This window comes from Pseudomonas fluorescens, from assembly GCF_902497995.1.
Lineage (GTDB): Bacteria > Pseudomonadota > Gammaproteobacteria > Pseudomonadales > Pseudomonadaceae > Aquipseudomonas > Aquipseudomonas fluorescens_BK.
Genome location: NZ_CABVII010000023.1, coordinates 56,615 through 114,285 on the forward strand (window position 1 = coordinate 56,615; position 57,671 = coordinate 114,285).

Consider the following 57,671-nt stretch of genomic DNA (forward strand, 5'->3'; position numbering starts at 1 on the left):
GACCGGCTTGCGCTTGCCCAAGACGTAGATGACCGACGTACTGCTGCTTGAGCCGAGCGGCGTGCCGGGCAGCACTGCCAGTAACCTCCAACCGTCGGCCAGCTTTTCGTTGACATTCGTGTCACCGACAACTTGAACCACTTTCGCCGCTTCGTGCATCTGCATGTTCTGTGCTCCGTAGATTTGAGCTATCAGGCTAGCAGGGGCTCGGGCAGCGCGGCTGCGGATTCCGTCGGGGCCATGATTTGTGGACTATCCTCAGCTGACGCACAACGCGACATCATTTTGCCACCAAACCCATCGATAAAAGGATGTACCCATGGCGCAGCAGTACCTCACTCCGGCCCTGATCGGGTTATTCAGCTTGCTGTTTCTCGGTATCGGCTTCTGGATCAATAGCCGTATCGCAGCCAGTAAGCTGGCCCAACAATCCTCCGAGCTGCAAGCCAGTCATCAGACTGAACACCAGCAATTGCTGAACGATGTCGCGCTTGCGCGGCAACGCGAGCAGCAAATGCTCCATGAGCAATCGGAACATCAACATCAGCTGAAATTGGCCAGTGAGGCATTGGCGCACCAAAGAGAGGTCGAAAAACAACTCAGCATTCAGCTCGGCGAGTTCAAGACTTCGCTGGAAGCCGCAAAAAACATCCCCAGGAGCCTTCCTGTTATTTCAGCGATTTACCGAAAAAAAACGAAGACGATCTACTCGTAGCCACAGTTGACGTTGACGACGCCTCGACGCACGAAGCCGTTGCAAAAACATCTCTAGTTCTCTCAGGCCCACCGCTCTTAGATCAGCCTCCCGCTCGAAATCCAACACATCGTCCAACCCCAGATCGCTGTATTCCTCCGCAGGCAGATCCCGAGGGTTACCAAAACTGAAAGGCATATCAGCGGGCAGACATCCATACAGGTTGGACATCCGATACCAAAGAAACCGGTTGAATGAACGAAATGCCCGGCGCAAATGGAAGCTTTCGTACCAGCACTCGAACTGTGTATCGACGAATCGCTCAAGCTCCTCCAGCTGAGGCAATGACTCGAAGGCACGTACGACCAGCATCGCCAAAGGCCATGAGAGGTTGTACTGCGACAAATTGCTGCTGCCGCTTTTATTGAAGGCAATCCAGAAGTGATCGTTTTCAGCCCAGAGCACCTTGATATGCGCTGCCAGGATCAACTCATCAGGCGTCATTCCTTTGTGGATTTCCCGCTCCAACGCCAGCCTAGCTGCACCCCAGCCATTCGTTATAAAAATTTGATGCACCAAGGCATGCGCCGATAGCGGCCATCCGCTGTTATAGATCAGATCTGTGGCCTTCTGAAACGCTCGATCTTCCCGGCTTATTTTTTCATTTGGTCTGAGTAAAACTTCGTCATCTTCTCGAGGTTCATAGAACAATTCAGGATCGAGAGCGTAGGCTACATATTCATCATCAACGCCCCCGCTATCGACCCCGCCCTCACTGTCGACCTCCTCTTCATCAAACCAATCGAGACTCTCCAGAGGGTAAACATCTTCAACCTCCACAGCGCCGTCAAAAAAATCGTCAGATACGTCTTCATGAAGCAACATTTGCTGCTGCGAAGTAAGGGATGAGTGCTCGATCGAATCGGTAGCGTCTTCTTCAATGCACTCATCACGCAAGGCGATACAAGCAGTGCTAGGTTCGGAATGAAAATAGGCCTCAGCCGGAATCGGCTGGCCTTGGTCGGTCAAATCTTTGTTGACTGTGATCTTGAGCGAGACCGAATGCCGCACCGTGATTTTTATCGTTTCGCTCTCGGCCTTTTTGGCGTATGCATCGCGAGGTTTGGAGAGAGAAAGCGTTCGCCGTGCTGGTAGGTCGGATGTAATCGCCGGTGCCGGTGGCACGTGGGCTGCTGGCCCTTCAAATCGTAATTCGTCGTATATATAAAGGTTCTCGATATCCAGCCCCCTCAGCTCTTCGCAATCGGCCGCCAGGTGACGAAGCTCCCCCTCGCTGTAAACGTCGACGCAAGCATCAGTCTCATCGGTTGAGGAGTGCGTTGTTGTGTGAGCCATTTAATCCCCCATCGGTCGATTTCCACCGGATTCGTTGCTTGATGCCTCGAACCAGAAGGCACCGCACAGGCACTCCAAGCTGCGGAATAAAAACACAATGTTTATCGTTTTTTATTCCAATCATGGGGTAAACCGCGATCATACTGTTGTTTTTTAGCATAGAAGCATTTCTACAAATTGCAGAAAGAATATAAATTCAAGCCATGCAAAGTATGAAGGTAACGTTTTTTTGACGCCTGAAATTAATTATTGGCCATTGATTTTTTACCAGCTACGATAAGGGAGCGAATGACATTGATACAGGGAAAAACATGCAAAGCACCTAAACACGGTTAACAATGGACTTATGGCAAACTTCGCGAATTGCACTGCCCTGACTGTAGCGATAGTGAACCTGGCATTCCAATGAACTAGTCAGTAGTACTACCTTATCATTTTTAATAAGTAGCACTCTTGGGGCTTTGGACAAAAGTTAAACAAACAACTTCATCTTTTAATGTCGAATGGGGGAATGGAGGAATGTTTATTTTCATGAACCCATTTGAAGTCCGTTGCCAAGCGGTTTGTTATTGCCCTGGTAGGCCGTGATCCGCGCCGCCGGAAACGAGTGATTGCCAATCAGCATTTTGATTCCGGCCGCCAAGGCGCGTCGGCGCACCATCGCATACGCATTGGCTTGCGGCAGGTTGGCAGAGCTCAGCTGACCGCTACCGCACCAAAGCGTTCGAAAAACAAGGGCCCTTCGGATCAGCCTCAATCCCGGTCTGCACTTCGGCCCACGTAACGAAGCGGCCCGGTTTTGGGGCACCACCTGCCCGGCCACCAGTTGGATCGAGTACGGTCGAAATAGATTGGTCGGCTGTCAGGCCGCCATCGCCGGCAAGCCAGCTCCTACAGTTGGATTGCGTGCGGTCCAGCGAGCCAGGCCGGCCGGTTAGGCCGCCTCGCTTTGCTTTAGCTAAACCGCATCCAGTCGAGCCGGCGCCTCGAACGCGAGGCACAGCGCAACGTTGAACTGATGTGGCTCACCGGTCGCTTGATGCCGGACTTCAAGACCATCGCCAACTTCCGCAAAGACAACAGCAAAGCCATTCAAGGTGTCTGCCGCCAGTTTTTTGTGCTGTGTCAACCGTTGGGGCTTTTGCAGAAAATCTGGTTGCCATCGACGGCAGTAAATTCAAGGCCGTGAACCATCGCGATCGCAATTTCACCAGCGCCAAACTGAAGCGGCGGATGGACGAAATCGAATCGAGCATTGCCCGTTGTCTAAAGGCGCTGGATACGGCTGATCGGGAAGAGCCCATGCCCTCGGGGCCTAAAGGCGGCGGGCTGGAGGAGAAAATCGCCAAGCTGAAAGCGCAAATGAAGGAGCTTCAGGCGATTGAAAAACAGCTTGAAGCATCGCCGGACAAACAGATCTCGCTGACCGATCCGGACGCGCGCTCCATGATCACGAGCGGTAATGGAATCGTGGGTTACAACGTGCAGACGGCTGTCGATACCAAGCACCATTTGATCGTCGCGCACGAAGTGACCAATGTGGGTCAGGACCGTGATCAGCTCAGCTCAATAGTGCTGCACGCTCAAACAATGGATGGGTGCGACACACTTTTTGACCCGACGACTTGCCAGGGTGAGCACCGAAATGAGCTTGAATGTGCTCACTTACAACTTGAAGCGAGTGATGAAAATCCTCGGCACGCAGAATCTGATGAAAGCGCTGGCGGCCTGAAAAGCCTCCTGTTTGCCCGATGGACGAGCTGAGAAGCGTTACTAGCGGCATTAAAAGCGGGCTGGAGTTACGAAGAACGCTTTAGGTGTAATTAGCCAGCCAAACATCGTCGGCGCTACGCGTCGACGATGTTTGAACTAGTTTTTACACACTCTGGACCATGGATGGTCCGATGGCGGCGAGCCCACGGAGCAGGACCGAAGCGAGGCACCGAACGAAACGGGCAAGAACGCTTTGGTTACTTTCGCGCTTTTCGAAAATGACCCGCCGGAAGGGCGGAACCGTCAGCAGCCGTTTCCGCATGAATGTATATGTACACAATCAAGAAAACCGCCAGCTGGCACATCCCGTGAAGCGACCATCACTCAACGTCTTTCAGAATCTCGAACGTCACTTGATCGGGATAAAACGCCACGTAGTTTTTAATCTGCTCGACAGACACTTTCGGATCTTCATAGCTCCATACCGCATTGGCGCCTTCATGCCCCGGTATCTGCAGACTGAAATAGCTGGCGTCGCCCTTGTAGGGGCAATAGCTGGTGTGATCGGTGCGAGCGAAAAACTCTTCGGCGATGTCCTCCCGGGGCACGTAGTACACCGGAGGATAATTGGCCTCCAACAGCACCAGCGCCCGCGTGGAGGCGGCCACCTGAATACCGTGAAACTTCACCAGGAGACAGCCTGGCTGTTCTGCAATGGTGATGACAGGATTGGGACCGGAGCTTTTCATCACTATCTCCTGGATCATGGAAAGATGTAACAGGTATACCTCATGTTTCGCCAAGGCGGCTGCTTCGCAGCCGAACGGAACGGTGCGGCGTTCCGACAAGCTCCCACACCTTTTGCTGTACATCCATACAGATAAAGATTGCCCCGGCGCTCATCACCCGCCATTCTGTACACCTCTCGAACGCTGATCGACGACGGTGGCCATGCAGCTGTACCTCTGTGAAAAACCTTCCCAGGCCAAAGACATCGCAGCCGTGCTCGGTGCCAGGCGCCGCGGCGACGGCTGCTGGGTGGGATCGGACGTCACCGTGACATGGTGCATCGGCCACTTGCTGGAAACCGCGCCGCCGGACGCCTATGACGCGCGCTACAAGCGTTGGGTGCTGGCAGACCTGCCGATCATTCCAGAGAAGTGGAAGATGACCGTCAAGCCACGTACCGCCAGCCAGTACAAGGCGGTCAAGCGGCTACTTGGCGAAACTACCGAACTGGTGATCGCGACCGACGCCGACCGTGAGGGCGAGATGATCGCCCGGGAACTGGTGGAGCATTGTCGTTATCGCGGGCCGATCCGGCGGCTATGGCTGTCGGCGCTGGACGATGCGTCGATCCGCAAGGCGCTGGCGACGCTCAAGCCGGGGGCCGAGACCTTCAGTCTTTATCATTCGGCACTGGGACGCTCGCGAGCCGACTGGCTGATCGGGATGAACATGAGCCGGCTGTTCACGCTGTTGGGCCGTCAATCCGGTTACCAGGGGGTATTGCCGGTCGGCCGGGTGCAGACGCCGACCCTGCGCCTGGTGGTGGATCGCGACCGCAGCATTGCCGATTTCGTCCCGGTGGCTTATTGGGCCATCGACGTACAACTGCTGCACGACGGCACCGCGTTCACCGCGCAATGGCGGGCGGCCTCCGACGCTTGCGACGATCAGGACCGCTGCCTGGATCAGGCGCTGGCACAGCAAGCGGCGGCGGCGATTGGCAGCGCGGCGAGTGCCCGGGTGATCAAGCTGCGCACCGAGCGGATGCGCGAAGTGGCGCCGCTGCCGTTCGACCTGGGCACCTTGCAGGAGGTCTGCTCGAAGAAGCTGGGCCTCGGCGCCCAGGAAACCCTCGATATCGCCCAGGCACTCTACGAAACCCACAAGGTCATCACCTACCCGCGCAGCGACTGCGGCTACCTGCCGCTGAGCCAGCACAGCGAAGCGCCAGGCATCCTGGCGGCGCTGAGGCAGGCCGACCCGACGCTGAACGCCTTGAACGATCACTTGCAGCCTCAGCGGCGCTCACGGGCCTGGAACGATGCCAAAGTCAGCGCGCACCACGGCATCATTCCCACTGCGGCGGCAAAAAACCTCGAGCGACTGGTGGGCAAGCAGCGGGCGGTCTACACCCTGATTCGCGCGCGGTATCTGGCGCAGTTTCTGCCCAACCACGAATACGACCGCACCCAGGCCGACTTCGACTGTGCCGGTGAAGCCTTGCGCGCCGTGGGCAAGCAAATCGTCGAGCCCGGCTGGAAGCGCGCCCTGCCCGAGGCCCTTGCCCCGGCCAAGGGTCGCGAAGCCCCGGCGCCGCAAACCCTGCCGGCATTGGCGCAAGGGCGCGATTGCGCGGTGGCCGACGTGAAGCTCAAGGACCTCTGGACGCAACCGCCCAAGCCGTTTACCGAAGGCGACCTGATCAAGGCGATGAAAAACGTCGCCAAACTGGTGGAAGATCCGCTGCTTAAGCAAAAGCTCAAGGACACCACCGGCATCGGCACCGAAGCGACCCGGGCCTCGATCATCCAGGGGCTGCTCGACCGTGGTTATCTGATCAAGAATGGCAAGGCCCTGGCCGCGACCCCGGCCGCCTTCAGCCTGATCGATGCGGTGCCGCGCGCCATTGCCGATCCCGGGACCACGGCGATCTGGGAGCAGGCGCTGGACATGGTGCAAAGCGGTGAAATGAGCCTGGAAGAATTCGTCACCAAGCAGGCCGCGTGGATGAGCAAGCAAGTCGCCCGTTGCGCCGGCCTGAACCTGACCATCAGCGGCCCGGCAAGCCCGGCCGGTCGTGGCGCCACGCCGTGGAAGAACAAACGCAAGCCTGCCAAGCGCAAAACCTCGACGAGCACCAGACGCACGGCGAAACCGGCGAGCAAGGCTTGAAAACCGTTCGGGCTGAAGGTAATGGTCTAGTGTTCCCATAACTCCGCATCAGGAACCTGCCCTCATGCCGTCGATAGAACTGCACACCGCCCAGCGCGACGACTTGGAGACCATTGAAAACCTGATGCAGTTCTACCTGTATGACTTCAGCGAGTGGCTGCCGCTGAAGCTCGGTGGGCATGGCATCTTCAATTTCCAGCCCCTGCTGGATTACTGGCGCAATCCCGCGACCCGCCCATTCCTGATCAAGGTCGACGACGAACTGGCCGGTTTCGTGACCGTGGATGACGTCGTCCATCTAGCGGGCGCCCACTTCAACATCGGCTACCTTTTCGTCAGTCGACGTTTTCGTGGCCAGGGCGTCGCGAAGTTTGTCGTTTCCACCCTCTTGAGCCAATTCCCCGGTCAATGGCACATTTTCCATATCGATGCGAACCAGCCGGCGCGGTTGTTCTGGGCGAGGGTGATGCCCCAATTCACCGGTGGCAAGTTCACGCTGCATCAACGGCCGGTGGACGGTTACCCCTGTACCTTTTACCGCTTCCAGCGCTCGTAGCCGTCGCCCTGAATGGCGCTTTTCCTGCCGCCTATCTAATTCCAAACAGCTTTGTCCGACAATATGTAGTGAACAAAAATAATCACTACAAAACCGTTGACGCCTCCGCTTTGCCCTTGCATGATGCAGATGTCTCCCCGATCGGGAGTACAGGCAACACGTTTGAGCAAGCTCGTCTGACCGCCGAGCTGTTTTTCCCGGATACACGCTGCCCACAAGGCAGATTGAAGAAGCTGACCTGGCCTGAACGTCCAGTACAAGGGCGAGAAGCGCTGGCGATCAATCCTCATGAAGCTTGTGGCCGACCCTGAAAACGTCGGCAGTGGTATGAAGGTTTTCGCCGCTTCTCTTCGTTGTGACGCTATTGCGTAGCAGTTATTCAGCACGACTACATGCAACAGACGCGGACCCCGTCATTTTTGTCGGTCGACCGCTGACGTCCTGGTTTCGGTGCCAGGGATCAACTAACCGATGGGCTACCTGTATTAGCGAATCAACTTTGAAAGATCACCAAATGGTCAAGGGGCTTTATTATGAATCTGAACAATCAACCCACTATCGATGAACTGGCTCGTCTGTTCGCGGCGCAAAAAGACAGCCACGACAGCCATATCCTGTGGATCAGCAAGTCGGGCCAGGTCCATATCGACTGCCTGTCGCCGCATGCCCATGAAGCCGAGTTCGACCAGAACAACCAGAATCTGGCCGCCCGCCTGAAGATGTACCGTCGCGGCCAGGGTTATGTCGGCAAGAAAGCCGCGGCCGACAACGACTTCATCGGTAATGTCCTGCAAACCCTGAAACAGGCGTGGGCCTCGATGCAGAACCAGAACGAAGTTCGGGTGATCGACCGGTTCTACTGATTGCCTTCCACGGGCCACAGCCCCTCCATGAAAAAGGCCCCGTTCGACGCTCGAGCGGGGCCTTTTTGTTTGTCTCGTGCACAGCAAAACAAAGCTATCGTTAACCCTATGCGCTGTTGGTCCCTGGAGACTTGCGATGAAAAGTGCCCTGACATTCCTGGTGTTGCTGGTAATGACCCATGCTGCCCAGGCCAACAGCATCCCTGGCATTCCCTCATTCGATGTGGACTGCCCAGGTAAAATTACCGTCCGCGCCGATCAGGACGGCCCGGTACTGATCAATAACAAGGAAGCCACCACCAAAGCCATCGACGATCGCCGCTTCGAAGCCAAGGGTTCGGGCGTCATGATTTCGATCATCCTCGCCGATGACGACTCGGTGACCGTGTCCTCCACCGGCAAGGCGCCCAACGGCGTGTGCCAGTCAGTGGATGATTGACCCGCAGCCAACACCCACTTCATAAAGGCCACCGAGCCTGCACTGCAGCGCCCCGGCTCAGGGAGCGCTGCATTCAGGCGATCGCGCTGATCATTTGTCGTCCATCTTCCTTGACGAGGGTGGCCGATACTCACTGCTCTCTTCAGCGTCGGGCGCACCTGGAACACTTCCCGGTGTGAACACGTGCGTCTGCAAGCCACTGGCATCGATGTCGACGACACCATTGACCGAACGGGCCAGAGCAACAGCCTGCTCACACTCTCGATGGGTGTCGACGCGGCCGCTCAACAGCACCGTGCCAGCCAGGGTCTTGACATGGATATGCAGGCCCAGGCCTGGCTTGGCCATTGCCAATGCCGATTTCACCCGAGTGGTAATCCACGCGTCGTGCGCGACCATTTCCAGGTTATGAGAGTAATGCTCAAAGGAATGACGTTTCATGGTGCAACCCTCCGCCAGACAAACATACCTTCATTATAGTGCGGCCGTTGCCGACTCAGCGTTTGACCGACAAATCGGTCTGCGTCATGCGACTGCGAATGGTGAATACCCCATCACCGGAGAGAATGGCGCTGCGAGCGAACAGACGACCGCTCTCCCAGTTCGAAAGACCCAGTTCCGGCTTGTTCAGCGCGTACTGCCCGTCGACCCAGCGGGTAATGCCGTTGCCGACAAAAGGCGCGTTGACCGCGTTGTAGAAGCGCTCCTGAGCCTGGGCATCGTCACTGATCAACGACACGGTGAACTGCGGGCTGTAGCGGTTGAACAGGGCGATGGACTGGTCCAGATCGTCGACGATCTTCAGGCTGACTTCCGGGGTTTCTTCCCATTCCCACTCGCGGCCCAACTGATCTTCGGGCAGCGGTTCGGCCAAGGGTTCGGATCGATAACCTTCGGCGCGGTACACCTCGACACTCGCCGTCAGCCAATCGCTCGGCAAGTACGCCTCGCTACCCTCGACGATGTGCAGCTTGCAGCCCTGGCCCCGGGCTACGCCCGCCTGTTGCAGCGCCTCGAGAAACAGCGGCACCAGCTCGGCGGCGCGGTCGCGGTGGATCAGGCAAACGTTCAGGGTGTTGCAGACTTTGCGGTCCAGGGAATTGCGCACCACGGCGGCGAAGCGTCCGGCATCGGCATCCTGGTTCGCGATCAGCCAGGCGCCGCCGGTGCCGTGGAGGCTGACGGCCGTGCCGGCCTGTTGCGCGATGCTGCCCAACTGGCTGACAGCCCGGCCCGAACCACGGGCCACGGCCAGCGACAGGCGTCGATCGGCGAACATCGCCCAACCGGCGGCATGATTGACGCTTTCCACCAGCGACACGGCGCCGGTCGGCAACCCGGCGTCGGCCAGTGCCGGATTCAGCGCGTGGGTGACGATCGCCTGCGCGGTGCCCAACGCATCGCTGCCAATGCGCAGTACCGCGGTGTTTCCCGTGCGCAGCACGCCCGCCGCGTCGGCGAAGACGTTTGGACGGCCCTCGAAGACAAAGGCGACGACGCCCAGGGGCGACACCACTTGCTCGACTTTCCAGCCGTCATGCTCGATGCAACTGATCACTTTGCCCCGGGTGGCCGGCGCATCGCGCCAGGCCCTGAGGCCGGTGATCATGTCGCGGCGCATGCGCTCATCGGCCAGCAGGCGCGTGGTGGAACGTCCGCGCGCCTTGGCCCGTTCGATGTCCGCCAGGTTGGCGGCTTCGATCAAGGCCCAGCAATCCTGGGCTTCCAGGCGTTGGGCGAACAGATCGAAGAACCCGCTGATCGCTTGATCCGATAACGCGGACATTGCCTTGAAGGCCGCTTGCGCGCGCTCGATCGCGACAGTCGCCGCTTGCTGGTCCGCCACCGGAATCAGCAACAATTCACCGCTGAGCTGCTCCACCAGCAAGTGGTCACCGGGCTGGAAGCGCGCTGCCAGTTCGGGGCTGACCACCGTGACACGGTTACCGGCGAAAGGGATCGGAGTGCCAGCAACCAGACGTTCGAGCGCAAGAGACATGAATCGGTTACACCATGTAATGGGCGGTTGGAAAATGTATAGCAAAATCCGTGGAGCGTCATTATCGATGCCTTAAACCCTGCCCCCACATTTTGTGATGGGTGTTGCCTGTGTATCAGTGTGTGTATAGCCCCCCTCCCGACACACCACATCCCTATAACCCGCCAGCAAAGACACACCGCAGATACACCTGCCTGATGAAATGCGCCTGTCGATCGGCCAAGCCGGTCAAGTCGCTCAACTCACGCAATGCGGGGCATGCCGTTGCCCACATCCCTGACTGAACGGAGATCACGTCCATGAACACCTCACTCTCTTCGGCCGTCAAAGGCCTGCACCTGAACCTCGACCGTGCCGGTAGCTGGATCGCGCCGATGACCCTGCGGGTGTTCCTCGCCTGGGAATTCTTCGAGTCCGGCCTGGAAAAACTCAATGGCCAGAACTGGTTCGCCGATATCCAGGACCGCTTCCCGTTTCCGTTCAACCACGTGTCGGCCACGTTGAACTGGGAACTGTCGATGTGGGCTGAATTGATTGGCGCACTCGCCCTGTTGATCGGCCTGGGGACGCGGGTTTCGGCCTTCATTCTGATCGTGGTGACCCTCGTCGCGACCGCTGCCGTTCACTGGCCGGCCGATTGGTCTACATTGAGTGAGCTTGCCCAGGGTTACGCCATCAGCAACAAGGGCCATGGCAACTTCAAGCTGCCGCTGATCTACCTGGTGGCGTTTATGCCGCTGTTGCTCAGTGGCGCCGGCAAGCTCAGCGTCGATGCGCTGCTGGCTCGACTCTTCTGGCGTCGCAACCCTGGTTGAAATGTTACCGTGACAAGCTTCACTTTCCCTTCACTTATGTAGACAGGAGCCATCATGAGCGTGACCACCCAATGGATCGAGATCGACAGCGCCGACGGTAAATTCGGCGCCTACCTGGCCATTCCGCATACCCGCAAAGGCCCCGGGATTGTGCTGATCCAGGAGATCTTCGGCGTGAATGAACACATTCGCTCGGTCGCCGAGCAATACGCTGCCGACGGCTACCTGGTCATCGCACCGGACCTGTTCTGGCGCAGTGGCCAGCGCATCGAACTGACCTACGACGAAGCCGGCTGGAAACGCGCCGTCGAGTTGATGAACGCCACCGACGTCGGCAAGGCCCAGAAAGACATCGCACTGGCCATTGACGCGTTGAAAGCCCAGCCGGGGCTGGACGGCGGGATCGCCTCCATCGGCTACTGCTTTGGCGGCCTGCTGTCCTACCACACCGCCGCCAATGGGCTGGTGGACGTGGCCGTGGCCTATTATGGCGGCGGGATCCAGAACCAATTGGAGCGCGCCGATGACATCGAAGTGCCGCTGCTGATGCATTTCGGTGAAGAGGACAGTCACATTCCGCTGGACGCCGTGGAGAAAATCGCCGAGCGTTTCGAGAACAACGATAACGTGGAAATCGTCGTGTATCCGGAGGCCGAACATGGCTTCAACTGCTCGCATCGTGACAGCTACAACCAGCGCGCGGCGGCTGAGGCCCATGGCAATACGTTGATCTTTTTGGGTCAGGAACTGTAAGGCCGGCAGGCGGATTCCCTGTGGGAGCGAGACCGGCTTGCCGGCGAAGGCGTACTGACATTCGGCATCGATGTCGGCTGACATGGCCTCTTCGCTGGCAAGCCAGCTCCTACAAGGGTCCGCGTACATCGGTAGATCGATGCAAAATTTGAGGGCCTCTTCGCTGGCAAGCCAGCTCCTACAGGGGGATCGAGCCTTCACTTCCTGAGCCGCGACCAGCTTTACGGCCACCAGCTTCTCACTGTATGCCCTAAACGGGTCTATACATAACTGTAATCAATTGGCCGAAAACAAGAGGCACAGGCCATGGACAACAAGGATTCCGGCGTCAATCTGGCCTTCTGGCTGCCAGGCAGTGCGGTCATCCTCAGTGTGGTGGTGTCGATGTTCGCCCTCAACCGCGAACCCTTCCTTGAGCCGCGCCCCATCGGCGCCCAGTTCCAGGCACAACTTCCCATCGAAGCGCGGCTATGGCAAGACCCGTTCGACGCGGTCGAGCGCTATCGCAAGAAGCTCACGGACAGCAAGAACCCGGATGCGGAGAACGTCTGCAGCCCCGGCCTATCACCGTTGGTCGGAGCAAAACCGGCCGCCGACATCATGGTGGCGCTGGTCGAAGGCGGCCCTTACGCCGACGAAGTCGAACGGCGGCGACGCATGCGTTACGCCCTGCTGGCGGGGTTCAAGAACGCTCACCGGGTGCCGGATCAGGAACAGTACATCCATTGCTTGCGACTCGCCGCCAACCTGTCGCCTGAGACCCCGCCAAAATCCGGTTTCGTCGACGTGCCCTATGAAATATTCGTCTCCAATCCATTCGATCCGCCAACGGCACTCGAAGGCGCGCCACCGCCTCCTGACCGAACGATCGTGTTCTGGTTGAAACAGGACGCGCTCGGTTCAACGCCGTTGCAGCAACTGGAGCAACTGCGCCAGACCCTGACTAGCAGAATCAATAAAGTCTGCATGCCTGATCGATGTTCCGAACCACCCGCCAACGCCGTCCTGAAGGTCATCGGCCCTTCTACCTCGACCGTCCTGCGCGACATGTACCAGGACCAGGACATCGGCAACGCCACGCCCACCGTGGAAATCTACTCACCGCTGGCCACGGCCGATTACGATACCCTGGAGCGCGGTTACCGGAAACTGTCGCCAGCGCTGAAAAACCGGGTCCCCATGAAGTTGCTGCGCACCGTCAGCGACGACGGCACCATGACGCGGCTGATGCTCGAGGAACTGAAGTTGCGCCGTGTCGATCCGGCCACCGGTTTGCGTTGTAGCCAAGGCACGCTGCAGCCCTGTCCCCTCGACCTTCGCCGCAGCGGCAATCGCATTGCCTTGATTGCCGAATGGGACAGTTTCTACAGCCGCGCCCTGATCGAAAGCTTCAAGACGCAGGTCGCCAGTGATGCGCGCCTGGGCAGTGACGAAAACAACCACAGGGACGTGGTCGATCAGTGGATTCTGCGCTTCAGCTATTTGCGTGGGCTGGACGGACGCCTGCCGGAGGAGTCCGCGAGCAACGATAAAAGCGCCGGTGCCGATCCTGGTAAAAATAAAGAGATCACGCAAATCGATCTCAGCCCCCTGGAAAAATCCGACGGCAACTCCCAGCTCGATTACTTGCGGCGCCTCGCCGACCACATTGCCCGCGAGGACGAAGCCTACCGACGCAACGGCGAAAGCGGCATCGGCGCCATCGGTGTGCTGGGCGTCGACGCCTACGACAAGCTGTTGGTGCTGCAGGCGCTCAAGAGCCGGATGCCGTACAAACTGTTCTTTTCCACCGACCTCGATGCCCGCATGCTGCAGCGGGGCCAGGCGCAAACCACGCGTAACCTGATACTCGCCGCCCCCTATGGCCTGACGCTGACCCGCGCCTTGCAACAGGACGTGCCGCCGTTTCGCGACAGCCTGCAAAGTGCAGTGTTCATCTCGGTGCTGGCCGCACTGTCACCGCAACCCTTCGATGCCAAACGCGCGAAGTTCGACTATTCGAAATCGGAGCTGCTGTCGCCGGGCATTTACGAAGTGGGCATCAGTGGCTTCATTCCCCTGGCCAGCCAGCTCACCGCTTCGCGCCCGGCAACCTGTGAAGCGCCGGCACAATCGCAGTCCGATCGAGGGGTCCGGCCCCACGACCTGATGGCCCTGCGGTGCCTGCAGGACCGATCGCCACCGCCCTACCCCGAGCCCGGCCAATCGATTCGCGATCGATTCAAGCAGTCCCAGTCATTCTTCTGGGCCGGGCCGCTGACGCTCACCCTGCTGTTACTCGGCGGGTTTATCGTCTGGTGGCGGATCGAGGGCCCGCACGATAATCACGATGCGCGGCTGGCCTGGGTCCGCGGTGTGCCGATCACGCTGTTCATGGTGGCAGCGATCTGCGCCTTTATCGCCACACGGTTCTGGCACGCGGAGTTCCTCTGGTTCACCTTCGTCCTGATCCTGCTGGGTATCGTTTCGTCAAACCTGACCCGGCGCTCGGCCAGGCCACTGGCGTTGGCCCACGCATCGACGACTACCGCAGACACTGGCTTATACAACGCCCGGGCCTGGTACATCGTGGTCCCCCTGGTCATGTTCATCCTGGCCCTGATGCTGGCGTACCAGATGCGCAGCACCTTGACCGACAACGGGCTCGGCGAGCCGATGTTCCTGTTTGAAGGCATCAGTGCCTGGCCCACCGTGGCCCTGCGGCTGCTCGCGGTGCTGATTTCCCTCTCGGCGCTGGCATGGGGCTGGCGCAACCTGCGCGTCAACCGGGCCGAGATCGAAGCCGCGTACCATTTGCGCCTGCACATGCGCCAATACGAGATGACCTTGTGGGGCCAGGTTCGAGGCTTGATTCGCCGAGGCAAAGACTGGAAATGTCGGCGCTGGAGCAACGAGCTGGGGCATTTCTTCATGCTGATTTTCTTCCCGCTGCTGAGCGCGAACGAGCAATGGTCAAAGTCCTGCGCACCTGCACAGGCCGCGTGCACCGACGGACGCAAGATGATCGTCATTGCCCGCTTCTGGGGGGAGCACTGCGTCTGCGGGTCCTTCGGCGCCCGAATGCTGCGCGCCATGCTCGCGACTTGGATTTATGTGGTGGTCACCAGCGTGCTGTTTGTCGTCTGGCCCATGCAGGGCATGCCCATACGGGGTGACTTGATGGCGTGGATGATGACCTGGCTGATCCCCACCCTGGTGTTCCAGCTCCTGGTGTTCTGGGTGGTGGACGCCAATCTGCTGCTGACGCGATTCATCCGCCATCTCAGCGAGCATCATGCGATCTGGCCCGGCTCCCTGCAGCTGCAACACAAGAAAACCTTCGGCCTGCTCAAGCATCCGTGCATCGACGAGTGGGTGGATTTGCAACTGATCGCCAAGCGCACCTCAGCCGTCAGCCGCCTCATCTATGCGCCGACGGTGGTCCTGTTGATCCTGTTGGCCTCGCGCAGCAGCCTGTTCGATAACTGGCCGACACCGCCAAGCCTGATCATTTCCTACCTGCTGACGGCGCTGATTCTGCTGGTTTCCGCGCTGTCGCTGCGCCGTGCAGCGGAAAAATCCCGTACGCAGGCCTTGCAAAGGCTCGACACCTACCTGCTGGAAACACCCGAAACGACGCCTGGCTACGCCAAGTTCAAGATGATCCGCGAGCGGGTGGCGACGCTCGCTACCGGCTCGTTCTCACGCTACGCCGAAGATCCGCTGATCAGGGCGCTGCTGCTGTCGCTGACCGGTATCGGTGGCTCGGCCATCGTCGATGCCTTGAACTACGCGAAGTTCTAGCCCTGTGGCGAGGGGGCATCCACCAGGCTCAAGATCCACGTTAACTGGCAAGCATCAGCCTATGGGTAGCTATGCTTGATGTGAGGTCAGGCCCTGGCAGCAACACGGTGAAAGGAGGCGTTCGACATGCAACTCATCACAGTGAAAATCGACAAGCCCGAAGCGACCAACTTCATTTTTGGTCAGACGCATTTCATCAAGTCCGTCGAAGACATCCACGAAGCCCTGGTCAATGCCGTGCCCGGCATCCAGTTTGGCGTGGCCTTTTGCGAAGCCTCCGGCAAATGCCTGGTGCGCTGGTCCGGCACCGATCAGGGCATGATCGAACTGGCCCGCAAGAATGCGCTAGCCATCGCCGCGGGCCACAGTTTCATCATTTTCCTCGGTGACGGCTTCTATCCACTGAACGTATTGAACACCATCAAAATGGTGCCAGAGGTGTGCCGGATTTTTTGTGCAACGGCCAATCCGACTGAAGTGATTCTCGCCGAGACGGCCCAGGGGCGCGCGATTCTGGGCGTGGCGGACGGTTTCTGTGCCCAGGGCATTGAAAGCGAGGACGACATCCTGTGGCGCAAGAACCTGTTGCGCCAGATCGGCTACAAACTGTGAGCCAGGCGCTGAACCCCACAAGGTTCAGCGCCTCAGCCTTTACGCCCGGGAGACTTCTTGCAGGCCAGGCAGTACCGAACCTGCGCTCGACGCACAATGAGCAGGGTTACCCTCGGCCTGAACCGTCACGGCTTTCTCTTCCTCGACCTCGCCATTCAACGCCTTGTGCATTTTCACGCTGTCCAGCGCCCCGACCCACTTGGCAATCGCCATGGTGCCGACGCCATTGCCGATGGTGTTGGTGATCGCCCGGGCTTCCGACATGAAGCGGTCGACGCCCAACAGCAGCACCATGCCCGCCACCGGAATGGTGCCCAGGGACGATAAGGTCGCCGCCAGAATGATGAACCCGGAACCGGTGACACCCGCAGAGCCTTTGGACGTAAACATCAGCACCGCCAGCACGATCAACTGATCCGTCAGGGTCAGCGGCGTATTGGTGGCCTGGGCGATGAAGATGGCGGCGATGGTGTAGTAGATCGCCTGCCCGTCAGGGTTGAAGGTCAGCCCCGAGGGAATGATCATCCCGGCGACAGGTTTGGACACCCCGGCCTTTTCCATCTTGGAAATCATCTGCGGCAATACCGATTCCGACGAGCTGGTGCCCAGCACAGTGAACAGTTCTTCCTTGATGAACTTGAGGAACTTCCACAGGCTGAAACCGCTGTAGCGGCAGATCGGCCCCAGCACGAAGATCACGAACACCGCGCACGTCAGGTACACGCAAGCCATCAACTTGCCCAGGGAGAACAGCGAGCCGAAACCGTACTTGCCGATGGTGAACGCGATGGCGCCGAACGCGCCGATGGGGGCCAGGCGCATGACCATGTTGACGATGCGGAACATGCCCTGCATCAGGCTGTCCAGGGTGTCGACGAACACCTTGCCACGGGGCCCGACATGGGCCAGGGCAATGCCCAGCAGTATGGAAAACAACAGGATTTGCAAGACGTTGCCCTTGGCGAACGCGTCGACGATGGTGTCGGGAATGATGTTCATGACGAAGTCCATGAACGAGGCGTGTTTCACCGCCGAGGTGTAGGTCGCCAGGCTGGACGTATCCAGGGTGGCCACGTCAATGTTCATGCCCGCACCGGGCTTGAATACATCGACCACCACCAGGCCGACCACCAGTGCCAGGGTCGACACCACTTCGAAATAGATCAGCGCACGAAAGCCGACTCGCCCCAACTCCTTCATGTTCTCCATGCGTGCGATGCCCGTGACCACGGTCAGGAAGATCACCGGCGCCAGGAGCATCTTGATCAGCTTGATGAATGCATCGCCCAGGGGTTTGAGCGCGGTGCCGGTTTCGGGAACGAATACCCCGACGATGGCGCCGAGGATGACGGCGATCAGCACTTGTACGTAGAGTTTGCCTAATATTCTTTTCATGACAGGGCCCTGATTTTTTATTGTTGTCAGGAAATGCCAAGGGGTCGGATGGATGATCCGCCCCTTGGCGTCGTGCCGCAGCACGACTTTGAATCAGCGATTGATCAATGCGATGACCGCATCGGTGATCTGGCGGGTGGTGGCCGTGCCGCCCAGATCGGGGGTATGCAGACCGCTTTCGGTCACGGCTTCGATGGCTGACATCAACTGCTTCGCCGCGGCTGGCTCGCCCAGGTGCTCCAGCATCATCGCCGCCGTCCAGAAGGTCGCGATCGGGTTGGCCACGCCTTTGCCAGTGATGTCGAAGGCCGAGCCGTGGATGGGTTCGAACATCGAAGGGAATCGGCGCGACGGGTTCAGGTTGGCGGTCGGGGCAATGCCCAGGCTGCCGGACAAGGCGGCGGCCAGGTCGGACAGGATATCGGCGTGCAGGTTGGTGGCGACAATCACATCCAGGGTCGAGGGTTTGAGCACCATGCGCGTGGTCACGGCGTCCACCAGTTCCTTGTCGATCTTCACATCCGGGAAGTCCTTGGCGACTTCGTAGAAGATCTCGTCCCACAGCACCATGCCATGGCGCTGGGCGTTGGACTTGGTGACCATGGTCAGGTGCTTGCGTGGCCGGCTTTGCGCCAGTTCGAAAGCGAAGCGGTGAATGCGCTCGACGCCGACCCGGGTGAACACCGACACTTCGGTGGCGACTTCTTCCGGCAGGCCCCGGTGCACTCGACCACCGTTGCCGGAGTACTCGCCTTCGGAGTTTTCCCGCACCACCACCCAGTCGATCTGGTCACCATTGAGCAGCGGGCTTTTCACCCCTGGCAGCACCCGGGCCGGACGCACGTTGGCGTATTGGTCGAAGCCCTGGCAGATCGGCAGGCGCAGGCCCCACAGGGAAATGTGATCCGGGACGTTGAGCGCACCGACGGCACCAAAGAAAATGGCGTCGAAGGTTTTCAGTTCGTCCAGCCCGCCTTCCGGGATGTAGTAGCCGTTTTTCAGGTAGTTATCCGAGTTCCAGTCGAAGTGTTTGAAATCCAGCTCGAAGCCGGATTTTTTCGACAGGGCTTGCAGCACCTCGACGCCGGCAGCGATCACTTCCACACCAATGCCATCACCGGGTACCGCAGCAATTTTGTATGCGCTCATGTCAACTCCACTCTCGTTGGGTTCTTGTTGTGCCTGTCGAACGGGGGTGTTCAATCAGGGTGTGAGCGGAGTATATGTAGTGAGCAAATGCGCGTGAGTTACCCAAAATAACTACATAGATGAATTTGAGTTACTAATGAGCCAGACCCTGGATTTGTCTTTTTTCTACCTGCTGGCCAATAAAGGCAGCCTGGCGGCAACAGCTCGGGAACTGGGCGTGACACCGCCGGCCGTGAGCAAGCGCCTGAGCGCACTGGAAGCACGGCTCGGCATCCGCCTGGTGAACCGCACCACGCGCTCGATGAGCCTGACCTCCGAAGGTGAACTGTATTTCTCCCACGCCGCCCGGATCCTGACGCAGATCGATGAGGTCGAGCAGCTGATCAGCAGCAGTCGGGTAACCCCCAAAGGCCTGATTCGCGTCAACGCCTCCCTGGGCTTCGGTCGCCGCTACATCGGCCCGGCCCTGGGCGCCTTCTTCGCCCAGTACCCGGAGGTGGAAATCCAACTGGAAATCACTGACCACCCGCTGGATCTGACAACCCACGGGTTTGACCTGGGGATTCGTTTCGGCACGCTGCCGGACGCGGCTTTCCATGCACGAAAGATCGCGTCCAATCGCCGCCTGTTATGCGCCTCGCCGCTGTACCTGGAAAAACACGGCGTGCCCCGACGCCTGGCGGATTTGCAGCAACACAACTGCATCTTCCTGCGCCAGAACGAAACGCCCTATGGCGTGTGGAGTTTCACCAACGGTGGACGCACGCAAAACATCAAGGTGCGCGGCGCCCTGGGCTGCAACGACGGGGAAGTGGCCCTGAACTGGGCGCTGGAAGGCCATGGCATTCTGCTGCGGGCCGAATGGGACATCGCCCGCTACGTGCGCAGTGGCCGCCTGCGCCTGGTGCTGGAGGATCAGACCCCCACCCGCGCCGATGTCTACGCGGTGTACCCGCAACAGCTGCACCTGTCGGCGCGGGTGCGCAGCCTGATCGATTTCCTGGTGGAGCGTTTCAAGCACATTGATCACCTGGAGGAAGCTGACGCTACCCGGGATTGAACAGGGTGGAGGCTACTTCGCGTCCCCACCCTGCGGCTTGTAAAACCGGAACAAGCCGATGTCCACCGTCCTGATGTACGCCCTGGACCAATCCGGCTTCACCGTGCGGTCGTGGAAATACAGCGCGCCGCGGGTGCGATCCGGCAGTTGCTTGTTCAGCGCCTTGCGCGCGATTTCCTTGGCAAGTGCGTAAGGCACCTCTTCCTGGACCGAATCGGAGCGTCCGTCACACCACCACGAGAACTGGCAGCTCTTGGTTTCGGAACCTTGCTTGACCACACCGCACACCGTATCCGGGAAACCCCCATGGCCCAGTCGGTTCATGACGACATTGGCCACCGCTTCCATGTCGGCGGAATTCTTGCCTTTGGCTTCCCAATAAATGGAACGGGCCAGGCAAGTGATCGCGTCATCCAGCGGCGCAGCGCCGGCACGGTCCACCGCCTGGACTTCAGACTGAGTGATGGCTTCGGTTTTGGTCGCGGGACTGCTGTTCTCTGCGGCTTTTTGCTCAAGCACCTCGGCCTTGTTCTCCGCCGCTTGTTGTTTTTGCTGTTGATCCGCGGCGATGACGGGACCGGCAAGCAGCATCATGGCAAGGCAGGTGGCTATCCAGTGGGGGCGCATGATCGAGATGACTCGGTGGGCAGTATCGTTCCAGTGTAGTAGTGAAATGATGGCAATCACGCCACCACCCTCTGAAAAATCCGTTGCCTGCGAGGGGGCAACTTCGCGCATTATGGCCGCAGTCCGTCCAAGGGGATTTTCATGCGCGTCCTATCATCCGTCAGCTGTCTTACCACGTTAACACTGAGTCTGTTGTGCGCCGTGAATGCGCTGGCGGCCGACGAGAAACAACTGATCGACTCGATCAACACCTACCGCAGCCAGTCGCAGCCGTGCGCGGGTCAGGCCTCACCGGAGTTGCCGCCGCTGGCGGGCGATCCACGGCTGGCGCTGTCCAACACCAGCATCGGCAATCTGCAGCAGGCCTTGGCGACGGCGGGTTATCCGATGGTCAATGCGCAGGCGATCAGTCTGTCCGGTCCCCGTGATGCGCAGTCGGCCATGACGGCGATTCGCCAGAGTTTCTGCCAGGTGGTGCTGGACCCGCAATTCGTCGACATCGGTGTCAGCCACCAGGACCGTGAATGGCGCATCGTGCTCGCCCGTCCGCTGTTGAGCAGGGGACTCGGCGATTGGCAAGCAGAAGGCCAGAAGTTGCTGGCCGAGCTCAATGTCGCCCGCAGCCGGGCACGCCAGTGCGGTACGCAATCCTTTGCCGCCACCACGCCACTGGCCTGGAACGCCACGCTGGCGACGGCGGCCGAGACTCACTCGCGCTCGATGGCCAACAACAACTACTTCGATCACAAGGACCGCGATGGCCGCACTCCGGGAGATCGGGCTGAACTGGCGGGTTACAGCGGCCAGCAGATCGGCGAGAACATCGCCGCAGGGCAAGACACCGTGCGCAAGGTGGTCGATGGCTGGGTGTCCAGTCCCGGTCACTGCGCGAACCTGATGAACCCAGGCTTCCAGGAGTTGGGCGCGGCCTATGCGGTTGATCCGAAGAGTGATTCGGGGATCTACTGGACGGCGATGTTCGGTACGCCATAAACACCCGCATATCCAAGACCCGGCACCGATCAATGTGGGAGCGGGCTTGCTCGCGAATGCGGTGTGTCAGTCGATGGAAATGTTGCCTGACACACCGCATTCGCGAGCAAGCCCGCTCCCACAAGGGATCCGGGCCAGCCTCATAACGAGTGTCCGTCATCGATTCCGTCGATCAACCGGTCATAACCAGTGATTGGACGCCCTGCCACGTTGCATTTAGTCTGCGCTCAACACATCCGTGAACAGCGCAGTCCCCATCAAGGCGGACTCCTGCGCAGGTAGCCCCATGATCGTCAGACCCAAACCCAACCTGATCAACATCCTGAGTGCGCTCAAGGGTTCGATCGCCAAGCGGATTGCCGTGCGCAGCCTGATGGTGACGTTGCTGGCCTGCGTCATCGTGCTCGTCGAAACCCTGCACCCCAGCTACTTCGCCAAGGTCAACGCCACACCTTTCACCTTGCTGGGTTTGTCCCTTTCGATTTTCATGAGCTTTCGCAACAACGCCTGCTATGACCGCTGGTATGAAGCGCGAAAAGCCTGGGGCGAAATGCTAGTCGCAATCCGCTCGATGATTCGTGAAACCCAAGTCATCAATTCTGTCGATCATTCAAATCATGAAGGCGAATTTTTTATTCTTCCCCGCGCCGGGCAAGATGTTGCCGATTCGACTATCGCGGAACAACTCTTCATGAATCTCAATTTTGCATTTGCCTGCATGATCGTGGTCTCGTTTGCCATTGCACTGGGTCACGGCTGATGGGCTGCGTCAGTTGAACAGGCTGCGTTAAACCGTTTGCACAATGCTGGGCATTGGGACCCTACCCATCAGCGATGCGCCGAGCGAGCCGTTCGTCTCATCGGGTTTGCGCTGTCAATATTTCGCAACCTTACTGCTAGGGTGGCACGGCAGCATCAGGAGTTCGGCGCCCTTGTACAGACGGCCGTGCACAAAAACGTGGTGGTTCGATTTTCTGTGCATCGAGGAAAATCGGCACGGCAGTCGCGTTCTGCGATCAAGGCTGTGAAAGCAAGCGCCGTGTCTGCCGGAGAACGCCATGCGCCCTTATGCCATCCTGACACTGCTTGTTGCACTGTGGGCCTTGTGTCATTTGTGGCTGGTGGTTCTTGGCAAAATTCGACGCAAGGCGGTCGATCGTCGAGAAAGAACGACGCGTACCGGCAGCCTGACAGTGCTCAAGCGCATCCGACATCTATCGTGGATAGGGGCCATCATCATTGGCACCGTGGTCCTGCTCCTCCGGGCATGCCGTTTCCTGGCCACAAGCACCCATGTCGTACCCCAAGCGGTCATTGACCCGGCACAGTCGATCCATGGGGTAATCCGGGAGATCAGCCAATACGGCACACTGCTGGGCATCCTCGGTTTACTCGGCGTCGGCCTTTCGTTGTATTTTGCGGCGCGCCAGGCGCGCATGCTGTCCAGCGAACAATCGGGCAAAGACCAAGGCAGGGTGAGACAGCCTCTGCCCTATGTCGCCACCGCTCTGCTCATTCTTTCCCTGATTGGCTGGTGCGCCGAACCACTGGCCCGCAGCATGCAGTTGATGATCAACAACCTTCGGATGAATGCGGCAGATCAACAAGCGCAACGGGACATGGAAGAAGTGCTGTCCGCCATGCCCCTGCTAAAGAATCCCAACGCCGCCCCTGTCTATCCAGATGCTGCTGCCCCCGCCGTCCAGGCCGCCACCCGGCTTTTCGTACGGGCAGCCCTCAGTGATATGACCCGCAGCACGGCCTTTGAGCAATGGGTACAGGTCACCCGTTCAAACCGCAACGAGTCCGAATTTGTCCGTGCAGCCTTGACCGGTCAGCGCATCGAAATGTCTGCCTCTGCCGACAGCGCGACGAAAGTCCGGCGCGAGGTCGCAGCGACGCTCGGCGATGGTATCGAGGACAAGGCAGGCATTGTCAAAGCCCAACAACAGATCGAGCAGGCAATAGCCCCCTCTGTCGCTCGCCTTGAACAGAAAAACCCGACTCTCTTAGCACAATTGACCGCAGTGCTCGAACAGCGCTATGGCACCCCGCTCGCCCCCCTGGATGCCCAGGGACAACTGATTGCACACGTGCTGGACCAGGCCTTTGGGCCAGTCGTCGCCATACCCACGACAGAATTGGGCAGACAAGCTCAAACACTGGTTAAAGACCTGGGTAGGGATGCCGTCAGAACCTGGACGCAAACCTGGGCAAAGCACTGGGTGACCGAAGCACTCATCAGTTCTGCCCCGCCCGGTGTGCTTGCCGTGGCGGCGCGTCAGGCCTCCTTTGAAGCCACAAACGACACTCGCAACCTGGTCAGGTCGCTGATGGCGGCCGACGGCCAGGGCTGGACACCAAGCCCCGAAGCCCTGCGTGAAGCGACAATCGCCGAGGCGGTCAGCGCCAAGGTCGCCGAGTTTCACCCGCCCCCGATGCAAGCAGTATTGCAAGAACGTCTGGATGGCTATGATCCACTGCTCCCTGGGGCCACTGACTTCGAAGTGGCTTCAAGTGGCTTGCGCGTCCGGCAAGTATTGATCGGCCAGGACACTTACCCTCAAGGGATCGATGCCAACCAGATTCGCTGGACCCTTCAACCGGCAACAGGCAACACAACCACCAAAGTCATCCTGGAGATCATGTCGAATGATCGATGGGTAAATCTTGGCGTCCATGATGCGGCCATCGTCAACCAGGCAATGCGCTACGCAGCGGATGGTCGAGTGGTGGCCGTGATGAGTGCGCCCGGTGACGGGAAGTTGATCAGCCGTGTGACTTATACTCATCCCGTGCTGACCGATACACCGCTGGGCTGCAGGGTGGCTGAGGCAGATCGGCTGCTCGACACGTTCACCGCCTCCTACGCGCCCCCCGGCAACATGCCCGATGTATCGGGTCCAGGCCTGCCGGATCAGTACCGGCTGGCTGAAGATCACACCCCACAGTTTCGGGAGCGTCGAGTCTCGGCAGGACCAGACTGGGCATGGATGAAACGCTCCCCTGACCCTCTTGGAGATATTGAGATTTGGGTCCACACCACCTTTTCACTCAGGCGTGGGCTGGATCCCGAAAAGGTTGCCGGCGAAGCGAGGGTAACTGCAGTGGAATTCCCTGCGCGGGGACTCCAGCCATTGCGCCAGCGAGTAGCGAACCGTCTGCCAGGTTATTTGAAAGCCCAATTGAACAGCCCTTCGTACGACGACTTCATGGCGCCGCTGGAAGACTTCGTGCTATTGCAGCGCTTTTTTCGTACAGCGTTGGCAGGGGGTCTTGGACAAGACTTCCCGCTGATTCAGCTGATAACGCTGGAGCGCGCCACACGCAACTACGTCCCCTACCAGCCAACAATCCGCTGGGAAGAAGTACCTGAGGCCAGGCTGATGGAAGTTCTGCAACAGGCAGATCCCGAAGCGCAGGAAAGTTACAAGCGTTGGTATCAGGATTATTATTTTCGATTGGCGACCAACCAGGCAGTGTGTGATCGCGTGTCGAGATGACAGAGGTCATCCAGGGCTGCCGCTCGCCCCCACCCCGGCCCAGAACGCCTCGGCAAACGGACTGATCGGCGCCAGCGGTCGCGTCAGGTGAATGTCCAGCGGGATATCCCAGCTTTCATCGAAAGCCCTGACCAGCCGGCCATCGACCACTTCCTGTTCCGTCAGGCTCCTGGACAGCCAGGCCACCCCTTTGCTTTCCAGCGCCATGGACATCAGCACGGCGGCGAGGTGGCTGCTGAACAGCGGTTTGAGGTGCAGGCAATCTTCCTTGCCTTGCAGGCGATGCGCGACGATCCGGCCGAGTCCGGATTCCTCGGTGTAAGCCAGGTACGGCAGCGACGCCGGGGATGAGCCGAAATGGGCCGAAGCACCGACCAGTGGAACGAGCACGTCCTCGCCGATTTTCCGGCTGACGAACTGATCGGGCGCCAGCAGCGGCGGAACGTCCGGGTGACGATGGCACAGCAGGAACTGCACCTGCCCCTGGACCAGCATCTGTTCACAGACCACCATGCTGTCGGAATGCAGGCGTACGGCCTCGATCGGCGTGCCCTTTTCCGCGTTTCTGAGCCAGCGCGGGAAGAAGGTGAAAGACAGCGAATGGGTCGCCGCGAACTGCAGGGTCTTGGCCGCCATGCCGGCGACTTCCTGCGCTTCGCTGCGCATCCGGTACAGGCGTCTGGTGCTTCCTGGGCGCTGGGCAGCATTTGCTTCCCCGCTTCGGTCAGCGTCGCCCCTTGCGGCGTGCGGATGAACAGCTCGACCCCCATCCAGTTCTCCAGTGAACGGACCCTGCGGCTGAAGGCCGGCTGGGTCACATGGCGAGCTTCAGCGGCGCGAACAAAGCTGCCGTACTCCGCCAACGCGGCAAAATCTTCAAGCCAGACGAGTTCCAAGGGCAATGCCTCCTGAGCATAGGGCGCGGCATTAATAGCATTGGGCGGGGGTCATCGCAAAGCTTAACGTGGGGCCCTCAACAACAAGAGGACCACGCCATGCGTATTGTCGACATCCGTGAAAAAACCGTTTCCATTGCCTCCCCCATCGCCAACGCCTACATCGATTTTTCGAAGATGACCTGCTCGGTGGTGGCAGTCATCACGGACCAGATTCGCGACGGCAAACCCGTCATCGGCTACGGCTTCAACTCCAACGGTCGCTACGGCCAGGGCGCGCTGATGCGCGATCGCTTCCTGGCGCGCCTCACCGAAGCCGATCCCGATACGCTGATCGACAAAGAGCACGACAACCTCGACCCGTTCGCCATCTGGAAAGCCCTGATGACCAACGAAAAGCCAGGCGGCCACGGCGAACGCTCGGTCGCGGTCGGCACGATCGACATGGCGGTGTGGGACGCCGTCGCCAAGATCGAAGGCAAGCCGTTGTATCGCCTGCTGGCCGACCGTTACCGTAACGGTGTGGCCGACGACAAGGTCTGGGTCTATGCCGCCGGCGGTTACTACTACCCGGGCAAGGACGACACCAAGTTGCAGGACGAGATGCGCAGCTACCTGGACCGTGGCTATGACGTGGTCAAGATGAAAATCGGCGCCGCGCCCCTGGCTGACGATATCCGCCGGATCGAGGCGGTGCTCAAGGTCGTGGGCGACGGCCGGCGCCTGGCGGTCGACGCCAACGGCCGGTTCGATCAACAGACCGCGATTGCCTACGCCGAAGCCCTCAAACCCTACAACCTGTTCTGGTACGAAGAAGCTGGCGACCCGCTCGACTACGCCCTGCAGGCCGAGCTGGCGAACCACTACGAACTGCCGATGGCCACCGGCGAAAACCTGTTCTCCCACCAGGATGCGCGCAACCTGTTGCGCCACGGCGGCATGCGTCCTGACCGCGACTACGTGCAGTTCGACTGCGCCCTGTCCTACGGCCTGGTGGAATACATGCGCACCCTGAAAGTGATGGAAGACCTGGGCTGGTCGTCGCGCCGCGTGGTGCCCCACGGTGGCCACCAGATGTCGCTGAACATCGCCGCCGGCCTGCACCTGGGCGGTAACGAATCCTATCCGGACGTGTTCCAGCCATTCGGCGGTTTCGCTGACGGGATTCGCGTGGAGAACAGCTACGTCGGGCTGCCGGACATTCCGGGAGTCGGGTTCGAAGCCAAGTCCGCGCTGTACGCCGTCATGCGCGAACTCGGCGAAGGCTGATCAGCGACAACGACGGCTGCATTGCGCAGCCGTCGTTTGATGGCGTCTGCCGATGACGCCACGCCGACCACAACAATAAAATGAGGTGCATCCGTGGAAACGTCCAAGTCCCGCTGGTATGGCCAGCTGTATGTGCAAGTGCTGATCGGTATCGTGATCGGCGCCATTTTCGGATACCTGGTGCCCGACATGGGGGCCAAGTTGCAACCCTTCGCCGACGGCTTTATCAAGCTGATCAAAATGCTCCTGGCGCCCATCATCTTCGGCACGGTCGTGGTCGGGATCGCCAAGATGGGCAGCATCAAGGAAGTTGGGCGGATTGGCGTCAAGGCGCTGATCTACTTCGAGATCCTGTCGACCATCGCCCTGGTCATCGGCCTGATCGTGGTCAATGTGATGAAGCCCGGCGTGGGCATGAACATCAACACCGCCACTCTGGATGCCGGCGCGATCGGCAAGTACGCCCAGGTCGCCCAGGAACAGGGCGGCACCGTAGATTTTTTCCTCAACATCATCCCCGGCACCTTTATCGATGCGTTCGCCAAAGGCTCGATGCTGCAGGTGATCCTGCTGTCGGTGTTGATGGGCGTGGCCCTGGTGCAGATGGGTGAGGCCAGCAAACCGCTGATCAACATCATCGACCTGTTCCTGCAAGGCCTGTTCAAGATCGTCGCCATGGTCATGCGCCTGGCCCCGATCGGTGCGGGCGCCGGCATGGCGTTCACCATCGGCAAATACGGCATCGGCACCTTGTGGTCGCTGGGGCATCTGCTCATTGCGCTGTATGCCACCACCCTGCTGTTCATCATCGTCGTGCTGGGATCGATCGCGCGATGGTCGGGCATGCCCCTGATGCTGTTCCTGCGTTACTTCAAGGACGAGATTCTGGTCACGCTCGGGACCTGCTCCACCGAAGCGGTGCTGCCACGCATGATGGTCAAGCTGGAAAAGCTCGGCTGCAAAAAATCGGTGGTGGGCATGGTGCTGCCGACCGGCTACACCTTCAACGCGGATGGCACCTGCATCTACCTGACCATGGCGGCGATCTTTGTCGCCCAGGCGACCAACACGCCACTGACGCTGATGGACCAAGCCGTATTGCTGGGCGTCATGCTGCTGACTTCCAAAGGCTCTGCCGGGGTTGCCGGCGCCGGGTTTGTCACCCTCGCGGCGACGCTGACCACCATCCACACCATCCCGCTGGTGGGCCTGGTATTGCTCCTGGGCATCGACCGCTTCCTCAACGAAGCGCGCGCGGTGACCAACCTGATCGGCAATGGCATTGGCACGATCGCCATCGCCAAGTGGGATGGCTCATTTGATGTAGCGACCTGCGAGCGTGAAATCGCCGAGATGAAAGCGCAAAAGGTCGCGCGCAAAGCGCTGGCGACACAGTCGTAAGCCAGTGCCGAGAGGCGGTAGCCAATGTCCGCCTGCACCCACCCCCGATACTGCCCGACATCGCCCGACGCGCTGTCGGGCATTGCCGTTTGACGGTAACCAAACGAAGTAATGGTTTAGCGCCTTATACCTGTTGCAACACCGCGGCCACGTTAATTTACCGCCGGTCGCTAAATGCCCCTGTCAGAAAACTCGCGAAAACTTCGTGATCTAGTCTGAGTGCAAAGTTCGGCTGGAGATTGCTCGATGCCATTGGCTGAAGAACGCAAACCCGAGCGCCGCAAGGAAACCCGGCTGTTTCTCTTTCTTGTCGTCTGCCTCTTCCCGCTGCTGTCGGTTGCCATTGTCGGCGGCTACGGCTTCCTCGTCTGGTTTTTTCAGATGCTCTACGGACCACCGGGCCCTCCCAACTGATAGCCATTGCTCAAGGCCTATTGGAGCCAGCACATGGACGAAGCTCTGCACATTGCCAGTCTTGTCGTACTTGCCCGACCTGAATTGTTCGACGCCGTCAAAGCCAACCTGCGTCTGCTGGACGGTCTGGAACTGCACCAGGAAAGTGCTGCCGGAAAACTGGTGGTGGTCCTTGAGGCCGTGCACGAAAGCCAGATTCTGCAACGCATCGAACAGATCAACAACCTGCCGGGCGTGCTCAACGCCGCGTTGATCTACCACGAACTCCTCGAACCCGAAGGAGATATCGAATGAGCATGACCCGCCGCGAATTCGTCAAAGCCCAGGCCGCCGCCATTGCAGCCGCCGCTGCTGGCCTGCCGATTGTTACCGACGCCAGCAATCTGGTGACCGAAGCGGACATGGTCACCCTGGACTGGAACAAGGCGCCCTGCCGTTTCTGCGGCACCGGATGCAGCGTGATGGTCGCGACCCGGGACAACCGGGTGGTCGCCACCCATGGCGACGTCAAGGCCGAGGTCAACCGTGGACTGAACTGCGTGAAGGGTTATTTTCTGTCGAAGATCATGTATGGCGTCGATCGCCTGACCCAACCGCTGTTGCGCATGAACAATGGCCAGTACGACAAGCAGGGCGAATTCCAGCCGATCAGCTGGGAGAAGGCCTTCGACATCATGGAACTCAAGTTCAAGCAAGCCTTGAAGAGCAAAGGGCCCGGATCGGTCGGCATGTTCGGTTCCGGGCAATGGACGGTGTGGGAAGGCTATGCCGCCAACAAGCTGATGAAAGGAGGCTTTCGCAGCAATAACATCGACCCCAACGCCCGGCATTGCATGGCCTCGGCGGTAATGGGCTTCATGCGCACCTTTGGCATGGATGAGCCGATGGGGTGCTATGACGACATCGAAGCCACCGATGCCTTCGTGCTCTGGGGCTCGAACATGGCCGAGATGCACCCGGTGCTCTGGAGCCGGGTCACCGACCGGCGCCTGAGCCAGCCTCACGTGAAAGTCGCCGTGCTGTCGACCTTCGAGCATCGCAGCTTTGAACTGGCCGACATCCCCATGGTGTTCAAGCCGCAGACCGACCTGATGATCCTCAACTACATTGCCAACCACATCATTGAAAGCGGCGCGGTGAACCAGGACTTCATCAGCAGGCACACCCGGTTTGCCCAAGGCGCCGATGACATCGGGTACGGCCTGCGCCCTGACGATCCACGGGAAAAGAACGCGAAGAATGCCGCCAAGGCCAACACCTGGACGGATATCTCCTTCGAACAGTACGCCGCGTTCGTCAAACCCTACACCCTGGAGCGAACCGCCAGGGAGACCGGTGTCCCGGTTGAACGCCTCAAAAGCCTGGCCGAGTTGTATGCCGACCCCAAACGCAAGGTCGTGTCGTTCTGGACCATGGGTTTCAACCAGCACACGCGCGGCGTCTGGGCCAACAACCTGATCTACAACATCCACTTGCTCACGGGCAAGATCAGCGAGCCGGGCAACAGCCCGTTTTCGTTGACCGGTCAACCTTCGGCCTGTGGTACGGCGCGCGAGGTCGGGACGTTCTCCCACCGCTTGCCCGCCGATCTGGTCGTGACCAACCCCAAGCACCGCGCCATCGCCGAAAAAATCTGGAAGCTGCCCGCCGGCACCATCCAGGAGAAACCCGGTTTTCATGCGGTAGAACAGAGCCGCATGCTCAAGGACGGCGTGCTCAACGTCTACTGGACCCAGGCCAGCAACAACATGCAGGCCGGGCCGAACATCATGCAGGAAGTCCTGCCGGGCTGGCGTAACCCGGACAACTTCGTGATTGTCTCCGATGTCTACCCCACCGTATCCGCCCAGGCCGCCGACCTGATCCTGCCCAGCGCCATGTGGGTGGAAAAGGAAGGTGCGTTTGGCAATGCCGAACGGCGTACGCAATTCTGGCATCAATTGGTGACCGCCCCCGGGGACGCCAAGTCGGACCTGTGGCAGTTGCTGGAGTTTTCCAAGCGTTTCACCACCGACGAGACCTGGCCTGCCGAGTTGTTGGCCAAGGCCCCTGAATACAAGGGCAAGACCCTGTTCGAGGTGCTGTTCAAAAATGGCCAGGTCGACCAGTTCCCCGTCGAGCAACTGCAAGCCGGCTACAAGAACGATGAAGCCAAGGCCTTCGGTTTCTACCTGCAAAAAGGTTTGTTCGAAGAGTACGCCCAATTCGGCCGCGGCCACGGCCATGACCTGGCCACGTTCGACCTATACCACAGCGAACGAGGCCTGCGCTGGCCGGTGGTCGACGGCAAGGAAACCCGCTGGCGTTATCGCGAGGGACTGGACCCCTACGTGGAGAAAGGCAGCGGGGTGCAGTTCTACGGCCACCCGGACAAGAAGGCGATCATCTTCGCCCTCCCCTACGAGCCGCCGGCCGAAGCCCCGGACGCCGATTACCCGTTCTGGCTGAGCACCGGCCGCGTGCTCGAACACTGGCATACCGGCACCATGACCCAACGCGTCGAAGAACTGTACAAAGCGGTGCCGGACGCGCTGGTCTACATGCACCCCGACGATGCCAAGGCATTGAAGGCGCGGCGCGGCAGTGAAGTGAAGTTGATCAGCCGGCGCGGTGAAATCCGCGCGCGCATCGAAACCCGCGGGCGTAACAAACCGCCGCAAGGGCTGGTATTCGTGCCGTTTTTCGATGCCAACAAGCTGATCAACAAGGTCACGCTCGACGCCACCGACCCGATCTCCAAGCAAACCGACTACAAAAAATGTGCGATACGCATCGAGTTGATCAGCGTGGCCTGAGGAGAACCGTCATGCCTTTTCGAATCCTGCCGTTGCTCCTGCTCGCTGCGATCGGCGTGGTGATGGCTGCAGACGTCGACTACCCGCTCGATGCCTCCGGGCCGGACGGGCGCCGGCCCGGTGGCACCTTGACCCAGAGCATGCCGGCCCCGCCCATCGCCAACGAAGAAAACAAGGACCTCAAGCGCGAACGCAATTACCCGGACCAGCCGCCCACCATCCCCCACAGCATTCGCGGTTATCAAATCGACATGAACGGCAACAAGTGCCTGTCTTGTCACAGCCGTGCCAACAGCGCACGGAGCCAGGCGACGATGATCAGCATCACCCATTACATGGACCGCGACGGCCAGGCGCTGGCGGCGGTGTCACCGCGTCGGTACTTCTGTAACCAGTGCCATGTGCCGCAAACAGACGTGTTACCCCTGGTGGGCAACAACTTCGAGACCATCGACAAAATATTGCAAGACGACGCCAACGCCGCGCGCAAACCCTGAGGAGGCAAGATGAAAGCACTGTTCGCCCTGCTCAAGGACTACTGGGGCATCCTGCGTCAGCCGAGCCTCTACTACAGCCTGGGCTTTCTGACGCTTGGGGGCTTTATCGCCGGGATCATTTTCTGGGGCGGTTTCAACACGGCGCTCGAGTTGACCAATACCGAGAAATTCTGCGTTTCCTGTCATGAAATGCGTGACAACGTCTTCGTCGAACTCAAGGACACGATCCACTACACCAACCGCTCCGGTGTGCGCGCCAGTTGCCCGGACTGTCACGTGCCCCACGAATGGACCCACAAAATCGCGCGCAAGATGCAGGCTTCGAAGGAGGTCTGGGGCAAGATCTTCGGCACCATCGACACCCGCGACAAATTTGTCGCCCTGCGCCGCGAGCTGGCCGAACACGAGTGGGCCAGGCTCAAGGCCAACGACTCTCGCGAATGCCGCAACTGTCACAACTTCGAGTTCATGGACTTTACCCGCCAAGGCAAACGCGCCGCAGCCATGCACTCCACATCCCTGGCCAAGGGTGAAGCCACCTGCATCGACTGCCACAAGGGGATTGCTCACAAGCTGCCGGACATGAGCGGGGTCAAGGGCTGGTAGATTCCAGCGCCCGCAAAGCCGTAATGTCCGTAATGCGGTAATGCGGTAATGCGGTTCACTGTAGGAGCGAGTTTGCTCGCGATGGACTCAAGTGCGACGCGTTCATTCAGACAGCACGCGTTATCGTTGTCGCCCATCGTCGGAACGCCGCCCGGAGCAAGCTTGCTCCTACAGCATTATGGGCAAGCTGCGCCTGCGCGTTGCATCGACTGAGCCTGTTGCGCCTGTTCGATACAAACCTTGCACATGCAGGGGCTTGCCATTACACACTTCATCTTTTGAATCACTTTGGCATACCGCCATCACTTGTTCACCGAGGAAAATAGAAATAAAACAACTCTGGAATTAATCACCACGACAATCACACTTGGCCAAGGACTGGAATACAGGTGCCTATATGAAAAGGAATACATACTCGACACTGCTGCTGATGGGTTTACTTTCAGGGGCAGGCATCGACACCGCCGTTTCCAGTCCGGAAAAGGCGCCTCAGGTATTGATAATAACAAAAGGTAATGGTGGTGATGCCAACGGTGCCGCCGGCCTGATAGCTGAATGGCCCTCGAAAAAACCGGACCTGGTCAATTTGTCCGACACACCGCCCAACCTTATTGATATGGAAAAATACAGTTGCATCCTGCTCATTGGGCAAGGCGCCGTTGGCGAGATGTTGCTGAGTGATAACAGAAAAAACTTGATCGCCGTCAAAAAAATTGGCATGTATTCACATTTGATTGACGCGCCCATCATGCAATTTCTAAAAGAGGATCACACTCAGTCGCCTAATGTATTTTTTCTAAAATCACAAGTTTCCCTGTTAAGATTCAAAGACCTGGCGTTATTCAAAAAGCTCAACCAGATGGAAGATCATCATCTTTGGAGCACTTCCCTAGCTATTCGAAGTACTCGCAACGCGATCCCTTCGCCCGCTCACTCCCCCTTTCTGGATATGGACAACATCATCTGGCTGGGCGGAAACTACACAACATCTTCAGGTGCTCGGAGAATACTCACCGATGAAGAAATCCTCGACAGCCTAAGCAATCTTCACAGCACTATCAAACGAGGCTCCTCAGTGGCTTTGATGTTAATGCCGAGGCTTTTCAAGCCAGACGCAAACCTCGAAGACAAACTCGCCCTTCTTGGAAAAATAGCCTTTGCTTATTCTGATACGGCATTTCGTTTCTATGCCAACACCTCAATGGCCAACGAGCTCAACACCGTTGAAACACCCGTACATGAATCTCCACCCTACGATGAGTTAATGACGCTACCCTGGGGGAAAACGCAGCATTTTGCTTCAGCAGACCAGTACAATCTTTTCGCCGATTTAAACGCTGACGCTAAAAGCGTAGCGCCTTTTTTATTAGACCCCTTTGATGCAGAGCAAACACTCTACGCCATCAATTTCATCGATAAAAGTGACACTAGAAGTATGCGTCAGGCGATCCTTTCGCAGGGTTGCAAGGGTATGCATACGCAATGACTGACTCGTTGCGCTACTCGACCGCCACGCAGAATCAGCGCATGCGTTCCGTCCCACTCGGCGCAGATTTCTTGCCCGCAGGTCGATATGCCTATTGATCAGGCACTGGGTGTAATATCCAGAAACCCGAATGCAGGGTTAATCACCATAAATTCGAGATGACGTTGCCACCTGTCGGCCGCTTGTCGCAGAGCGCGTCACTTTTGCAGTCGAGGAGCGGTAATGATGGCGAAACTCCAGGTGGCGAAACCCGCCGCGGGACGTTCGGCAAATGAACGACGGCCGGTGAAAACCGTGGGTTTTCTGGTCATCCCCAACTTCACCACCATCGGCTTCGCCTCCGCCGTGGAGACCCTGCGCATGGCCAATATGGCGGCGCGTGAACCGATGTTTCGCACGGTCATCATCGCCGCCAGCCTGGACCCGGTCACGGCCAGCAACGGCATGCGAATCCTGCCCGACTACGCCATCACCGATGCACCCAAGCTCGACATCCTGTTCGTGGTCGGATCCAACCCGATCGTTTCCAACCACAGCAGTCGACCCCTGCTCAATTGGCTGCGCAAGCTGGCGCACGATCAGGTGCCGCTCGGCGGGATTTGCACGGGAAGTCACTTGCTGGCACGTGCCGATCTGCTCAAGGGCTATCGCTGCACCATTCATTGGGAAGACATCGAAGCGCTGAAGGAGCGTTTCCCGGGGATCATCATTTCCAACCAGCTGTTCGAACTCGATCGCGACCGCTACACCTGCTCCGGCGGCGTGGCCTCAATGGACATGACCCTGCAGTTGATCGCCCGCGAACCGGGCGGACGGGACATCGCCGCCCATGCGGCCGAGTTGCTGCTGTGTGACCGGGTACGGGGCGCGAAGGAGCAACAGCGTGTGCCGTTGCGGCAGAAACTGGGCACTTCGCAACCCAAGCTCAGCCAGATGGTAGCGATCATGGAGGCCAATCTTGAGGAACCGGTGGGCCTTGAAGAGTTGGCGCGGTTGAACGAGGTGTCAGTGCGGCAACTGGAGCGCCTGTTTCACAAGCACCTGCAACGCACGCCGAGCCAGTACTACCTGGAACTGCGTCTGTCACGGGCGCGGCAATTGCTGCTGCGCAGCGAGTCGCAAGTGCGCGATATCGCCCTGGCATGCGGCTTTGTGTCCCCGGCGCACTTCTCCAAATGCTACAGCCGGTTTTTCGGCGTATCGCCCATTGGTGAGCGCAAGCAAGTGGCTGCGGTGCATTGATTGGGTGGGGCGGGTTTGCGATGGTGGGTCGGTATTCAATATTGATGTCGGCTGGAATGGCCTCTTCGCGGGCAAGCCCGCTCCCACAGGGTGCAGTGTTGTACACAAGACCTCGGCCCGACACCAATCCACTGTGGGAGCGGGCTTGCTCGCGAAGACGGACTGACATTCAACATTGATGGCGGCTGGAATGGCCTCTTCGCGGGCAAGCCCGCTCCCACAGGGTGCAGTGTCGTACACAAGACCTCGGCCCGACACCAATCCACTGTGGGAGCGGGCTTGCTCGCGAAGACGGACTGACATTCAACATTGATGTCGGCTGGAATGGCCTCTTCGCGGGCAAGCCCGCTCCCACAGGGTGCAGTGTCGTACACAAGACCTCGGCCCGACACCAATCCACTGTGGGGCTTGCTCGCGAAGGCGTCCGTGAGATCGCCATCGCAGGCAAGCCGTGTTCACTGTTGGCAGTGCGACTCAGTCCTGCAAAGCCTTATGCGCCGTTTCGCGACTCGCCAGCATCGCAACCAGCGCCACCGCCGCTGCCGCCAGCAGATACCAGGCCGGGGCCATTTTGTTGCCGGTCAGCTGGATCAGCCAGGTCGCGATAAACGGCGCGGTACCGCCGAACACCGCATTGGCGATATTGAAGCTGAAAGCAAAACCACTGAAGCGCACCCGGGTCGGGAAGATCTCGGCGAGGAAACACGGCAAGGTGCCGTCGTTCATCGCCAGGATCGCGCCGAAGGCGATCTGGATCATCAGAATCACCATCAGCGGCTGGTTCTCCAGCATGCCGAACAGCGGGAATGTCAGCGCCAGGAACAATACCGAAGCGGTCAGCAGCATGGTCTTGCGGCCAAAGCGGTCCGACAGCTTGCCCATCAGGAAAATCAACCCGATATAGGTCGCCAGCGACACCGTCGACGCCATGAACGAATCGCTCTCGCTCATGCCCATTTCGGTGGACAGGTAGGTGGGCATGTAGCTGAGCAACAGATAGAAGGCCACCGCGTTCAGGCAGGTCACGCCGATCCCTATCATCACGCTGCGCCGGTGCACGGTCAGCAATTCGCGAACCGGTGCATGGGTCGCGCACTCCTTGGCTTCCAGGCGTTTTTCCATCTCCAGGAATTTGGGTGTGTCTTGCAGACTCATGCGGATATAACGCCCCACCAGGCCGAACGGTGCCGCCAACAGAAACGGCAGGCGCCAGCCCCAGCTGTGCAAATCCTCGACACTCATCCAGGCATGCAGACCGGCCACGAACACTGCGCCGAACAGCAGGCCGGCCGCGGTACTCGCCGGAACGATGCTGGTGTACAAACCGCGCTTGCCCTCGGGGGCGTACTCGGCGAGAAAGGCCGACGCCCCGGCGTATTCGCCGGAAGCGGAAAAGCCCTGGAACAGGCGGATCAGCAACAACAAGGCAGGCGCCCACAGGCCGATATGGTTGTAGCTGGGCAGAATGCCGATGCAGAAGGTCGACACCGACATGATCAGAATCGACCAGGATAACGCACTGCGCCGCCCATACTTGTCACCAAAGTGCCCCCAGACCAGTCCCCCCAGCGGGCGCACGATAAACGACAGCGCGAACACCGCGAAGGTCGCCAGCAGCGCCGTCGCCTTGTCGGTCTGCGGAAAAAACGTCAGGGCGATGACCGTTGCCAGGTAACCATAGGCCGCATAGTCGAACCACTCGACGAAGTTGCCCATGAAGCTGGCACTGGCCGCGCGGCGCAAGGCCTTGCGCTCGGAGGTCAGCTCACGTTGCTGTTCCAGGGGGGACGTCAGACTTGCGCTTTGGGTGCTCATTGCGCACCTCCGGTGGTTGAGGTGCGGTGATCGGGATGGAAAGTCGGGACATGGATCATGGCAAAACCCCTCTATTGTTTTACTTGGCAGGGTTATGGATCTGTAGATGCTGCGCGTTCTGGAGCGCGTATGCATCAGTTGCAAAAAAAACGCCGCACAGCTTCACTGCGCGACGCGCGGTCTTATTTCTTGATGATGTTGTGTTCCGGACCATACGGAAAATGGGTGATGTTTTCCCCGCCCAGCTCGTTGACGATCAGGATGTCGTGCTCGCGATAACCACCGGCACCCGGCAGGCCTTCGGGCAGCATGATCATCGGCTCGATGGACACCACCATCCCCGGCTCCAGCACCGTGTCGATGTCTTCGCGCAGTTCCAGCCCGGCTTCGCGGCCGTAGTAATGGCTCAGCGTGCCGAACGAGTGGCCGTAGCCGAAGGTGCGGTATTGCAGCAGATCGTGCTCCAGGAAAATCTCGTTCAGTTGCAGCGCGATATCGCAGCAGCGCATGCCCGGCTTGATCAGTTTCAGACCGGCCTCATGCACCTTGACGTTGACCTCCCACAAGCGCAGATGCTCGTCGGAACAGTGATCCAGGAACAGGGTGCGTTCCAGCGCGGTGTAGTAGCCGGCGATCATCGGGAAGCAATTGAGGCTGAGGATGTCGCCCTTGTTGACCTTGCGCGAAGTCACCGGGTTGTGCGCGCCGTCGGTGTTGATGCCGGACTGGAACCAGGTCCAGGTGTCCATCAGTTCGGAGTCGGGGAAGGTGCGGGCAATTTCGCGCACCATCGCCTGGGTCGCATGCAGGGCCACTTCATATTCCGGCACCTGGTCACGCAAGGCTTCGACGATGGCCGCGCCACCGATGTCCGCTACGCGGGCGCCGTGGCGAATGATCGCGTGCTCTTCGGCGGACTTGATCATGCGCATGCGCATGCAGGGTGCCGCGACGTCCACCAGTTCGGCCTGGGGATAACGGCTGGCGAGCTTGTCGCGATTGAGCAGGTTCAGGTGGTCGAATTCGATTCCGATCCGCCCGGCCTTGGGCAAGGCTTGCTGAATCGCGACGAAGTAGTTGTCACGCTGCCAGTCGGTATAGACGATGTTTTCCGTGCCGACGGTCCGGCGCCAAGGCTGGCCGCCATCGATGTTGGCGCTGATGGTGACGGCGCTGTCCTGGGTCACCACCAGTGCGTACTGACGGCCAAAGGAGCAATACAGGAAATCACTGTAGTAGTTGATGTTGTGATACGAGGTGAAGACCGCTGCGTCAATATCGTTTTGCGCCAGGTAAGCCCGCAATTTGGCCTGGCGATTGGCATATTCCTGAGCCGAGAAGGTCGGAGTCACTTTTTCGCCATTCTTGATCTGGATGGTTTTCGGCATTTGCATGTCATTTATCCTTGTCAGTGATTGCAACAGAAGGCGCCACTCTGGCGGGCCGCTGAAGATCATTCGAACAGATGCAAAGCGAGGTTTTTTGCGCGAATCCGACCTGTAGTTGGTCAGATCCGCTCTTTGGCAAGCGCCCCTCCAACTCATCCGCCAAAAACAACAATGCCCCCGTCGGACGGAGGCATTGGTTCAGAGCTTCACGCTCCCACATCGATTGGGGTTGAGCCATGGACTTGTGATCGACACAGCACCCTGTGGGAGCGGGCTTGCCCGCGAAGAGGCCATCCGCCCCGGCATCATTGTTGAATATAAGTCCGCCTTCGCGGGCAAGCCCACAGGGTGCTGTGTCGATCGCAGGATCAAGGCTCGACGCCAGTTCATTGGAGCGAGCCTACCCGCGAAGGCGGTGGTTCAGCAGACATTGGTGGTGAATGTTCAACCGCTTTCGCTGCGCTGCGGCGATCCGACAAGCCAGCTCTCATAGAACAAAATTTATCTCATTGATTTTTAAGATAAATTATTTGCCGATTTATCGGCATGTTCTCTGCGCGAAAGCGCAGCCTCTTGGCAGGCTGGGCGGCCTCCTACAGGGGATCAGTGTCGAGCACAAAACCTGTGTCCAATGAAAATCTACTGTAGGAGCTGGCTTGCCAGCGAAGAGGCCGGCACATTCAAAATAGAGGCCGACTGACACCCCGCTATCGCGCGCAATTTCCCACCCACATCCTCCCGCGGATGCGCGCCGAAATACTGGCGATAGCAGCGAGCAAAATGCTGCAGCGAGACAAACCCGCACTCGTGGACAACCTCCACCATCGATAGCTCACCGGCCTGCAGTAACTGACGCGCCCGCTGCAAGCGCAACTCCAGATAATGCCGAGACGGCGAACACCTCAGACTTGCAGATGGCAGGCTATCGGGAGCGGTTCGAAGCTGAACGGATGCTTCACCATCAGTGGCAGTCATCGCCAATAATCGACATTATCGTGCGCAAGCCTGCCGAACCGCGGCGAACCCTCCCATGGAGTCAAACTGTGAAAAGGATTTGTTTTGCTGCTCTCGCCTTGACCGTGTTTTTTGCGCTGGCAAGCCCGGTGTCGGCTGATACACCCTCTCTTGATGCCGCTCGCACGCTCGTCGCCAAGGCACACATGGGCAGTAATCTCCGTGCCCTTGCACTATTGGCAGCGCAGAGAACGGTCACCTACGCGATGATCGCTTCAAAGCTGGGAAGCTCCGGAGCAAGCAGTGCCATAACTGAGCAGATCAACGCATTGCTGCCGCAGTACCAGCCTGACTGGGACGAGAATCTTGCGCAGGCCTATGGAAAGTCATTCTCTGCAAAAGAGTTGTCCTCGCTCGCGGCTGAAGGTCGCGCCTCGAAATACATGGGGAAAGTGAAAGCACAGCAATCCGCTATCGGTGGCGAGATGCAGGCGAACTCCAAACCCATCCTGATCGCTCTGGTCACCGAGGCGCTCAAGGCGACTCTGGCCAAGCACGCCTTGTAAGGCTGTGATGTTACGAGCGCAATACGCCAATCGCCCGCCGATACTTTTCAACGCGCTCCAGATCGTCCCAGGACGGCTGTTCAATCCGCGATAAATCGCTATTCTCTTCAAGGTCCGCCAGTTTGACTACGCGGCCAATCGGGTTCAGCGCCGCGCGTTCGACGAATGCCTCATAGGACTCGCCCGGCACTTTGGTCACCGACGCGATAGCCTCCAGCACCGTTTCGCTGAAGCCTTCCTTGCGCAGGTCATCCAGACTGATGCCGCAGTCTTCGACCACGTCATGCAGCACCGCAACGATGCGTTCTTCCAGGGTGCTGACCCGCAGCATGACTTTCAGCGGATGCAGGATATAAGGCGATCCGCCCTTGTCGACTTGCCCTTCATGGGCGTTGGCAGCGATGGCAATGGCGCGTTCCAGTGTTTGAGTCATCTCGCGGTTCCCCGGTTTGAATGCCTGAATGAAGTAGAGGCGGCTTGAGCCCTTCCCGACTTGATCAGTTTGACTCAGGGCTTGAGCACCACAAAGCCTTCCTCAAGCGCCGAGGCGACAATATCTCTGCATCAGTTATTTATACTCAAATGCCAGCTTAATAATATTTTACCGAAACCTGAGTGATCCCTAGTCTTGAGCCCAAGAAATGGCAGGCCGTTAGCGACCTAAATCCAACTTCGAAGGGTATAGAGATGACCACCGAAAAAATAAAAACAGATACGCTGATTGTTGGCGCCGGTCAGGCTGGCGTGGCCATGAGTGAACACCTGAGCAAACTCGGCGTACCGCACCTGGTGCTGGAGCGCAGCCGTATCGCCGAGCGCTGGCGCACTGGGCGCTGGGATTCGCTGGTGGCCAACGGGCCGGCCTGGCACGACCGTTTTCCCGGCCTTGAGTTTGACGATCTGAGCCCCGACGGCTTTGCCCCGAAAGAGCGGGTAGCCGATTATTTCGAAGCCTATGCGAAGAAGTTCAAGGCTCCGATCCGCACCGGCGTCGACGTGAAGAAGGTCGAGCGCAATGTCGGTCGCCCGGGCTTCACCATTGAAACCTCCGACGGCGTGATCGAGGCCAACCGTGTCGTGGCCGCCACCGGGCCTTTCCAGCGGCCGGTGATTCCGCCGATCGCGCCCAAGGATCAGCCCTTCCTGCAGATTCACTCCGCCGACTACCGCAATCCGGCGCAACTGCCCGAAGGTGCTGTGCTGGTGGTCGGCGCGGGTTCGTCCGGTGTGCAGATCGCCGATGAATTGCAGCGTGCCGGCAAGAAAGTCTACCTCTCGGTCGGCGCCCACGACCGCCCTCCTCGTGCCTATCGCAACCGGGATTTCTGCTGGTGGCTGGGTGTGCTCGGCGAATGGGATCAGGCGGCGATGAAACCGGGCCGGGAACACGTGACCATCGCGGTGAGTGGCGCCCATGGCGGCCGCACCGTGGACTTTCGCGGCCTGGCCCATCGCGGCATGACGCTGGTGGGCCTGACCCAAGCGTTCAATGGCACCGTGGCGACTTTCCAGGCGAATCTGGCCGAGAACCTGGCGCGTGGCGATGAGAACTACCTGGCGCTGCTCGATGCCGCCGATGCCTACATCGAACGCAATGGCCTGGACCTGCCGCAAGAACCGGAAGCGCGCCACACCTACCCGAATCCGGAATGCGTGACTCAGCCCATTCTGGAACTCGACCTGGCCAAGGCCGGCGTGACCTCGATCATCTGGGCCACCGGATTTGCCACCGACTACAGCTGGTTGAAGGTCGACGCCTTCGACGACAACGGCAAGCCGCAGCATCAGCGCGGTGTGTCGAGCGAGCCTGGGGTGTATTTCCTCGGCCTGCCGTGGCAGTCCCGTCGCGGTTCCTCGTTCATCTGGGGCGTTTGGCATGACGCCAAGTATGTGGCTGATCACATCGCCATCCAGCGCTCATACCTTGAATACCGCGACCCCTTGCAGCGCGAGGCTGAATCCGTCCCGGTCGCCCATAAAACCACTGTCAGTGCTTAAGACTTTTCAGGAGCTTCAGATGTCCACGCCAACCCATACCCGTATTCGCATGTTCAACACCAAGGAAACCTACCCGAACCAGAGCCTGGACAATGACCTGTGCCAGGCCGTGCGCGCCGGTAACACCGTCTATGTTCGCGGCCAGGTCGGGACCGATTTCGAAGGCAGGCTGGTCGGCCTGGGTGATCCGCGGGCGCAAGCCGAGCAGGCCATGCGTAACGTCAAGCAGCTGCTGGAAGAAGCTGGCAGTGACCTCAGCCACATTGTGAAAACCACCACCTACCTGATCGATCCGCGGTATCGCGAGCCGGTGTATCAGGAAGTGGGCAAGTGGCTCAAGGGGGTGTTTCCGATTTCGACCGGGTTGGTGGTGTCGGCGTTGGGGCAGCCGCAGTGGTTGATGGAGATTGATGTGATTGCGGTGATTCCGGAGTAAGCAGGATTACCGAGGCGCGGCCTTCGCGAGCAAGCCCGCTCCCACACTAGATCTCCAGTGGGCACCGATTAGTGTACGACGCAGATCAAATGTGGGAGCGGGCTTGCTCGCGAAGACGCCCGCCCAGACACCTCATTTGCCCAGGCAAACCAAGGAGCAAACCCCATGACCTTCTCCATCGCCGCCCGCTGCCCCGACACCGGCCAGTTCGGCATCGCCATCAGTTCCTCCAGCATCGCCGTCGGCGCCCGCTGCCCCTGGCTGCTGCCGGGTGTCGGTGCCGTCTCCACACAAAACATCACCCTGCCCTCCCTCGGCCCGGAAACCCTCGCCCTCATGGAACAAGGCCTGGCGCCCTTCGAGGCCCTCGACAAGGTCCTGACCCGCAACGGCTACAGCCAATACCGCCAGCTCACCGCCATCGACCACCTCGGCCGCACCGCCCACTTCAGCGGCAGCGAAACCCTGGGCAACCACAACGCCGTATCCGGCGAGCAATGCGTGGCCGCCGGCAACATGCTCGCGGACCGTGCAGTCATCGAAGCCATGGTCGAAGCGTTTGAACACGGCGAAGGTCAATTGGCCGACCGCTTGCTCGCCGCCATGAAAGCCGCCATTGCCGCCGGTGGCGAAGCCGGTCCGGTGCATTCGGCGGCGCTGGTGGTGGTCGGCGAACTGACCTGGCCGATCATCAACCTGCGGGTCGATTGGGTGGACGACAACCCAATCGGCCAGCTCGAGAAATTGTGGGACGCCTATCGCCCCCAGGTCCAGGACTACATCGACCGCGCCCTCGCCCCCGACAAATCCCCCGGCTACGGCGTCGCCGGAGACGACCGATGAGCAGCAGCCGCGATTTGCTGCAAACCCTGGTGGCGTTCGACACCACCAGCCGCGAATCCAACCTGCACCTCATCGAGTTCGTCCGCGACTACCTCGCAGGTTTCGACGTACCTTGCGAACTGGTTTACAACGAGCAGCGCAGCAAGGCCAACCTGTTCGCCACCATTGGCCCGGCAGATCGGCCGGGCATCGTGCTGTCGGGCCATACCGATGTGGTGCCCGTCGACGGCCAGCAGTGGACCGTTGCGCCGTTCGAACTCACCGAGCGCGACGGCAGGTTGTACGGACGCGGCACGGCGGACATGAAAGGCTACATCGCTTGCGTGCTGGCCCTGGTCCCGTCTTTGGTGAACGCCACGCTGCGGCTGCCGGTGCACATCGCGTTGTCCTACGATGAAGAAGTCGGCTGCCTTGGCGTGCGCTCGCTGCTGTCGGAGTTGGACAAGCGCCCCGTCAAACCGATGCTCTGCATCATTGGTGAACCGACCGAACTGAAACCGGTGCTCGGCCATAAGGGCAAACTGGCGATGCGCTGTGATATTCACGGTGCAGCCTGTCATTCCGCGTATGCCCCGCTTGGGGTCAATGCGATTGAATACGCCGCCGAACTGATCGGTGAACTGGGACGAATCGGCGACCGGCTCAAAGCGCCGGCGCATCACGACGCCCGCTTCGATCCACCGTTCAGCACCGTGCAAACCGGGGTGATTTCCGGGGGCAAAGCCTTGAACATCGTCCCCGCCGATTGCCGCTTCGACTTCGAAATCCGCGCCCTGCCCTCCCATGATCCGAATGAGGTAGCGCAGGAACTGAAGGCCTACGCGGAGCAGCAGGTATTACCGCGCATGCGTGCCGTGAGTGAGCAGAGTGAAATTCGCTTCAGCGAGTTGTCAGCGTATCCCGGTCTGGCGACGGATGCGCGCAGCGAAGCCGCTGAGTTGATTGCGGCATTTTCCGGTTCCCGGGAGTTTGGCACAGTGGCGTTCGGCACCGAGGGCGGTCTATTCGACGCCGCAGGCATTCCCACCGTCGTCTGCGGCCCTGGCAGCATGGATCAGGGCCACAAACCCGACGAATTCGTCAGCCTCGAACAACTCACCGCCTGCGACGCCATGCTGCAACGGATGCTGTTATTGATCAGCGAATAACAAAAATTTTGAACACCCAAAAATCCCTGTGGGAGCGAGCTTGCTCGCGAAGACGGACTAACATTCAACATCTTTGTTGACTGCCAATCCGCCATCGCGAGCAAGCTCGCTCCCACAGGTTTTGCACCCATCCAATGACTGGCATTCAGGCCCGTCCGCCCCCGCGTGGAGGCTGGAAAACCATCCATCCACCCACCCCCAAACGACCTACATTTTTTAACGTCTATACCAACAAACTTACTAATTTATCTCTTCCCGCCCACCGCACATCATCAACTCCAACAAGAAAAGCGTCGCCCACGCAACGCTCACCGAAGTACGTCCACGTACTCAAATTGCCTTGGAGTCCGTCATGGTTACCACAGCAACAACCTGCGCCCCACTGATCGAAAAACACACCATCGGCTACGTGCCGCCCGAAGATCGCCACGGCAAAACCCGCGACCTGTTCACCCTCTGGTTCGGCGGCAACATCGCCCCGCTGCCCATCGTCACCGGCGCCCTCGGCGTGCAGATGTTCCACCTCAACCTGGTCTGGGGCATCGTCGCCATCCTCGTCGGCCACCTGGTCGGCGGCGTGCTCATGGCCCTGCACTCGGCGCAAGGCCCGCAGATGGGCATCCCGCAAATGATCCAGAGCCGCGCCCAGTTCGGCTCCCTCGGCGCGCTGCTGGTGGTGCTGATCGCCGGCATCATGTACATCGGCTTCTTCGCCTCCAACATCGTCCTCGCCGGCAAATCCCTGCACGGCGTGGTCGACAGCGTGCCGGTGCCCGTGGGCATCGTCATCGGCGCCCTCGGTTCCGGCATCATCGGCATCATCGGCTACCGCTTCATCCACGTGCTCAACCGCATCGGCACCTGGGTCCTCGGCGCCGGCATCGTGCTCGGCTTCGGCTACATCTTCACCCACGTGCAGACCGCCGACTTCCTCACCCGCGGCAGCTTCAACATTTCCGGCTGGCTGGCCACCGTGTCCCTCGCCGCACTCTGGCAAATCGCCTTCGCCCCCTACGTCTCCGACTACTCGCGCTACCTGCCGGCCAACGTGCCCGTGGCCGCAACCTTCTGGACGACTTATCTCGGCACCGTGCTCGGCTCCAGCCTCTCGTTCATCTTCGGCGCCGTCGCCGTCCTCGCCACACCCGTGGGCATGGACACCATGGACGCCGTCAAACTCGCCACCGGCTCCATCGGTCCCTTGATGCTGGTGCTGTTCCTGCTCAGCGTCATCAGTCACAACGCCCTCAACCTCTACGGCGCCGTGCTGTCACTGATCACCCTGATCCAGACCTTCGCCTACCGCTGGATCCCCACCGCCAAAAGCCGCGCGATCCTCTCGATCATCATCCTCGCCGCCTGCTGCTTCGCCGCCGTCGGCGCCTCCGCCAACTTCATCGGCCACTTCGTCGACATGGTGCTGGTGCTGCTGGTGGTACTGGTGCCGTGGACCGCGATCAACCTGATCGACTTCTATGCGATTCACAAAGGCAAGTACGACATCAACTCGATTTTCAAGGTCGATGGCGGGATTTATGGACGGTACAACCCACAAGCACTGTTGGCCTACGCAATCGGCATCGTGGTGCAGATCCCCTTCATGAACACGCCGCTGTACGTCGGCCCGATCTCCGAACACATCAACGGCGCGGACTTGTCCTGGCTAGTAGGCCTGCTCATCACCTCCCCGCTCTACTACTGGCTAGCCAACCGCGACACCGCCTACAAACGCCGCCTCTCAACCGGAAAACTGGCCAACTCGATCTAACTAACCCCCCAATCCCCCTGTGGGAGCGGGCTTGCTCGCGAAGAGGCCCTGTCAGCCAAAATTGATTCAGCTGACAGCCCCCATCGCGAGCAACCCCGCTTACGTCTCACCCACAAAACCGCAAAATTTAATGAACCCTGCCCACCCCCACCCACCTAACGCAAAGACTATCTGGAGGGTGACCAATGCAAATCGAAACAATCTGGATCGTGCTGACAGCAATTCTTTTGCTGATCGAGCTATGGGCAATCAACAGAGTGCGCAAAGCCGAAGGCAAATCGAGCAACAAACTGTTGTGGATAGTGATGATCGTGTTCGTGCCGCTGATTGGGGTGGTGGCGTGGGCATTGGCGGGACCGAAACACACCGAACACAATCCCCATTCACCGCAGGCCAGACAATGATGGCGGATGGTCCGCGAAAACGATTTTGAAACTGCACAATTCAAAACGACAAAGCCCCGATGATTCGGGGCTTTGTTGTTTTTGGCTATCCCGTTCCGCACAGGGCTATTGGAAGCCGCTAAATTTGGATCTTGCCTTCCGAAAATCGTGTAGGAATTTACCCTTTGTGGCGAGGGGGCTTGCCCCCGTTGGGCAGCGAAGCTGCCCCAAACCCACCAAACTTTTAAACACCCCCACCCCCTGCAGCAGCTGGCAAAGCCTCCGTACGGCTTCGCAGCAGCAATTTCAGCACGTGGGGTCCGCCTGACACTAAACAACCGTTGAATTCACGACAGCTGATCAGCCATACACCGTCTTCGCCATCCACAACAGAACCCGAATTTACGTCCTACAACCCCGTTTGCAGGCACCAAAATCGACGCCTATATTCGACCCGTCGCTGACCGCAGTCAGCGATAGGGTTTCGCAGCCCTGAAGAAGACGACACACCGCTAAAGGACAACTGTGGCAAACTTTGCCGCCGTTACGTTTTATGGCGGCTGTGTGTGGGAGATCCTCGGATCTGCCGGTTTCGTCTCTTCTCCGGTCTGCGAACCCGCACATAGCTGCCACCCAATTGTTTCGCAGCAGAAAGGTGGCTTCATAAGCCTTTGAAGAGCTCATCCTTATGTCTACGAACAACCCGCCTCGCCGCTTCACTCCAATGTCCCAACTCGCCACGAGCTACCCCGTCCTCCTCATCGACAGCGACGCCCCACTCCGCGAACTTCACAACTGCGTCAGCGAACGCCTCAACGCGGTCCTCCAATATCTGCACCTCATGGCCTGCACCAGCCTCCCCAACTACGCCGAAAAAGACATCAACACCGTCACCAACATCGCCCGGATCATGGTCCAGGATGTGAGCGATTTGTTTCGGGTGATTGAGCAGCGCGGGTTTGATACTTCCAAAGGTCAGTGACCGAATCCCAATCAAAAAAACCCGCGTCGATGCGGGTTTTCGTTACCACATAACTCCTTACCTAGGTCAAACCTCGAGTACTTTGTGCACACCGGGACGGCCGACGACACGATGCTCACTGGAAGCGCGAGCTAAAAAGATCCTCGATACCCTGACAGGTAAATGACATGAGAGAAACTACATTCAATCCCGAGGATATGCCGATCCTCAACCTCGACACTTCTGGCTCAAGTCGTCACGAAGCTTCCCATTTTCTCGACAGCCCGGAAATAATGGCTGCTTACATTGCTGAAAGTATGAAGGCCGGTGACACGGCGCTGGTTCATGCACTGGGCGAAGTTTCAAAAGCTAAAGGGGTGAACAAAGTCGCCCAGGAAGCCGAGAGAGCCTTTACAAAGTGCGGATGTGAGCGATGTGTTGCGGGTGGTTGAGCAGCGTGGATTTGAAACTCCCCAGGAGTTGTGAGCAAATTTTAAGGATAAACGAAGTAAAGGACCGACTTTATATTCCCTATTCTTATAGTTAACTGTCAGAAATTACAGGTGCGCACGTTATTTTCCTGGTGAACAATCGAACTCCAGATCACTTGCTTAAGTTTTGGTCTAGTTCAAATGAAATAAAGTGTGACGCTAGGAAAATGTGGATTAATAAATCGAGACCTCCCATGTTAGCCATTGAAGAATTTCTAGGTGTTTGCCTTCGAGAAATTGAGCATGGCGATATCCATCTAGGCGTTACCTCGTTGTCAGAGGGGTTGACTGAATACCGTTTGAAGCTGTCTGACAGTGATTGGTCTACTCAGGTTCTGGCTGCCTGCAAGAACCACCCTCTGGCCACACTGCTCCAGGAAGACCCCTATACCCGCCGAGCCATTGAGAAACCCCGCGGCTATTCGGGCGATGCGGTAATGATGGACTACGTGTATTTTCAGAAGCCTCCCATCGATTGCAGTGAGCAAGGCAAACGAATTTTCTTGGCCGTAACGGCCAGCCCCAACGGTGCAAGTGTTCGCTGGAGACGTGAGCACATAGCCAGTCTGATTGACGCTGAGGCCCTGCGTCGAAGCAATTTCTCTGTACTGAGCGTTGCGTGCGGCCACTGCCGCGAGTACCTGTTGTTGAAAAGTGAAACCCGTAACAAGCTCAAGCGTTTTCTCGCCTTGGATCAAGACGCTGAAAGCATCAACGTTATCAGCGATAACTTGAACATCACACCACTATGCATGAGCGCTAAAAACCTCGCCGATGATCAGAGTTTACAAGGCTTTGACCTCGTCTACTCTGCTGGTTTGTTCGACTATCTCTCCGATAAGTCCGCCATTGCGCTGAGCAACATTCTCCTCGACCGAGCCGCCTCTGGAGGCACAGTTCTTATCGCCAATTTCACTCCAGATAATTGGGGGCGTGGGTACATGGATGCCTTCATGAATTGGCAGCTGATCCTGAGAACCAAAGATGACATGCGCAGGCTGATTCCGAACGCACGAGTAGCTAGCTCCTATCTTTACTATGATCCCTACCGCAATGTGATTTATCTCAAGATGACCAAAGCTTGATCACTAAGCGATCGAACTACGCCTGTAAGACGAGAACCAAGTGCCATTTCGTGACGGATCTATTTACTGAAGTAGATCCCCCGGCATTCAGCACACTGATCTGCCCATCAATAGTCAGCTCAACAGTGCCACGGGTAACGAGCCCATACTCCTCCCCTTCCGAATGCACAATCGGCTCTCCCCCCGAACTCGTCCCCGACGCGTACTGCTCGCGCAACAAGCACATCTGCGACTCGGTACCAAAGCGCCAATCATCGCCCAAGTCAGCAGCCAACATCCCATCGGCATAGGTTCTGCCGAAAGCTGCGATTTCTTGATCTTGACGTCCGAAAATCGTGTAGGAATTTACCCCTTGTGGCGAGGGAGCTTGCTCCCGCTGGGCGGCGAAGCCGACCCAATCCCTGCCCCCCATTTCCCTAGGCGCTCCGCACCACCCGGTTTGCTGCGATTCTAACGATGCCACCCCCGGAAAGTGGCAATCCGCCTTGCCAAAATGCCCGCCCAGGCGTCCTACAGCCCGGTTGTAGACTCCAAAATGGACGCCTATATTCGCACCGTCGCTGACATCTGTCGGCGATGGGGTTTCGCAGCCCTTAAGATACGTGTAGAACCCAGCACCATAATCTGAATGACGGTCGCAACAGCGCCCGGAATCCGCTTTATGGTGGCTGTGTGTGGGAGACCTTCGGGTCTGCCGGGTTCCTCGTATCCTCGGTCTGCGAACCCGCACACAGCTACCACCCAATTCGTTTCGCAGCGAACGGCAGTAGCTCTTCTTTCAGATACGAGGAAGATTTACTTATGATAATGAACAATCCGCCCCGCCGCTTCACCCCCATCTCTCAATTCGCCACTGACTACCCCGTCCTGCTCATTGACAGCGACGCCCCGCTCCGCGATCTCCACAACTGCGTCAGCGAACGCCTCAACGCCGTCCTCCAATACCTGCATCTGATGGCCTGCACCAGCCTCCCCGACTATGCCGAAAACGACATCAACACGTCACCAACATCGCCCGGATCATGGTCCAGGATGTGAGCGATGTATTTCGAGTGATTGAGCAGCGTGGGTTTGAGACACCCAGGGGGAACTCACCCGTTTTAAACCGCAGCTACACGCGTTGCTGCGGTTTTTTGTCACTTGAACACATGCCGTAATGGTCATTCGCTTTTCAGTGAACAGGATTCAAGGGATCGTTACAGATACCTTTCGGGCACAAGCAAAACCCATTTCCATATTGGAAAATCTGTCCCTGTGCCAAGTATTCAAGGCGTACACTACCGAGGAAGTTGATATGGACCTGATGACGTTCGAAAGCCCGGTTACTGCGGTATTATCCGGGCATGAAGCACCAGAGCGCTCGCTCAAGCGGAGAATCTCGATGACTGCAGAAACCAAAAAGCTTTCGGATGAGGAAATGGACGCGCTGGAGCGCCGGGTACCTGATCTCGCTGAAATAGCTACCAAAACGGCATACGCTCGCGCACTGTTGATGAGCGATAGCGTACTGCGTGTCGATTCTGGCGATTTGGTACGGATGTCACTTGACGGCAGCAAGACGGTTGTAGCCAAAGCAAAGCCGCGCCGAAAAGTCAAAGTAGGCGAGGTGATCACAGTGCGCCGTATCGAAGATCAAACGGCTGCTGGTCGTGCCTAGGTTTCGAATATTTGCGGGACCGAATGGGTCGGGCAAGAGCACCATCAAGGGAGAAATGGATCCCGCCCTTATCAAGACGTACCTGAATGCCGATGATCTCGAGAAGCAAGCAAAAGCTACCGGGTTCATCGACTTGGCTATCTTTGAAGTCACCACGACATTATCCGAGTTGCGCACGTTCCATGCCGAACACTATCTGATCAGAAACAGAGGGCTTAGCGGTCAAGCCGAGCAGATTGGATTGCTGGGCACCAAGGTTGACTACCGAAAAGTCGATGTCAATTCCTATCTGGCCTCCGTGATATCGGACTTCCTTCGCCAACGCCTGCTGGAAAAAGGCGTGAGTTTTACTTTCGAGACGGTTATGTCACATCGCAGCAAGGTCGACTTCATGAGAGAGGCCCAAGCTCGCGGTTATCGGGTATACCTTTACTTCGTTTCGACTGAAAACCCGGCAATCAACATAGACCGCGTAGAAATCAGAGTACGCGAAGGTGGACATCCCGTTGCACCTGAAAAAGTGCGCGAACGGTATTACAAGTCTCTGGGCCTTCTGCCGGACGCCATTGCAGTCAGCAACCGGGCGTACGTCTTCGATAACTCCGCCGACAGTACGGTTCTTCTGGCGGAGATTACCGATGGGGTAAGCCTTGAGTTTCGCACGGACGAAATTCCGGATTGGTTCTTCGAGTCTTATGTCGATAAAGTCGAAACTACTTAAGAACTTAGGAAACGAAGCACTCATGCAAAATGGGAAAAATAATGCCCATGTCTCGCGACCTGGGCATCGTTTTTCAACAGAACAACTAGTGGCCTATCGCGCAACAAACTAACAACCACGCGTCCCGCCACTATTGCCACCCTAACTACTGCCCCGATCCCTCTCGCCTTGGTTCCACCAGGCGCCAGCCGGTCCGTTGCAACGGCATCCCAGATCAGGCACACACCACCAATCGGCCCTCTCTCAACTCCAACCGCCTCTCACTGATCAATTGCCCAATTCTTTCTTCCAATAGCGCTGTGACCTTGGCAGTGGCGCGACCAAAGCCAAGCAGTCTAAGGGCACCAGAAATCGCATCGTCATGACTCATTGAAAATCCCGAGGTGATGATTTCTGTCAGGGCCTGGTCGAGCTCTTCAGGCGCGACCCACTCCAACTTGCGCTCGGAAGACTCCCAGTGCGCTCGGCTGCGGATGATAACGGGGCGATTATCGGCCAAATGAAGAAACTTGCCGCGACGCAAGAAGTGCCTCTGTTTAATGCCGATACCAATGGCTTGTTCAACAGCGGCAGTGATCCTTGACCCTTGCCGTGTCACCCCGAACGCATCCATGAGTCGTCGGGTGACCTCGACCGAATGCACTGGAGATTCAACATCAACGACTGTTCGGATCAGCTGCAGCAAGTGTTCAGGCTGATGTTGATGCAGTTCCACCTGGTTGGTTACCGCAGCGAGCCGCGCTTTCTCATAAGGCGCACTGGCGACCGGCTCGACTTCATCAACAGTGTCATCCCGGAGAATTTCATGCAGGGGCTCGATCAAAGTCTCTGCAACCTTGACGTTACGACGGTTGGCTATACGTTCGCGCGCCGCTTCGATCGCCGCCACTGTGCGGCTGATTTCCTGCTTGGGATCGCGGAACCAATCGGTACTCCAGATACGATGGAAATTCCATCCCAGGCCCTCAAGCACACCTTGGCGCAACCGATCACGATCACGCGCGGAACGCGAACTATGGTAGGCCGCGCCATCGCACTCAACAGCCAGAACGTAGCGGCCTGGGAACTCGGGGTCTTTCACGGCGAGGTCAATAAAGTATCCGGCAGTGCCGACTTGCGGTTCTACCTGGTAGCCAAGATCACGCAAGGCGCGGATAACCTCGTCCTCAAAGGGAGAATCTGTAGCCTTGCCAGTTTCTTTAGCAACTTCCAACTCGCCCGTTTCCGCGTATTTGAGGAAGTTTTTCAAGGCACGTACGCCGTGCTTGGCAGTGGCATCGATATCCAGCTCATCGCCACGGAAGTTACAAAACACACGCATCGCCAATTTGGCCCGGGTAATCAAAACGTTAAGCCGACGATGCCCGCCATCTTTATTGAGCGGACCAAATTCACGGGCGATACGGCCGGATTCATTTCGGCCATAACCAATGCTGATGAAGATCACGTCGCGCTCGTCTCCTTGAATGTTTTCAAGGTTTTTTACAAAGAACGGCTCGCTGCCCTGTGCGGTGAAAAACACTTCGGCCTGAGGTGTCTTACGCCGCAGTAACTCGACCTCAACGTTGATCAAATCTCGCTGTGGGACGCTGAACGCGGCAACGCCCAAGGACAGTTCCGGCGTCTCCAACGCATGTTTCATCACCGCTTGGGCGACTGCTTTGGCTTCATCCTTGTTGGTGCGAGTGCGACCACGGTCGTACAGTGCGTGTGGCAGATAATCGAAGCTCACACCCTTGGCGTGGAGATGCTGTCCAGCAGAGGGAAATACCACCAGCTTGCTGTCGTAGAACTCGACGTTGGAGACAGCGATAAGTGATTCGTGCCGGCTGCGGTAGTGCCAGCGCAGGTAGCGTTCCTGGCTACCCGCCGCCTTGAACAGACTGAGGATGCTTTCGATGTCTGCGGTGGCGTCGCTCTCGTCATCAGGGGCGATGTCGCGGCTGAACAAATCGCTGGGTGGCATCTGCCGTGTGTCACCCACAACCACCACTTGCTTGCCGCGCAATATCGCGCCAAACGCATCGACGGCCTTGACTTGAGAAGCTTCGTCAAACACCACTACGTCGAATGCCAGCTTGCCCGGAGGCAAAAAGTTGGCGATCGACATAGGGCTCATCATGAATACCGGCTTGATTTGCTGAAAAGCCCGACCAGCCTTGTCGATCAGCTGGCGAATAGGAATATGCCGGCGCTTCTTGTTCAGCTCTGCACGCAACGTTGCCATTTCACCCGGTTGGTTCACGTTGGGCATGTGCTCCCATACCTGGCGCGCCAGATAGGTTTGAGCATGGTTCAACGACGCAGCATCAAGTGCCTTGAATCTGGCGATCTGATTTTCGTGCTTGATGCGATCAAATTGCTGTAGCGCTGGTTTTTCGGCGTAGGCCTTTTGCACAAGCCCCGAATACCAGGAAAAGTCGAGGATGGCGGGAATTTGATCGGGCGTTTCACTGCGCAGGGCGATGTTCAACAACTCGTCCAGGTGAGCCTGATGCATTTCGCCCGACAGCACATTGAGACGGGCCATTTGGTAAAGTTCGCTCAGGCTGGCCTGCCACAGCTGCAAGCGCTTGCCCAAGGCCGACAGATCCAGGTTGCGCAGCGTTTGGGCGTGGTCATCCTGCATACCGATGACTTCCAGACCAACCCGTAATGCCTGATCAAGGCCAGCGAGATGTGCCTCGATGTCGCTGACCGCTTCCCCAAGCCCACTGGCGTCCGTGTGTCCGGCGAGAAACGCAATGATCCCTTGTGGTACATGGCCATTACCGAGGTCTTCGTGGAGCTGGACTACCCAGGCGCTGACGCGCTCGAGTACCGCCCAGTCGGACTGCTGACGCTGCCATTGAGCACCGAACAGGGCACTGCCCAGCCCCTCGTGTCGGTCATAAACCTTCTGGCTTTGTTGATAGGCCAGAACCGAATCGACCAGACTGAGTTGTTCAGCATTGCTGCCAGGCAGCACACCCTGTGCAAGCCCCTGCAAGCGAGCCTTTGAAGCGCGATAGCGCCCCGAAAACACCTTCCACCATTTGTCACCGTAGGCCAGCAGATTCTGCCGCACTTCCAACAGATCCTGCTCCCACGCGGCCTCGATCAACTGAGTACCGTGGCTGGCTTTGCACAGGCTCATGCGCTGGCCGGCATCCAGCAATTCACGAATGGCATCGCGGCGCAGCTGCCAGTCGCCAGTACTCAGCTCAACACCTTGCAAACCAGGCGCATCGACCGCCCGCCTTGCGGCGCGGCAAATGACAGCAACGTCAGCGAGAGTGGCTGGCTGAGTCAGCATCATTCGAATCGACAGGGCCTTGGCCGCAGCGTCCAAAGCGGCCAAGTGCGCACTTGCCTGTTGCAATGCATCGTTCGCATTGTTCAGTTCAATGGGTGAGAAATAAGTTCGTGTGCTTCCCCAGAACGGACTTTGGTCCGGGCGGCCCATTTCCTTGAGATGAAGCGTTAATTCTTCGACCAGTTCGCGGCGTTTCAGCTGATCAGCCTGGGTCCATGACGCCATTGGCGCAAACGCAATCGTAGGCAACACACCGTAGTTGTGCTTGAGTTTGAGGTATCGCCCCAGCACCTCGACAAAGTCCATGCCGCTGGTACCCACAGGCGCACTCACTGCAGAGCAATAACGGTTCAAGTTACCTTGCAGTTGCGCCAGGTTGGCCAGATCGTCCTCGCCGGCCTTAGTTAATGGCCGGCCTTGTTCAAGTGTACGCCCCAGCTCTTTGAGCACCGACGTCCTGGTCGACTTGTGGCTGTGCAACTCAAGCACTGCGTCACCCAAGTGACATTCATCGAGTCGACGCTTGACGACTTCAAGGGCAGCCATTTTTTCGGCCACGAACAACACTGTTTTTTTCTGGGCAATCAGTTCCGCGATGATGTTGGTGATGGTCTGCGACTTACCGGTACCCGGCGGCCCCTGGATAACCAGGTTGGCGCCCTCTCGCACTTCGAGAATCGCTTCCGTCTGGCTACTGTCTGCATCTTTGACGAATCGCACTTCCCCTGGTTGGAGCACCGAGTCGATGTTCACATCTTCGGCATAGGCAGGATGCTGGTCACCGAAGCCAGGCCCCAGGAGCCGGTTGATGACGGGGTGGGCGTCAGGCTGCTGGTCTTGCGGCCAGCTCTTCGGGTCCAGATCCTTGAACATCAGGAACTTGCCGAAGGAAAAGAACCCGAGGGCAGCCTCGTTTGTTGAAACCTTCCAGCGGGGTTGCTTGCTTATCAGGTCCGTGACTTCGGTATAAAAGCTGTCGAGACTGCCCTGCGTAGCGTCGAAGCGATCCTCACTGAACTCACAGGCCGCAAGGTCCAGACCAAAATCAGTCTTGAGCTTGGCGATCAAAGACAAGTTAGGCATTAACTCGTCGCCGGAATACTTCAGCTTGAAGGCGTCCTTTGCGCCGCTGCGTTCGAGGGTCACCGGCAATAACATCAAGGGAGCCTTGCGAAGGGTCTCTGAGCTGTCCGCCTCGTACCAATGAAGGAAGCCCAATGCCAGAAACAGGGTATTGACGCCTTGCTCTTCGATAAAGGCTCTCGCCTCACTGTGAATTCTCAGCAGCTGCAGGAACAGGCGTTCCTCATCCAGTGCTGTCTGCAGGCGCGTATCCGTATGCCGACGCGCTCGACCAGACTCGTCCAGCTCATCATCGACAAAACCCGATTCACCCAGGGCGTCGAGTTCATGCAACAGCAGTTCCTCAGTCGCAGCGTCCTGAGCGTCTTCCCCCTCGACCTGAGTGTTTTTCGCCAACGCAGCCAACTTCTGGCGTGCCATTGGCGAAAAACTCATGGCCTTCTCCTGCCGATAAAGCAGGTGGAACACCGACTCTGAAAGCTCATCCACCACAGCCAATGTCTTGGCTGAGGCTCGGAAGTTCAGCATGGTGTTGCGAAGGCCGATATCGAGCAGTTCCTTGCGGCTACCCTGCAGTTTTTGACTGATCCCTGAACTCATGAGGACTCTCTTGAAACGTGGTAGAGGCTGGAAACGATGGAAAACAGATTATCGTGGGTTACCGGCAGACGCTCGGATCACGAACATCGCCACTACAACGGACTACTGGTGACTGTAGGGGAAACGCTGAAGTATTTTACTGATTAGAAGTTTGCTGGCGTATTCGCACTAATAATCTCCGCCTCATCCGCCCCAATATTGCGAAACCGATGCGCCAGCGTCGTCGGAAAGTAGTACCCATCCCCGGCATTGAGCACACTAATTTGCCCATCCACCGTCAGCTCAACTGTGCCACGGGTAACCAGCCCACACTCCTCTCCTTCCGAGTGCACAATCGGCTCTTCCCCCGAACTCGCCCCAGGCGCGTATTGCTCACGCAACAAGCGCATCTGCCGGCTCGGCACCGAAGCGCCAATCAGCAGCAACCGCAATCCATGACGCCCAAGGTCCGGCTGTTCATTGGCGCGGAAGACGTATTGATGTTCACGGGGCGGTTGGTCGAAGGTGAAGAAGTCCGCCAGAGACATCGGTATGCCTTCGAGCAGTTTTTTCAGGGAGCTGACGGAGGGACTGACGCGATTCTGTTCGATCAGGGAGATGGTGGCATTGGTGACGCCGCTACGCCGGGCCAGCTCGCGCTGGGAGAGTTTGTAGCTTTCGCG

General features: G+C 58.5%; 46 protein-coding genes and 6 pseudogenes (2 of these 52 running past the window's edge). 36 read left to right on the forward strand and 16 right to left on the reverse strand.

Features of this window, described 5'->3' with window-relative positions:
• On the reverse strand, positions 1 to 165 hold the 5' portion of the coding sequence (locus F8N80_RS23905; protein ID WP_150784820.1) for a hypothetical protein. The gene continues 21 nt to the left of window position 1, outside the view; only the first 165 of its 186 coding nucleotides appear in the window; it begins with the start codon at positions 163 to 165; its stop codon lies beyond the left edge, outside the window.
• 154 nt (positions 166 to 319) lie between these two features.
• On the opposite strand from F8N80_RS23905, the gene F8N80_RS23910 reads away from it, so the two are divergent.
• Positions 320 to 715, forward strand: coding sequence for a hypothetical protein (locus F8N80_RS23910; protein WP_224790753.1), 396 nt, complete (start codon positions 320 to 322; stop codon positions 713 to 715).
• Here the strand turns inward: F8N80_RS23910 and F8N80_RS23915 are convergent.
• Positions 674 to 2,050, reverse strand: coding sequence for a hypothetical protein (locus F8N80_RS23915; RefSeq protein ID WP_150784821.1), 1,377 nt, complete (start codon positions 2,048 to 2,050; stop codon positions 674 to 676). The genes F8N80_RS23910 and F8N80_RS23915 overlap by 42 nt on opposite strands.
• Before the next feature lie 958 nt (positions 2,051 to 3,008).
• On the opposite strand from F8N80_RS23915, the pseudogene F8N80_RS23925 reads away from it, so the two are divergent.
• Positions 3,009 to 3,661: pseudogene (locus F8N80_RS23925) on the forward strand (transposase); the annotation flags it as partial.
• 482 nt (positions 3,662 to 4,143) lie between these two features.
• Here F8N80_RS23925 and F8N80_RS23930 read toward each other — a convergent pair.
• A complete protein-coding gene (locus tag F8N80_RS23930) occupies positions 4,144 to 4,512 on the reverse strand; it encodes a DUF427 domain-containing protein (protein WP_150748884.1) in 369 nt (122 codons plus the stop codon).
• A gap of 202 nt (positions 4,513 to 4,714) precedes the next feature.
• Here F8N80_RS23930 and F8N80_RS23935 point away from each other — a divergent pair, with 202 nt between their 5' ends.
• From F8N80_RS23935 to F8N80_RS23955, 4 genes are all read left to right on the forward strand, one after another.
• Positions 4,715 to 6,664, forward strand: a complete 1,950-nt coding sequence (locus F8N80_RS23935; protein WP_150784822.1) for a DNA topoisomerase III — start codon at positions 4,715 to 4,717, stop codon at positions 6,662 to 6,664.
• 64 nt (positions 6,665 to 6,728) lie between these two features.
• Positions 6,729 to 7,220 carry a GNAT family N-acetyltransferase gene (locus tag F8N80_RS23940; protein WP_150784823.1) on the forward strand — a complete coding sequence of 164 codons (492 nt, stop codon included), beginning with the start codon at positions 6,729 to 6,731 and terminating at the stop codon, positions 7,218 to 7,220.
• 533 nt (positions 7,221 to 7,753) lie between these two features.
• Positions 7,754 to 8,083, forward strand: a complete 330-nt coding sequence (locus tag F8N80_RS23950) for a hypothetical protein (RefSeq protein WP_150784824.1) — start codon at positions 7,754 to 7,756, stop codon at positions 8,081 to 8,083.
• A 136-nt stretch (positions 8,084 to 8,219) separates the two neighbouring features.
• Complete coding sequence (locus tag F8N80_RS23955) at positions 8,220 to 8,522, forward strand: hypothetical protein (protein WP_150784825.1); 303 nt, start codon at positions 8,220 to 8,222, stop codon at positions 8,520 to 8,522.
• 90 nt (positions 8,523 to 8,612) lie between these two features.
• On the opposite strand, the gene F8N80_RS23960 is transcribed toward F8N80_RS23955, so the two are convergent.
• Together F8N80_RS23960 and F8N80_RS23965 are read right to left on the reverse strand one after the other, a co-directional pair.
• Positions 8,613 to 8,963, reverse strand: coding sequence for a BON domain-containing protein (locus tag F8N80_RS23960; RefSeq protein ID WP_150748870.1), 351 nt, complete (start codon positions 8,961 to 8,963; stop codon positions 8,613 to 8,615).
• 55 nt (positions 8,964 to 9,018) lie between these two features.
• Positions 9,019 to 10,521, reverse strand: a complete 1,503-nt coding sequence (locus F8N80_RS23965) for an aldehyde dehydrogenase family protein (protein WP_150784826.1) — start codon at positions 10,519 to 10,521, stop codon at positions 9,019 to 9,021.
• Positions 10,522 to 10,820: 299 nt separating this feature from the next.
• Here F8N80_RS23965 and F8N80_RS23970 point away from each other — a divergent pair, with 299 nt between their 5' ends.
• The 4 genes from F8N80_RS23970 to F8N80_RS23985 all read left to right on the forward strand — a co-directional run bounded on the left by F8N80_RS23970 (position 10,821) and on the right by F8N80_RS23985 (position 16,484).
• Positions 10,821 to 11,336, forward strand: coding sequence for an HvfX family Cu-binding RiPP maturation protein (locus F8N80_RS23970; RefSeq protein ID WP_150748868.1), 516 nt, complete (start codon positions 10,821 to 10,823; stop codon positions 11,334 to 11,336).
• Between the two features lie 54 nt (positions 11,337 to 11,390).
• Positions 11,391 to 12,089, forward strand: a complete 699-nt coding sequence (locus F8N80_RS23975; RefSeq protein WP_150748867.1) for a dienelactone hydrolase family protein — start codon at positions 11,391 to 11,393, stop codon at positions 12,087 to 12,089.
• Between the two features lie 306 nt (positions 12,090 to 12,395).
• The gene (locus tag F8N80_RS23980) at positions 12,396 to 15,872 is read left to right on the forward strand and encodes a hypothetical protein (protein ID WP_150747412.1); all 3,477 of its coding nucleotides are present in this window, start codon (positions 12,396 to 12,398) and stop codon (positions 15,870 to 15,872) included.
• Between the two features lie 126 nt (positions 15,873 to 15,998).
• Positions 15,999 to 16,484: an adenosine-specific kinase gene (locus F8N80_RS23985; protein ID WP_150747411.1), complete on the forward strand. Its 486-nt coding sequence runs from the start codon at positions 15,999 to 16,001 to the stop codon at positions 16,482 to 16,484.
• A gap of 39 nt (positions 16,485 to 16,523) precedes the next feature.
• On the opposite strand, the gene F8N80_RS23990 is transcribed toward F8N80_RS23985, so the two are convergent.
• The gene (locus F8N80_RS23990; RefSeq protein WP_150747410.1) at positions 16,524 to 17,879 is read right to left on the reverse strand and encodes a dicarboxylate/amino acid:cation symporter; all 1,356 of its coding nucleotides are present in this window, start codon (positions 17,877 to 17,879) and stop codon (positions 16,524 to 16,526) included.
• A gap of 93 nt (positions 17,880 to 17,972) precedes the next feature.
• On the reverse strand, positions 17,973 to 19,028 hold the full coding sequence (locus F8N80_RS23995; RefSeq protein ID WP_150747409.1) for a tartrate dehydrogenase: 1,056 nt from the start codon (positions 19,026 to 19,028) through the stop codon (positions 17,973 to 17,975).
• Positions 19,029 to 19,164: 136 nt separating this feature from the next.
• Between F8N80_RS23995 and F8N80_RS24000 the strand changes: the two genes are divergently transcribed.
• Positions 19,165 to 20,088, forward strand: a complete 924-nt coding sequence (locus tag F8N80_RS24000) for a LysR family transcriptional regulator (RefSeq protein ID WP_150784827.1) — start codon at positions 19,165 to 19,167, stop codon at positions 20,086 to 20,088.
• 12 nt (positions 20,089 to 20,100) lie between these two features.
• Here the strand turns inward: F8N80_RS24000 and F8N80_RS24005 are convergent, their stop codons facing one another.
• Positions 20,101 to 20,715 (reverse strand): cell wall hydrolase, encoded by a 615-nt coding sequence (locus F8N80_RS24005; protein WP_150784844.1) that lies wholly within the window; start codon positions 20,713 to 20,715, stop codon positions 20,101 to 20,103.
• 141 nt (positions 20,716 to 20,856) lie between these two features.
• On the opposite strand from F8N80_RS24005, the gene F8N80_RS24010 reads away from it, so the two are divergent.
• The 3 genes and pseudogenes from F8N80_RS24010 (at position 20,857) to F8N80_RS24025 (ending at position 25,211) form a co-directional block, all read left to right on the forward strand.
• Entirely contained in the window at positions 20,857 to 21,708 is an 852-nt protein-coding gene (locus F8N80_RS24010) for a CAP domain-containing protein (RefSeq protein WP_150784828.1), read from the forward strand.
• 286 nt (positions 21,709 to 21,994) lie between these two features.
• Positions 21,995 to 22,309: pseudogene (locus tag F8N80_RS24020) on the forward strand (bestrophin family ion channel); the annotation flags it as partial.
• Between the two features lie 457 nt (positions 22,310 to 22,766).
• Positions 22,767 to 25,211, forward strand: coding sequence for a hypothetical protein (locus F8N80_RS24025; RefSeq protein ID WP_150784829.1), 2,445 nt, complete (start codon positions 22,767 to 22,769; stop codon positions 25,209 to 25,211).
• A 6-nt stretch (positions 25,212 to 25,217) separates the two neighbouring features.
• On the opposite strand, the pseudogene F8N80_RS24030 reads toward F8N80_RS24025, so the two are convergent.
• A pseudogene (locus tag F8N80_RS24030) lies at positions 25,218 to 26,107 on the reverse strand (LysR family transcriptional regulator).
• 99 nt (positions 26,108 to 26,206) lie between these two features.
• Between F8N80_RS24030 and F8N80_RS24035 the strand changes: the two are divergent.
• From F8N80_RS24035 to F8N80_RS24075, 9 genes are all read left to right on the forward strand, one after another.
• Positions 26,207 to 27,376: a mandelate racemase/muconate lactonizing enzyme family protein gene (locus F8N80_RS24035; protein ID WP_150784830.1), complete on the forward strand. Its 1,170-nt coding sequence runs from the start codon at positions 26,207 to 26,209 to the stop codon at positions 27,374 to 27,376.
• Between the two features lie 93 nt (positions 27,377 to 27,469).
• Positions 27,470 to 28,777, forward strand: a complete 1,308-nt coding sequence (gene dctA / locus F8N80_RS24040; RefSeq protein WP_150784831.1) for a C4-dicarboxylate transporter DctA — start codon at positions 27,470 to 27,472, stop codon at positions 28,775 to 28,777.
• 246 nt (positions 28,778 to 29,023) lie between these two features.
• Entirely contained in the window at positions 29,024 to 29,191 is a 168-nt protein-coding gene (gene napE / locus F8N80_RS24045; RefSeq protein WP_064677494.1) for a periplasmic nitrate reductase, NapE protein, read from the forward strand.
• A 33-nt stretch (positions 29,192 to 29,224) separates the two neighbouring features.
• A complete protein-coding gene (locus F8N80_RS24050) occupies positions 29,225 to 29,485 on the forward strand; it encodes a chaperone NapD (protein WP_033059994.1) in 261 nt (86 codons plus the stop codon).
• A complete protein-coding gene (gene napA, locus F8N80_RS24055) occupies positions 29,482 to 31,986 on the forward strand; it encodes a nitrate reductase catalytic subunit NapA (protein ID WP_150784832.1) in 2,505 nt (834 codons plus the stop codon). The genes F8N80_RS24050 and napA overlap by 4 nt, the downstream gene beginning before the upstream one ends.
• A gap of 11 nt (positions 31,987 to 31,997) precedes the next feature.
• Positions 31,998 to 32,483, forward strand: a complete 486-nt coding sequence (locus tag F8N80_RS24060) for a nitrate reductase cytochrome c-type subunit (protein WP_150784833.1) — start codon at positions 31,998 to 32,000, stop codon at positions 32,481 to 32,483.
• Between the two features lie 9 nt (positions 32,484 to 32,492).
• Positions 32,493 to 33,089, forward strand: coding sequence for a cytochrome c3 family protein (locus F8N80_RS24065; protein WP_150784834.1), 597 nt, complete (start codon positions 32,493 to 32,495; stop codon positions 33,087 to 33,089).
• 367 nt (positions 33,090 to 33,456) lie between these two features.
• Positions 33,457 to 34,575 carry a hypothetical protein gene (locus F8N80_RS31730; protein ID WP_150784835.1) on the forward strand — a complete coding sequence of 373 codons (1,119 nt, stop codon included), beginning with the start codon at positions 33,457 to 33,459 and terminating at the stop codon, positions 34,573 to 34,575.
• Between the two features lie 225 nt (positions 34,576 to 34,800).
• Positions 34,801 to 35,817 (forward strand): GlxA family transcriptional regulator, encoded by a 1,017-nt coding sequence (locus tag F8N80_RS24075; protein ID WP_150747417.1) that lies wholly within the window; start codon positions 34,801 to 34,803, stop codon positions 35,815 to 35,817.
• A gap of 474 nt (positions 35,818 to 36,291) precedes the next feature.
• Here the strand turns inward: F8N80_RS24075 and F8N80_RS24090 are convergent, their stop codons facing one another.
• From F8N80_RS24090 to F8N80_RS24100, 3 genes are all read right to left on the reverse strand, one after another.
• Complete coding sequence (locus tag F8N80_RS24090) at positions 36,292 to 37,632, reverse strand: MFS transporter (RefSeq protein WP_150784836.1); 1,341 nt, start codon at positions 37,630 to 37,632, stop codon at positions 36,292 to 36,294.
• Between the two features lie 182 nt (positions 37,633 to 37,814).
• Positions 37,815 to 39,026, reverse strand: a complete 1,212-nt coding sequence (locus tag F8N80_RS24095; protein WP_150747397.1) for a M24 family metallopeptidase — start codon at positions 39,024 to 39,026, stop codon at positions 37,815 to 37,817.
• A 633-nt stretch (positions 39,027 to 39,659) separates the two neighbouring features.
• The gene (locus F8N80_RS24100; protein WP_440131195.1) at positions 39,660 to 39,995 is read right to left on the reverse strand and encodes a helix-turn-helix domain-containing protein; all 336 of its coding nucleotides are present in this window, start codon (positions 39,993 to 39,995) and stop codon (positions 39,660 to 39,662) included.
• Between F8N80_RS24100 and F8N80_RS24105 the strand changes: the two genes are divergently transcribed.
• A complete protein-coding gene (locus F8N80_RS24105) occupies positions 39,935 to 40,540 on the forward strand; it encodes a hypothetical protein (RefSeq protein WP_224790758.1) in 606 nt (201 codons plus the stop codon). The two genes, F8N80_RS24100 and F8N80_RS24105, sit on opposite strands and share 61 nt — an antisense overlap.
• Positions 40,541 to 40,550: 10 nt before the next feature.
• On the opposite strand, the gene F8N80_RS24110 is transcribed toward F8N80_RS24105, so the two are convergent.
• The gene (locus F8N80_RS24110; protein WP_150784837.1) at positions 40,551 to 40,973 is read right to left on the reverse strand and encodes an HD domain-containing protein; all 423 of its coding nucleotides are present in this window, start codon (positions 40,971 to 40,973) and stop codon (positions 40,551 to 40,553) included.
• Positions 40,974 to 41,227: 254 nt separating this feature from the next.
• Here F8N80_RS24110 and F8N80_RS24115 point away from each other — a divergent pair, with 254 nt between their 5' ends.
• The 9 genes and pseudogenes from F8N80_RS24115 to F8N80_RS24160 all read left to right on the forward strand — a co-directional run bounded on the left by F8N80_RS24115 (position 41,228) and on the right by F8N80_RS24160 (position 49,653).
• Positions 41,228 to 42,538: a flavin-containing monooxygenase gene (locus F8N80_RS24115; protein ID WP_150784838.1), complete on the forward strand. Its 1,311-nt coding sequence runs from the start codon at positions 41,228 to 41,230 to the stop codon at positions 42,536 to 42,538.
• A 19-nt stretch (positions 42,539 to 42,557) separates the two neighbouring features.
• Entirely contained in the window at positions 42,558 to 42,974 is a 417-nt protein-coding gene (locus tag F8N80_RS24120) for a RidA family protein (RefSeq protein WP_017338215.1), read from the forward strand.
• Between the two features lie 165 nt (positions 42,975 to 43,139).
• Positions 43,140 to 43,817 carry a DUF1028 domain-containing protein gene (locus tag F8N80_RS24125; RefSeq protein WP_150747394.1) on the forward strand — a complete coding sequence of 226 codons (678 nt, stop codon included), beginning with the start codon at positions 43,140 to 43,142 and terminating at the stop codon, positions 43,815 to 43,817.
• A complete protein-coding gene (gene argE / locus F8N80_RS24130; protein WP_150784839.1) occupies positions 43,814 to 44,965 on the forward strand; it encodes an acetylornithine deacetylase in 1,152 nt (383 codons plus the stop codon). Before F8N80_RS24125 ends, argE begins: the two co-directional genes overlap by 4 nt.
• A 352-nt stretch (positions 44,966 to 45,317) precedes the next feature.
• Positions 45,318 to 46,733: a purine-cytosine permease family protein gene (locus F8N80_RS24140; RefSeq protein ID WP_150747392.1), complete on the forward strand. Its 1,416-nt coding sequence runs from the start codon at positions 45,318 to 45,320 to the stop codon at positions 46,731 to 46,733.
• 185 nt (positions 46,734 to 46,918) lie between these two features.
• Positions 46,919 to 47,137 (forward strand): PLD nuclease N-terminal domain-containing protein, encoded by a 219-nt coding sequence (locus F8N80_RS24145; RefSeq protein WP_150784840.1) that lies wholly within the window; start codon positions 46,919 to 46,921, stop codon positions 47,135 to 47,137.
• Positions 47,138 to 47,804: 667 nt separating this feature from the next.
• On the forward strand, positions 47,805 to 48,098 hold the full coding sequence (locus F8N80_RS24150) for a fructose-bisphosphate aldolase (protein ID WP_150784841.1): 294 nt from the start codon (positions 47,805 to 47,807) through the stop codon (positions 48,096 to 48,098).
• A 167-nt stretch (positions 48,099 to 48,265) separates the two neighbouring features.
• A pseudogene (locus F8N80_RS24155) lies at positions 48,266 to 48,478 on the forward strand (helix-turn-helix domain-containing transcriptional regulator); the annotation flags it as partial.
• 284 nt (positions 48,479 to 48,762) lie between these two features.
• Positions 48,763 to 49,653: a class I SAM-dependent methyltransferase gene (locus F8N80_RS24160; RefSeq protein WP_150747389.1), complete on the forward strand. Its 891-nt coding sequence runs from the start codon at positions 48,763 to 48,765 to the stop codon at positions 49,651 to 49,653.
• Between the two features lie 79 nt (positions 49,654 to 49,732).
• Here the strand turns inward: F8N80_RS24160 and F8N80_RS24165 are convergent.
• Positions 49,733 to 49,908, reverse strand: a pseudogene (locus F8N80_RS24165) (cupin domain-containing protein); the annotation flags it as partial.
• Positions 49,909 to 50,454: 546 nt separating this feature from the next.
• On the opposite strand from F8N80_RS24165, the pseudogene F8N80_RS24175 reads away from it, so the two are divergent.
• The 3 genes and pseudogenes from F8N80_RS24175 to F8N80_RS24185 form a co-directional block, all read left to right on the forward strand.
• Positions 50,455 to 50,741, forward strand: a pseudogene (locus F8N80_RS24175) (fructose-bisphosphate aldolase); the annotation flags it as partial.
• A gap of 206 nt (positions 50,742 to 50,947) precedes the next feature.
• Complete coding sequence (locus F8N80_RS24180) at positions 50,948 to 51,310, forward strand: hypothetical protein (RefSeq protein WP_224790755.1); 363 nt, start codon at positions 50,948 to 50,950, stop codon at positions 51,308 to 51,310.
• Positions 51,297 to 52,031 (forward strand): zeta toxin family protein, encoded by a 735-nt coding sequence (locus F8N80_RS24185; protein ID WP_150747387.1) that lies wholly within the window; start codon positions 51,297 to 51,299, stop codon positions 52,029 to 52,031. Before F8N80_RS24180 ends, F8N80_RS24185 begins: the two co-directional genes overlap by 14 nt.
• Positions 52,032 to 52,245: 214 nt before the next feature.
• Here the strand turns inward: F8N80_RS24185 and F8N80_RS24190 are convergent, their stop codons facing one another.
• Both F8N80_RS24190 and F8N80_RS24195 read right to left on the reverse strand, forming a co-directional pair.
• Positions 52,246 to 57,009, reverse strand: coding sequence for a DUF3320 domain-containing protein (locus F8N80_RS24190; protein ID WP_150784843.1), 4,764 nt, complete (start codon positions 57,007 to 57,009; stop codon positions 52,246 to 52,248).
• Between the two features lie 143 nt (positions 57,010 to 57,152).
• On the reverse strand, positions 57,153 to 57,671 hold the 3' portion of the coding sequence (locus tag F8N80_RS24195; RefSeq protein ID WP_150747385.1) for a cupin domain-containing protein. 30 nt of this gene lie beyond the right edge of the window; the window shows 519 of its 549 coding nt (coding positions 31–549); its start codon lies beyond the right edge, outside the window; the stop codon is at positions 57,153 to 57,155.

Excerpts from the sequence above, each read along its gene's own strand:
- F8N80_RS24005 (WP_150784844.1), bottom strand. The coding sequence starts at position 20,715 with ATGCGCCCCCACTGGATAGCCACCTGCCTTGCCATGATGCTGCTTGCC.
- F8N80_RS24065 (WP_150784834.1), top strand. The coding sequence starts at position 32,493 with ATGAAAGCACTGTTCGCCCTGCTCAAGGACTACTGGGGCATCCTGCGT.
- F8N80_RS24125 (WP_150747394.1), top strand. The coding sequence starts at position 43,140 with ATGACCTTCTCCATCGCCGCCCGCTGCCCCGACACCGGCCAGTTCGGC.
- F8N80_RS24095 (WP_150747397.1), bottom strand. The coding sequence starts at position 39,026 with ATGCAAATGCCGAAAACCATCCAGATCAAGAATGGCGAAAAAGTGACT.
- F8N80_RS24140 (WP_150747392.1), top strand. The coding sequence starts at position 45,318 with ATGGTTACCACAGCAACAACCTGCGCCCCACTGATCGAAAAACACACC.
- napE (WP_064677494.1), top strand. The coding sequence starts at position 29,024 with ATGCCATTGGCTGAAGAACGCAAACCCGAGCGCCGCAAGGAAACCCGG.
- F8N80_RS24050 (WP_033059994.1), top strand. The coding sequence starts at position 29,225 with ATGGACGAAGCTCTGCACATTGCCAGTCTTGTCGTACTTGCCCGACCT.
- F8N80_RS24160 (WP_150747389.1), top strand. The coding sequence starts at position 48,763 with ATGTTAGCCATTGAAGAATTTCTAGGTGTTTGCCTTCGAGAAATTGAG.
- F8N80_RS23965 (WP_150784826.1), bottom strand. The coding sequence starts at position 10,521 with ATGTCTCTTGCGCTCGAACGTCTGGTTGCTGGCACTCCGATCCCTTTC.
- F8N80_RS24115 (WP_150784838.1), top strand. The coding sequence starts at position 41,228 with ATGACCACCGAAAAAATAAAAACAGATACGCTGATTGTTGGCGCCGGT.
- F8N80_RS23990 (WP_150747410.1), bottom strand. The coding sequence starts at position 17,879 with ATGAAAAGAATATTAGGCAAACTCTACGTACAAGTGCTGATCGCCGTC.
- F8N80_RS23960 (WP_150748870.1), bottom strand. The coding sequence starts at position 8,963 with ATGAAACGTCATTCCTTTGAGCATTACTCTCATAACCTGGAAATGGTC.
- F8N80_RS23985 (WP_150747411.1), top strand. The coding sequence starts at position 15,999 with ATGCAACTCATCACAGTGAAAATCGACAAGCCCGAAGCGACCAACTTC.
- F8N80_RS23940 (WP_150784823.1), top strand. The coding sequence starts at position 6,729 with ATGCCGTCGATAGAACTGCACACCGCCCAGCGCGACGACTTGGAGACC.
- F8N80_RS24090 (WP_150784836.1), bottom strand. The coding sequence starts at position 37,632 with ATGAGCACCCAAAGCGCAAGTCTGACGTCCCCCCTGGAACAGCAACGT.
- F8N80_RS23910 (WP_224790753.1), top strand. The coding sequence starts at position 320 with ATGGCGCAGCAGTACCTCACTCCGGCCCTGATCGGGTTATTCAGCTTG.
- F8N80_RS23955 (WP_150784825.1), top strand. The coding sequence starts at position 8,220 with ATGAAAAGTGCCCTGACATTCCTGGTGTTGCTGGTAATGACCCATGCT.
- F8N80_RS24035 (WP_150784830.1), top strand. The coding sequence starts at position 26,207 with ATGCGTATTGTCGACATCCGTGAAAAAACCGTTTCCATTGCCTCCCCC.
- F8N80_RS24180 (WP_224790755.1), top strand. The coding sequence starts at position 50,948 with ATGGACCTGATGACGTTCGAAAGCCCGGTTACTGCGGTATTATCCGGG.
- F8N80_RS24025 (WP_150784829.1), top strand. The coding sequence starts at position 22,767 with ATGCGCCCTTATGCCATCCTGACACTGCTTGTTGCACTGTGGGCCTTG.
- F8N80_RS23970 (WP_150748868.1), top strand. The coding sequence starts at position 10,821 with ATGAACACCTCACTCTCTTCGGCCGTCAAAGGCCTGCACCTGAACCTC.
- F8N80_RS24010 (WP_150784828.1), top strand. The coding sequence starts at position 20,857 with ATGCGCGTCCTATCATCCGTCAGCTGTCTTACCACGTTAACACTGAGT.
- napA (WP_150784832.1), top strand. The coding sequence starts at position 29,482 with ATGAGCATGACCCGCCGCGAATTCGTCAAAGCCCAGGCCGCCGCCATT.
- F8N80_RS24110 (WP_150784837.1), bottom strand. The coding sequence starts at position 40,973 with ATGACTCAAACACTGGAACGCGCCATTGCCATCGCTGCCAACGCCCAT.
- F8N80_RS23915 (WP_150784821.1), bottom strand. The coding sequence starts at position 2,050 with ATGGCTCACACAACAACGCACTCCTCAACCGATGAGACTGATGCTTGC.
- F8N80_RS24150 (WP_150784841.1), top strand. The coding sequence starts at position 47,805 with ATGTCTACGAACAACCCGCCTCGCCGCTTCACTCCAATGTCCCAACTC.
- F8N80_RS24190 (WP_150784843.1), bottom strand. The coding sequence starts at position 57,009 with ATGAGTTCAGGGATCAGTCAAAAACTGCAGGGTAGCCGCAAGGAACTG.
- F8N80_RS24060 (WP_150784833.1), top strand. The coding sequence starts at position 31,998 with ATGCCTTTTCGAATCCTGCCGTTGCTCCTGCTCGCTGCGATCGGCGTG.
- F8N80_RS23935 (WP_150784822.1), top strand. The coding sequence starts at position 4,715 with ATGCAGCTGTACCTCTGTGAAAAACCTTCCCAGGCCAAAGACATCGCA.
- F8N80_RS24100 (WP_440131195.1), bottom strand. The coding sequence starts at position 39,995 with ATGACTGCCACTGATGGTGAAGCATCCGTTCAGCTTCGAACCGCTCCC.
- F8N80_RS24000 (WP_150784827.1), top strand. The coding sequence starts at position 19,165 with ATGAGCCAGACCCTGGATTTGTCTTTTTTCTACCTGCTGGCCAATAAA.
- F8N80_RS24075 (WP_150747417.1), top strand. The coding sequence starts at position 34,801 with ATGGCGAAACTCCAGGTGGCGAAACCCGCCGCGGGACGTTCGGCAAAT.
- F8N80_RS24105 (WP_224790758.1), top strand. The coding sequence starts at position 39,935 with ATGGCAGGCTATCGGGAGCGGTTCGAAGCTGAACGGATGCTTCACCAT.
- F8N80_RS23950 (WP_150784824.1), top strand. The coding sequence starts at position 7,754 with ATGAATCTGAACAATCAACCCACTATCGATGAACTGGCTCGTCTGTTC.
- F8N80_RS24120 (WP_017338215.1), top strand. The coding sequence starts at position 42,558 with ATGTCCACGCCAACCCATACCCGTATTCGCATGTTCAACACCAAGGAA.
- F8N80_RS23975 (WP_150748867.1), top strand. The coding sequence starts at position 11,391 with ATGAGCGTGACCACCCAATGGATCGAGATCGACAGCGCCGACGGTAAA.
- F8N80_RS24145 (WP_150784840.1), top strand. The coding sequence starts at position 46,919 with ATGCAAATCGAAACAATCTGGATCGTGCTGACAGCAATTCTTTTGCTG.
- F8N80_RS23995 (WP_150747409.1), bottom strand. The coding sequence starts at position 19,028 with ATGAGCGCATACAAAATTGCTGCGGTACCCGGTGATGGCATTGGTGTG.
- F8N80_RS23980 (WP_150747412.1), top strand. The coding sequence starts at position 12,396 with ATGGACAACAAGGATTCCGGCGTCAATCTGGCCTTCTGGCTGCCAGGC.
- F8N80_RS23930 (WP_150748884.1), bottom strand. The coding sequence starts at position 4,512 with ATGAAAAGCTCCGGTCCCAATCCTGTCATCACCATTGCAGAACAGCCA.
- argE (WP_150784839.1), top strand. The coding sequence starts at position 43,814 with ATGAGCAGCAGCCGCGATTTGCTGCAAACCCTGGTGGCGTTCGACACC.